Source organism: Streptococcus sp. LQJ-218 (genome assembly GCF_003428885.1).
In the GTDB taxonomy this organism is placed as follows: Bacteria; Bacillota; Bacilli; order Lactobacillales; family Streptococcaceae; genus Streptococcus.
Genome location: NZ_QQRU01000007.1, coordinates 56,769 through 114,439, shown reverse-complemented (window position 1 = coordinate 114,439; position 57,671 = coordinate 56,769). Strand labels below are relative to the sequence as shown.

The following is a 57,671-nucleotide window of genomic DNA, read 5'->3' as shown; positions in this document are numbered from 1 at the left end:
GAGATTTCTTCTTGGGCAAGAAGGAGGTTACCAAGTTTCTCGATAACAGTTGGAACCACCTTGTCATAGAACTGGCCTTCAAACTCAGCGCCAGCATTTGCCATCATGACTCCGCGTTCGTTAACTGTCACAGCAACTTCAAGACCATTAGCCACACCAACATTGTAGTCGTCCTCACCAAAACCAGGGGCTGTATGGACGATACCTGTACCAGAGTCAGTTGTAACGTGGTCACCAAGGATCACCAACTCATCTACAGCTGTATCCCATGGGTGTTCTGTCACAATTTGGTTCAATTCTGAACCACTGTAAGTAGCCAAAACTTGAACATCAGCCCAACCAAATTTCTCAGACAAACTGTTCAACAATTCTGCAGCAACCACAAACTTACGAGCTTCGCCAGCAGGTTGAACCAAAACGTAATCAATGTCTGCACCAACAGTTAAACCACGAGAAGCTGTGATGGTAAATGGGGTTGTTGTCCAAACAACAATGTAAGTATCAGCGTCTAACACACCTTTGCCATCTTTCACCTTGTTGGCATAATAAAGGGAAGTTGAAACCAAATCGTGGTATTCAATCTCTGCTTCAGCAAGAGCTGACTCAGATGACCATGACCAGTAAACTGGCTTGGCACCACGGTAGATATAGCCCTTGTTAGCCATCTCGCCGAAGACACGGATTTGCGCCGCCTCGTAGTCAGGAGTCAAAGTCACATATGGATTTTCCCAGTCACCTGAAACACCCAAACGTTTGAAGTCTTCACGTTGTTTATCTACTTGAGAAAGAGCGTATTCACGGCAAAGTTTCAAGTATTCAACCAAGTCCATTTCTTTGCGCTTAACACCTTGTTTTGCCAAAACTTGCTCGATTGGTAGTCCGTGTGTATCCCAACCTGGGATGTATGGTGCGTAGAATCCTGACATAGACTTAGAACGAACAATGATATCTTTTGAAATCTTGTTCATAGCATGACCAACGTGGATATTTCCGTTAGCGTATGGAGGGCCATCATGAAGAGTGAAATGAGGTTTTCCTTCATTCAACTCTTGACGACGTTGGTACAATTTTGCTTCTTCCCATTCTTTTTGCCATACCGGTTCTTTGGTTGGAAGGCCTGCACGCATTGGGAAAGCTGTTTTCCCAAGGTTAAGGGTATCTTTGAGTTTCATGGTATCTCCTTTATAAATAGTAACAAATTAAAAACCACGACTTCCAAAAAGGACGAAAATCGTGGTACCACCTTTGTTCGGAAAAAGATTTCATCTTTCTCCCTCTTATCCCGTAACGTGGGGAACGTCAAATCTTACTCCATTCAGACTTGAGTTTTTGAGAGGATAATCTTATCAATAGGGAATGCAGGGCTCACACCATCTCCTACTCGCTGGAAATATAAGGATAAAATATTGTTCTCAGATTATTTCTTATAAAATTGTAACAGATTCTTGCGGTGCCGCAAAACCTGGTTCTGAGTTTACAGCTTCAGTAGCTGGTGTTGGTCCTGAGTAATGGCTTGGAGCTACTTCTGGCTCCTCATACATTGGACCAACTGGATGAGCTGGACTTTCTTCAACAACCGGAGCTGGTGAAACCACTTGTTCCTGCTCAGCTCTTGCTTCGACTTCTGCAAGTTCCTTATTAGCCGCTTCGATACGCGCCTGCAACTCTGCCATTTCCTCGGGGGAAAACTGGCGAGTAATATCAATTGGTTCTTCCTCTTGATGTTGTTGCAAGACAGAGTCACCTAAGACTTCACTGACCACTTCTTTGAAAGCCTCATCACTTGTCTGAAGATAAGTCGCTGTTGGGCGAAGAATATCTTCCCAATCTGAAGATTCAACAATTGCTAACTGGCTCTCAATTGTAGATTTAAGACGTTGATGGAAAACACGGCTCTTGTTCTTCAATTCTTCAGTTTCGACAGCAACCTTCTTAGCGTTGTCAGTTGCTTGACGAAGAATTTCATTTGCCTTGTACTTAGCTTCTTCCAACAAACGTTGGGCATCTTGCTCTGCTTGGTGGATGATATTGTTTGAACGTTCTGTTGCAGCTTGTTTTACTCGCTCAGCTGTATCCTGAGCAATCAATACAGATTGACTCAATGAATCTTTCATCTCATCAAAGTAAGACAAACGCTCTTCCAAACTCTTAATATGTAAATCCTTGTCATGATTAGAGCGAACTAAATCTTCATAATCACGAACTACAATATCTAAAAATTCATCTACTTCTTCTTGATCAAACCCTCTGAAGCGTGTGCTAAAGGTTTTATCTTTAATTTCTAATGATGTAATTGGCATATTTTTCCTCACTTACTTAATAACAATTGGACCGTTAATTTCTTTTTATCTTTTTTTGTTTGCCCATTATCTCTAACGAGTTTCAATCGACCAAATTTCCTTACACTAATCAAATCACCAACTTGAACTGAAAAATCTGATTTTTCAACTAAATGATAATTCACTTGGACTGCCTGTTTTTCAATTAACTGACTTGCCTTATTTCTAGACAGCTTGAAGACACCTGCTAGAAAAACATCTAATCTAGAACTAGCAATATGAATATCTAATTCTTGATAATCTTCTACTGTAGCAATTCTCTCAGTAAAATTCCGTTCTTCTAGACGAACCGGTAAACGAGCAATTTTCGTAATACCATCTTGAAAAAGGAGCATAAACTGTCGATTAATGATAATCTGCGCCCTCTCTTCATTGACTAAGATATCACCAAATAGCTTCCTATCGATTCCCAGCTGATTTAAAACTGTTCCTAATATTTTTGCATGTGTTAAGCGCTCAAACTTACTAGGATAGACAATTTCTTGCAAGGATAGTTCAAAATCAGAAAATTCTGGCTCAAAATAATCAGGGTACAGGAGAACCCGAACATATTCAGTTTCAAGAAACTGCCGACTGCTCATGTAGGAGATGCCGTTGGTTGATGCTAGAACCTTTAAAATCTTTTCTTGATGGGGATTTACAAAGGGTGTTAAAAAAGGAGAATAAGAATCTTCTACCTTATTTATCCATTCTACTCCCTTATCAATAAATGACGAATCATTCTTAGAAAAGTGTTGATAAATCATCTTGTTCATAGAAAAATCACTAAAAATCGAATCAACTGTTCCCCTAGGAAGTGAACTAGTAATACCGCAATCCAGACAGACAAGTCAAGACCTGCAATCTGGAGAGGTAAACGTTGCAAGGGAGCTATTATCGGTTTTACGAAGCTAATAATCAATCGACCAAGACGTGATTCATAAGCATTGGGAAACCAAGACATTAAAGCAAAAATGATTAAAATCAGTGAATAGATATCCACTGCATTTTGAATAAAACGAATGAGAAAGAGCATTATCTTATTCTCGTACGTTTCATATCAAATCCAAATTCACCATTTTGTGATTCATCTGGAATTTTGATATCTTCAATATTCACGACAACATCAACTGGTGTCAGCAGGAACATAGTAGATGCTACCTTTTTCATGTTACCTGCTAAAACGTAGCGAGCCCCATCCAGATAATCCAAACAACGACGTGCTTGAACTTCTGTCATATATTGAAAATCAATCAAAATACTTTCATTACCAACTAATAAATCAACAATTTCTGTAGCATCTTCGTATTTACGAGGATAACGAACATCAATCGTCACCTTATCAGTAGAACGTTGAGTTTGCATAGCTAACTCTTGTTGACGGGCATGTAGACGAGTGATATTTTTATCTTTAGATGGCGTACTACCAGCTTGTTGAGGTAACTCTTGAACATACGGGCCTGAAGTCACAATTGGCTCTTCAGTTTTAGGCTGATAAGTAGTACCAACATCTTCTCCGTCTTCTGTAAAATAATCTATAAATTTATCAAATCTATCTTTTAAAGACATATTTCTTTCCTATTTAAAAAATGCTGTACCAATTCTGACAAAGGTCGAGCCAAATTCAATCGCTTCCTTGTAGTCACGACTCATACCCATACTCAAGTCCATCATTGGCATATTGGTAATTTGTTTTTCTCTAATTTCTAGTTGCAAATTCTGTGTTGCTTTAAAAATCTCTTTCAACTCATCACTATTAGCTTCATAAGGAGCCATGGTCATCAAGCCGACATACTCAATTTTATCTAAGGAAGCCAATTCTGGCAAGAGCTCCAATAGTTCTTCCTTTGAAAAACCATGTTTGCTCTCTTCCTCTGATATATTCACTTGTAAGAAACACTTAACAACTCGGTCACTTCTTTTTTGAATTTCCTCTGCTAGCTTTAATGAATCCAAAGCGTGAAAATAATCAACATACTGAATGACGTCTTTAACCTTGCGTCTTTGCAAGGTTCCGATTAAATGCCAGGTAATATTTCTGTCTTTTAAAGCTTCATATTTCTCAAGAAATTTATCCACACGATTTTCACCAATATGATGCACACCTAGCGGAAGCAAAGCCTCCGCTGTCGGTACGTCTACATATTTTGTAACAGCAAGAACCGAAACAGAATTTTCTTCTCTTCCTGCCTGCTGACTTGCTTCTTTTATTTGTTGAAAAACACGTTCTGTATTTTCTTTCAAATTCATTTACTTAACGATTTTTGAAAAATGGAGGAGTGTCTAATTCATCCTCATCGTGTAAAGATGGCGCTTCAAAACGTTCAACTGGTGATACCACTGAATCAGTTGGCCGAACAATTGTCTCACGACGCAAGTCCCAATCACCAAATGCCGAAGATTGAGAAGCTTCTGTACGACGAGGTGCTGGACTTGAAATTTCTGCAGTTTCAGCCATATCAAAGCGACGATTATGATTGTGTGCATGACTAGGACTTGCTTGTTCATGACGAACAGCTTGTCTTGGTGCATGACCAACAACTTTTTCAACACTATCTTGACGAACACCAGTTGCAACAACTGTAACACGGATTTCATCTTTCATGTTTTCATCGATTGATGTTCCGAGCCAGATGTTCACTCCTTGACCAGCTGCTTGGTTAACAATTTCTGAAGCTTCTTCTGCTTCAATCAAAGTCAAGTCAAGGCCACCAGTAACGTTGACAATAACATCCTCAGCACCATCAATAGTTGTTTCAAGAAGTGGTGAGTAGATTGCCTTACGAGCTGCTTCTACCACACGTTCTTCACCACTACCAATACCGATACCCATTAGGGCATTTCCTTTATTTGCCATAACTGTTTTCACATCGGCAAAGTCAAGGTTAATCAAACCAGGATTTGTAATCAAGTCCGTAATCCCTTGAACACCTTGGCGAAGTACGTTATCTGCCTCACTAAGAGCTTCAAGAAGTGGCGTTTTCTTATCAACAATTTCAAGCAAGTTGTTGTTTGAAATAATCAATAGAGTATCTACATGTTCGCGAAGTTGATTGATTCCTTCCACAGCGTATTGACCACGTTTGCTTCCTTCAAAACCGAAAGGACGAGTCACAACACCAACTGTAAGAGCACCTAAATCTTTAGCAATACGGGCAATAACAGGAGCAGCACCAGTACCTGAGCCGCCTCCCATACCTGCAGTAATGAAGACCATATCTGCTCCAGTGATAGCTTGAGTCAAGGCTTCTTCGCTTTCTTCAGCAGCTTTTTGACCAATTTCGGGTCGACCGCCAGCACCCAAACCACGAGTCAATTTAGGGCCTAACTGAATTACAGTCTCAGCTTTTGTACTACTCAAAGCTTGTACATCTGTGTTTGCTGCGATAAATTCTACGCCTGCAACACCTTCGTCAACCATGCGGTTAATGGCGTTACCGCCACCTCCACCAACACCGATTACTTTAATAACTGCACCTTGAGCAGCTGCTGTATCAAATGAAAATGTCATAGTTTATTTTTCCTCTTTTATTCATCAAACATACTTCCAATTAAACCACGGAAGCGATCTGCGATTTTTGGTTTATTTTGAGAAGATACTTTATCTTCTTTCGGAGCAACTACGTTCGTAGAAGCTGATTGCTCTACCTCAGTATTTTGAACTGGTTGAATAGGGGTAGGTTGTGCTACCTGCGTAACGCGTTGAATCATCCCACCAAAATTAATTGGTTGATGACGCAAAGTATCCTCACCTCTAACTGCTCGTTGTGCTAATAAATGCACTTCCGTCAATTGTCCTGCAAATTCAGACAAACTAATCACATGAGCAAAGGCAGGGTTACGGATTCCAACTTGATTTGGAACGTAAAGTTTGACACCAACGCCAAATACTTCCTGTGCAAGTTCTACAATACCTGGTAAAATAGCATTTCCACCAATCAGAACAATCCCACCTGGAAGATCCAACAAATGTCTTCTTTCCAACTCTTGTTTGATTTGTTCAAAAATGTGTTTAATGCGAGCTGAAATGATCTCTGCTAAGTAACTTTCTGTAACTTCTACAGGCTCTACTTCACCAATTACTTCAACTTGGAAAGTTTCATTGCTTGCAAGTGAAGGGTAGGCCTCACCATAGTTCAATTTCAATCCTTCAGCTAGTTTTTGTGAAGTCTTCAAGACTTTAGAGATATCTTTTGTGACATAATCTCCACCTTCTTGAAGAATGTTTGTAAACTGGAGTTCTTGGTTACGGATTGTAGCAACAGTTGTTTGACCCGCTCCCATATCAATCACAGTAGCTCCAAATTCACGCTCTCCTTCATTCAAGACTGAACGAACCAAAGCCAATGGTGAAATAATAATATTTTCAACTTGAACTCCTGAGCGTTCAACTGTCTTGCGTAAATTGTGAAAAATAGTACGTGGACCTGTGTAAAGTAAACCACGCATTTCAAGACGAACTCCCATCATACCACGTGGGTCACGAATCCCTTGGAAACCATCTACGATAAATTCTTCTGGAATAAAAGTAATGACTTCACGATCTGGTGTTATACTCTTTGTCAAGGCTGATTTGACAACATTTTCGACATCTTGATCTGTAATTTCTTTTGTATCAGATGTAACTGGAATCATTCCTTGAGTTGGTTCTACTTGCAAAAGATTTCCAGGCAAACCAACATTCACTGATTTGATTGAAATGCCAGCTTTCTCTTCTGCTTGGGAAATAGCTGACTTGATAGCAGTTGCTGCTGCTTCAATATCAACGATAATCCCATCCTTTACACCTTTACTCTTGGCATTACTTACACCAATTACATTAAGTTCACCATTTCTAAGCTCGGCAACCAATACTTTAATCGAATTAGTTCCGATATCTAAGCCTGTAAAAAAACCATCTCTAGTCATTACATCGCATCCTCTCTCTTCCAAGTTTCAAACTTCTATTCAATATAGCTAAAATAGGGCATAACTATTCACAGAATATTATAACACAAAAAATCCAATCGTGCTTGGTTTTTCCTAAATTTACTTACCATTTTTTCACATTCGCTTAACAGCTTTTTTATAGTAGATTGAAATAAGATCTGTACAAATCATTTAGAAAAGTCAAATTAATTTCTAGAAATATTTCAACAGCCACATAGTACTATTTTAGACTCAGTAGACTAGATTTTTCCAAAAAATTTATAAAAAATCAGATTTATGAAAAAAAGAAAGCTCATGTCTATGCTTTCTTTGCAATCATTTTTTCTTCTTCTTGTTCTAAAAATAGTTCCAAAATTTTCTTTGTCAACGTCATCGCCGCTGACAAGACCAGGGAAACAATTAAATAATTAGCTACTAAGCCATGGTCTCCAACCAATGGTGGTTTTGTCAAGAATCCATAATCTCCACCTGTTACTAAATTAACCACAAAAATTAAGGCATCTAGGGCAAAGGTTATGAGAAAAATTCCCTTCACATCCAGCAATCGTGCATCATACTGTCTCAAGAGATAAACCAATGAGTTCCCCAAGAGAGCTAAGTGCCCAAAGATAAAGGATAAAATCGTAATATGTGGGAAAGGATAGGCATCTGACACTGGGTAAACAAAGGCCGCTAATGTCCCGAATGTTCCCAACAATGCAAAATACTGCCTATATTTAGACTGACCAGGCAGCAAAAGCACCACAAACATAGCCATACGACAATGGTAAAATGGTAAACTTTCTGACAGAGGCATACGAGTAATCCAATACCAACCATAAAGAAAGATCAACTGAACCGCCTGTAAGATTTGGAAAAATCGTTGATAAGCCTTCTTTTCACGATAACGATAGGCTGTATAAAAGATCAAAGCCAAAAGTGTAAATATACTGACATACCAAAAAAGGTCAAATTTGGGTGGCTCGGTTGCCTGAGTCGTAAAGAAAATATCCCATAAATTCATCTAGTCTTCCTCATGATTCAAAATGTTCCTACTTATTATTGTACCATGCTACGTAAGAAAAATGGATTTAGAAATACGATAATCATCTTCTTAATCAAGATATTGCTCCCTCTGACCTTGATAAACCTGCCAAAGAATCTCTATTTGTTCCTTGGTAATGCGTTTTTCAGATAAGGCTGGCAGTTGGTCAATAGCAAAAAATTGAAGATCAGCAATTTCTTGATTTTCTTGGAATTGTCCATCAAGAAGCTTACATTCAAAGACAAATTTTGTATATTGTTTGCTCTGTAGTTGGAAACGATTGGTATCAAAAACAGCTAGTAGTCTTTCTACTTTAGCTTCAAAACCGGTTTCTTCTTCAATTCCTTGAGAATATTTTCTGTTGGAGAATAGCCGACTTCACCAAAGCCACCTGGCAAAGCCCAATCATTCTCTCCTTGTCCCCTAACCAGACAAATCTTTTCGTCCTCAACAATCCAAGCACGGACGTCCATTAACGGAGTCGCATAAGCAGAAGTTGGCTTCAAGACTTCTGCCACTTCTTCGGAATCTATATCTAATCCCTGATTCAACATTTCAGATAACAGGCTTCGCAAGTCTTCGTAGCGCTCACGGTCAAAAGGGTCCTTTGTAAAGGTTAATCCAGTATCTGTAAGGGCAATCATTCTTTGCAAATACTTGACAAAATCACTTGGCTTCATTTTCTAAACTTTCTACCAACTTGGCTAGATTCATAGAGTTAGAGCCTTTGAGCAGGATTTGGTCATTAGCTCCAAGGCTTTCTTTAACCTGCTTAACTAAGTCTTCAAATTGGTCTTGGTCTTCTGTTTTCTTGAAGTAGTAAACGTGGCCGATTGGGAACATTTGACTGGCTAATTGAGCCAAGTCAGCGATATCTTCACCGTAGAAAATAACGGTATCCAGCACATCTGGAGAAAGGCTCAAAATCATCTGATTATGGAGTTGAATAGACTGGTCACCGAGTTCCTTCATGTCTGCTAGAACTGCAATTTTCTTGCCACCTTCATTGGCTGGAATGGCAGAGAAAGTCTCTAAAATCAGCTTCATAGCAGTTGGATTGGCATTGTATACGTCAGACAGAATATCTGCTCCATTGGCCGCTTTCTTCCACTCGGTACGGTTACGCGTCAATTCAAGATTTTGGAAGGCCTGACGAATTTGCTCCTCTGAAACTCCTTCTTGTAGAGCAACATAGGATGCAATCATAGCATTGGTGGCATTGTATTTACCAGTCACTGGCAAATCAAGAGCTTGCTGCAAGAAATTGGCCTTGAAGGTCAGATTATCTTTGCGCTCAACCAAGTCGGTAATTTCCAACTCTGCTCCTTGACCAAAACGAACCACCTTTTTATCAGTAGGCAAGTAGTCCTCTACAATCTGATCAGCTGGCACCAAAAGTAAGGAACCAGGTGTCATCCCATCAGCAATTTGCATTTTTCCTTTGGCAATTTCCGAACGATCTTTGAAAAAAGCCAAATGAGCCTCTCCAACCAAGGTCACGATAGCTGTTTTTGGATGAGCCAATTCAGACAAGAGATGGATATCTCCCAGGTGATCCTGTCCCATCTCCAAGACTAACTTTTCAGTATCATCTGGCATATGGAGAACTGTGTATGGAAGTCCGATCTCGTTATTGTAGTTGCCTTGTGTTTTGTAGGTCTTGTAGGTCGTTGACAGTAAGTGCGCCAACATATCCTTGGTCGTTGTCTTGCCATTTGAACCCGTAACAGCTAAGACATCAACTCCTGTTTTCTCAAGATAGTAGGTAGCTAGCTGTTGAAAGGCAGTCAAAACATCATCTACTAAAATGTAGGGATGATTTGCAAGCTCTTTCTCAGACAGAGTTACTACTGCACCATTTTCAAAAGCTGTTTCGATAAAGTCATGGCCATCACGCACACCTTTGAGGGGCACAAACAAATCACCTGGCTCAATCAAACGACTGTCAAACTCAGCTTTTTCCAACTGAGTATCCTCAAAGATGCTGACATCATTTTTAGCTCCAACAGCTTGGGCCACTTCATGGATTGTTAATTTCATTTCTACTCCTTTAAAAAGGGTTGAAGTCCGAGAACTCGACTCACCTACAGCGACGGTTCTGGCTTCTACCCCCTCTTTCATTTTTATAGCAAATGCGCTTCGCGCTTATCAAAACTTTCCTTAGCGAGGTCAACCAAACGCTCGATTAGCTCTGGATAGCTAATCCCCATATTATCCCAAAGCAAGGGATACATAGACCATTGAGTGAAACCTGGCATAGTATTGAGCTCATTTAGGAAAATTTCCCCTTTATCTGTATAGAAAAAGTCGCAACGTGATAGACCGAGCCCACCAATGGCACGAAAGGCAGTTTCTGCATTTTGACGCATGACAGCTACCACATCATCACTGATTTTAGCTGGGATATCCATGGTAATCTTGTTATCAATATACTTGGCATCGTAGTCATAAAAGGCAACATCTTTGACAACTTCTCCTGGAAGCGTGCTTTTGACATCGTAGTTGCCCAGTAGACCAACCTCGATTTCACGGGCATTTACTCCTTGTTCTACCAAAACACGGCTATCATATCGGAAGGCAAGTTCCAAGGCTTGGCGAAGTTCTTCTTGATTTTCAGACTTAGAAATACCGACACTTGAACCCATGTTTGACGGCTTCGTGAAGACTGGATAAGTCAATTTTTCTTCCACTTCAGCGATTTTAGAAGTCATATCATCACCTTCGACGATGGCTACATAAGGAACTTGGTCAATCCCGACAGATCCTAAGACGCGCTTGGTCGTGATTTTATCCATGGCAAGACTAGCTGACAAGATGTTACAACCAACATAAGGCATTTTCAAAACCTCAAGGAATCCTTGAACAGAGCCATCTTCTCCCATCGGACCATGAAGAACTGGAAAAACAACAGCTCCTTCTTCGTAGATGACACTTGGAGCAATTTTCTTGTCCCAATCAATGGTTTCATTGGTCATAAGACGATCCTCTTGACCTGGAGTCTGGCTAAATTCTTGCGTTTTAATAAAGTCACCTGACTGGCTGATGAAGAAAGTCTTGACTGTGAAACGGTCGTAGTTGACTGCACGCATGACACTCTCAGCTGATAATACAGATACTTCACGTTCTGCACTACGTCCACCGTATAAAAGAATAATCGTTTGTTTCATATTATTTGTTCCAATTCTAATAGAATACTCGTTCTTTAGTATATCATATTTGCTTCTTTTTTGAAACTTGAACTTGATACTGGTCTTCAATAAATCTAAAAAGAGACCGATAAAACAACTGTCGGTCTCCCTTATTTTTGTATGAACGAATTGAGTGTGTTCCTTTGTCTACACTTACAACTCTGTTCGATTTTCAATAGCTCTTAGGAGTGTAACTTCATCCGCATACTCAATGTCCGCTCCCACGGCGAGACCTCGTGCTAGACGCGTAACCTTGATACCAGCCGGCTTGAGCAAGCGAGAAAGATACATGGATGTCGCTTCACCATCTGCTGTAGCATTGGTCGCTACGATTACTTCTGAAACTTCACTATCCATCAGACGAGTCATGAGACTCTTAAGATTGATATCATCTGGACTGATACCATTCATGGGAGAAATGAGTCCATGCAAGACATGGTAGAGTCCATGGTATTCTTGGATATTCTCCATGGCTGCCACATCGCGACTATCTTCGAGAACTAAAATCGTCGTCTGGTCACGAGTCGGATCGGTACAGATAGAGCAAGGATCGTCATCAGTCAAGCGACCGCAGATGGAACAATAGGTCAGCTCTCTCTTGGCAGAAAGGAGGTTTTTGGCAAATTCATTGACATCGTCATCAGACATTCCAATGGTATAAAAGGCCAGACGCGTAGCCGTCTTAATCCCGATACCTGGTAACTTGGAATAACTATCAATCAGCTTAGCAATAGGTGTTGGATAAAGCATATGTTCCTTTCTAGTTCATTGGATGGTATTTTTGATACAGATTGATAATGTCACGCGCAATGGAAGGTCCTACACCATTTGTTAGATTGGTATTATGAGGAAAGACCACTGCAACAGCGATTTGGGGATTATCAGATGGGGCATAGGCCACCGCATTGGTATTGGTTGCTTGCTGACCATCTGCCACATAGCTTTCGGCTGTACCCGTTTTTCCACTAATAGAAACAGCTGCACCATTTGAAAAAGCACGACCTGTTGTCAAAGCACTACCGCCATGTGAAACTTGATAAAATCCTTGTTGGAGAATCGACATATCTGACTCTGAAATATTAATCTTATTCATTTCTTTGCTAGTCGTCTCTTGAAGCAGATTGCCTAAGCCACCTTGTTCATTATTTCCATAAATCCCCTCCACAATGTGAGGAGCTAGACGAACTCCATTATTTGCAATAGTAGCGACATACTGAGCTAATTGCATCGGTGTGTAGTTATCAAACTGGCCAAAAGCGTTATTAATATAGTTGGCTAAATCAAATTCTTTTGGTGTAAATCCTGTCGATTCATCTGGAAGATCGATTCCAGTCGAAGCTCCAAGTCCATATTCTCCAAAGGTCGAACGTAATTTACCCATGGCAGCCTCTAATTGGCCTGTGGCAACTGTCATATTGGGTTGGTAGGTCTGCCCCATAATTCCAAGAGCAGTTTGAACCATGTAAGTATTAGATGAATACTCCAAAGCTTCCACAGCTGTAATAGGAAAAGATCCATATGCCAATGTATACCAAGAGTTAATTGGAGCTGAACCTTGGAAGACAATAGGCTGATCTGTTAAGGTTTGGTTTCCTGATAGAACACCATTTTCCCAACCAGAGCTGATAGTTGCAGCCTTAACGACCGAACCTGGTACAAAGACGTTGGTCACAGTGCCCAAGGAATCTGTCGTTAATTCACCCGTTTTCAGGTCATGTTTGATTCCTGACATAGACAAAACCGCACCTGTTTTTGGGTTAAGGGCGACTGCATACACCCCCTCTGAATACTTGGCTCCTCCATTTCCCAGTTCGGAATTGAAATAACTCTTAAGCAGATTGTCCACGCTATCTTGGAAGGATAAATCAATAGTCAGTTTAATATTATTCCCTTTGGTACCGTCTTCGATATTTTCGACACTCTCCATGTTGCCATACTTGTCTAGATGGATTTCTTTCACCGAGCGTTTTCCTTGCAAGGTTTCTTCATATTGTTTTTCTAGATAAGAGGTTCCAACACGGTCATTTAGAGAATAACCCTTTTTGATATAAGCATCTGCTTCTTCAGCTGGAAGACCAGCTTTTTCACTGGATACACTTCCTACTATAGACGAAAGTGAAGTATCTAGGATTTTTCGATCCCACGAGGTTGAAATACTGATGCCAGGTAAATTCTTAGAAGCAGAAGCTATCAAAGCAATCTGAGTATCTGTCAAGGACTCTGTCGCTATGGTCCCAGTCGCAAAATTTCCAACTGCATTGAGTTGGCTAAAGAGGTAAATTTCTTTCTTTTCGTCATCCGAGTAGGTCAATTGACTTGGATCGATACTTTCAACGGTATTATTGTAAACCTCGGATTCAGATAATTGATTCCCATCAGAATCAAGGCGCTTCTCACGTGGTAAGCTTTCCACAGCTTTCTTATAGACAGTTTGATCTGCTAAGTAATAGTCTACCAACTGTCTATCCGTCAATGTTGGTGAAGAAACTCCCACATAGGTTAGCAACTTCTTGGCTGCTTCTTTCAAATCTGCAGCCGTCATTTTGTTGTTTCGAGTAAAGGAAACAACTTGTTTCACAGTATTTTCAACCAAAGGCTTACCGCTGGCATCATAAATTTCGCCTCGAGCTGAACTCGTGGTCACCTTTGTTTTACTAGCAGATGCTAATTTTGTCTCATAAAAATCCTTGTTCAAAACCTGCATATAAAGCAGGCGACCAATAATAGCCATAAAGAGTAAAATGACAATCGAAAACAATAAATTAAGCCGAATTGGAATTGAATGGCTATCAAACTTTCTCATACAAATCAGTCTCATTTCTAATACTCAATGAAAATCAAAGAGCAAACTAGGAAGCTAGCCGCAGGCTGTACTTGAGTACGGCAAGGCGACGCTGACGCAGTTTGAATTGGATTTTCGAAGAGTATAATTAAAATCTTACTCTTAATTGTACCACAATTTGAGAAGAAAATTATGGAAAAGGAAAAAGCTTTTTTTCCTTTTTACGGGAAAATACGTTTTTATTTATCCATCCCTATATTATATGTTATAATGAATGTAAAAGTTCAATAATCTATCCTTTTTCCAATACGACTCATTTAAAGGAGCCTTCCCTATGGATAAACCAGATATAGCAACCCTCATTGATTCCCACTTCGAAGAAATGACAGATTTAGAGCAAGAAATCGCTCGCTATTTTTTGCAAGCTGAAACCATTGTAGATGATTTATCATCCCAGCAAGTCACTCAAAAATTACATATCTCGCAAGCTGCTCTGACCCGCTTTGCTAAAAAGTGCGGTTTTACAGGCTATCGAGAATTTATTTTCCAATACCAACACCAAGCAGAGAAACAAGACACCCATTCTCACAAGCACAGTCCACTGACAAAACGAGTCCTCAGAAGTTATAGCAATATGAGAGAACAAACACAGGACTTGATTGACGAAGAACAACTGGAGCGAATCGCCCAGTTAATCGAAGATGCTGAGCGTGTCTACTTCTTCGGAACAGGGAGTTCTGGCCTCGTAGCTCGTGAAATGAAATTACGCTTCATGCGTCTAGGTGTGGTCTGCGAGGCCTTGACTGACCAAGACGGCTTTGCTTGGACAACCAGTATTATGGATGAGAATTGTCTCGTACTCGGTTTCTCACTTTCTGGCTCAACTCCTTCTATTTTAGATAGTCTATTAGACGCTAAGGAGATGGGAGCAAGGACTGTACTCTTTACAAGTGTTCCCAACAAAGATAGTCAGGCCTATACAGAGACTGTCCTTGTAGCCAGTCACAGCCAATCCTCCTACATCCAACGTATATCCGCTCAGCTTCCTATGCTCTTCTTTATCGATTTGATTTATGCCTATTTTTTGGAAATCAATCGTGAAAGCAAGGAGAAAATCTTTAATAGCTACTGGGAAAATAAAAAACTCAACGGTTATCGTAGACAAAAACGTGTAAGAAAATCCTAGTTTGGCAGAGCCAAACTAGGATTGTTTTGTTTTGAAATGATAGTAGGCACCCAACATACCTGCTGTATTTTGGTGATGGGCAAATTCTAATCTCGTCTTATCTGCCAGGCTTAGTACCAAAGCATCTTTCAAAGCTTTTCGAATTTTAGGCTTGAGAATAGCCTCTTGTCCCATGATACCACCACCGAGAATGACTACTTCTGGATTGGCTACATAGCAAATATTTGCCAGACCTTTTCCTAGATAGTCTACCATGCGGTCAATACCAGCCATGCAAATCTTATTGCCTTCGGTGGCTTCCTTAAAGATGCGTCGGCCATTCCACTGGTCAACTGGATCTCCATGACCTGCTGCTACATACTCCACCAAGGCTGTTGTAGAGGCCAAGTCTTGGAACGCTCCATCCTGCATATGCATATAACCGACTTCGCAGGCTGAATTGCTAAAACCATGGAAGACTTTCCCATCCATAATCAAGCAACCACCGATACCGGTTCCAATGGTCAAGCAAAGTATCACACTCGCTCCCTTGCCTGAACCAGACACTGCCTCAGCCAGACCTGCACAGTTGACATCATTTTCAATTTCACAAGGAATCGTAAAGCTAGTCTCGATTTCCTTCTTGAACTGAGTTCCTGCATAGTTGGGAATCTGAGGCCCAGCATAGAAAATCTCACCCTTATCTGGATCCACCATTCCTGCAGAAGAAATAGCAACACCTGCTACTGGGCCTTTTTCTAAATAGCTAGCTACGATATCTTTGGTTTTTTGTAAGATATGGGGTCCACCCTTATGCGCCTCTGTTGGCATTTCATGCGATTCAACAAGTTGACCTTCTTGGTCAATCAAACCATATTTGATGTTGGTTCCACCGATATCAATTGCAACGTAGTGTGTCATAAATACCTCCTTATGGATTAGAGGAAGCGCTCCTTGGTTTCACGAATCAAGGCTGCAGCTGCTTCTACAACTGGACGATCTTCTGCAGTCACTGGTGTTAATGGTGAACGAACAGAACCAATGTTCAAACCTTCATTGATCTTCAAGACTTCTTTAATGACACCATACATATTTCCATGTGCAGCAGTGAGTTTACCGATGATTGCGTTGATGGCGTATTGTAATTCACGCGCTGTTTCTAAGTCTTTATCAGCAATCAATTGGTTGAGTTTCAAGAAGAGTTCTGGCATCGCACCATATGTACCACCGATACCAGCTTTAGCTCCCATGAGACGACCACCTAAGAACTGTTCATCTGGACCGTTGAAGACGATATGGTCTTCGCCACCAAGGCTCACAAAGGTTTGGATATCTTGAACTGGCATAGAAGAGTTCTTAACACCGATAACACGTGGATTTTTCAACATTTCAGTATAGAGACTTGGAGTCAAAGCAACCCCTGCTAATTGAGGAATGTTATAAATCACGTAGTCTGTATTTGGAGCTGCAGAACTGATATCGTTCCAATATTTTGCAACTGAGTATTCTGGCAAGCGGAAATAAATTGGCGGAATCGTTGCAATAGCATCTGCACCCAAGCTTTCAGCATGACGGGCAAGTTCCATACTATCTTTAGTATTATTGCAAGCAACATGAGCGATAATGGTCAATTTACCTTTGGCAACTGCCATGACTTCTTCCAAGATTAACTTGCGGTCTTCAACGCTTTGGTAGATACATTCACCAGAAGAACCATTGACATAAAGACCTTGAACACCTTTATCAATGAAGTATTGAACCAAGGCACGCGTACGCTCTGGACTGACTTCTCCTTGATCATCATAACATGCGTAGAAGGCTGGAATGACACCTTCGTATTTTTTTAAATCTGACATAGATTTTCTCCTAAATTTTCTTTTTTTCTGCTAAAAGCAGGTTTTATTCTTTACGTGTTTAGTATACACCTTGTGAAAAACGCTTTCAATATCTTGTGTACACTTAGATTTTAGTTTCGATATGAATTTTGAAATGTTTATAGCTTGAAAGTCGTTTCAGAAACAAGCCATCCTATTGGTATTTTGCGAAAATTTTCTCCATCAATCCAGTCTGGATAAAGACCAAGAGCCCAAACCCAAAAAGCAGGAAGGCTGAGCCACCTAAAAGTAAACTGAAGGCGGACAGATAAAGAACCATCACAATGAGAAAGAGAATAACTAACATGAGGAAGAACCAAGGAAAGTTAAAACTTGCCAAGATAAGTCCTTTTTTTAGCACTTCTTTCCAAGTCAAATCATAGCGTGCAGCGATGGGATAGCTAGCCAACATCAGGATAGTGAGGAAGATAAGAATACCTAGACAAATAGCTTTTACCATTTGAAAAGGCATAGCTGTCTGACCCCAGAAGAGATAGAGATCTAGAAGGCTTAATGAGACGATACCCAACTCAAGCAGACCTAACTGAAGACCGAGCTTCAGATTTTGCTTGAAAGCTCTTAGATAGATTTTAAAGACAGGCACACGTCTGCTCTTCTTAATCTCAAACATAGTCTCGTAGAGACTAATTTTGGCCACTCCAATCGTCACGATGGGTAAACAAGAGACGACAAAAAGAAGATTGGCTGTCACGATATCCAAGACCTTCTCACTAAAACGCATGAGAAAGTTGTCTGTATCAAATGCTGCCTTGATAAGGCTTACTCCTTTTTGTGCCATATTTACTCCTCCTGATTTTTTAATCAATCAAAATTTTAAAAAGATATTTGCGAACCTTCTCTTCCATACCCGCATAGCCATTTGGCTGGTGTGGTTCTCCTGGGAAGAAAATCGCAAAATTGTGATAACCCAACAAGAGTGGGTAGTGTTCATGACAATGAACAAAGCCAATGTCACTTACTTCGTCGAATGCTACTGCCTCGTCTTTGATACGTGAACCGTAGCTCGAATATTCATGTCCTTCTACCAGCAAATGCAAGTCAGCATAGTTCTGATGATGTTCAAATTGGTCATTTTCAGCTTGATTGAGGACATTTTCCTGAACAACTAGAAAGACCTTGTCCCCATCAATCTCATACTTTCCTAATTCGAAAGAATCCTTACGATGCTGGTAGAGATAGTCGATAGCCCTGTCTAGATTGGGATGAATTCCTTTGTAAAAGGTGATGTTTTTCAAATCGTCAAAAATCATACTCTTTCCTTCGTTTCTGATAGTTAACTAAAATCATAAAGTAAGTTGATAAGTGTCTAACAAAATCTCTAAGGTAAGCAAATACCAAACATTTTGTAGACACTTATAACCTCTATATTCTCTTATACTCAATGAAAATTGAAGAGCAAACTAGGAAGCTAACCGCAGGCAATACTTAAGTATGGCAAGGTAACGCTGACGTAGTTTAAATTCGATTTTCGCAGAGTATTATCCTTTAACAGCTCCCATAGTAATACCTTGAGTAAAGGATTTTTGGAAGACAAGGAAGACTGTTACGATTGGAACTGCTGCAAGAGCGGCACCCGCCATGATCAAACCATAGTTGGTTGCCATTTCAGCCTGCATGGTCGCAACCCCAAGTGAGATGGTCAAGTTTTGACGTGAAGTCAACATTACTAACTGCATGAAGTAGTCGTTCCAAGTATTGATGAAGGTGAAGATTGCAAGGGCTGCAAATCCTGGTTTCACAATTGGGAAGGCTACGCTCCAGAAGGTACGAATCTCACCACAACCGTCGATTTTAGCTGATTCAAGCAACTCTGTAGGGATATTCTCACTGAACTGTTTCATGAGGAAAACCCCGAATGGCCATCCAATCAAAGGCAAGATAACTGCCCAAAGAGTGTCATGAATTCCCATGAAGTTGACGATACGTACCAATGGTACAAGGACAACTTGTTTTGGAAGCGCCATAGCAGCGATAAAGATTGCAAAAAGAATACGTTGACCATAGAAACGTTTTTTAGCCAATACATAACCTGCTAGAGATGAAGTTGCACAGACCAAAAACATAGTTACAAGTGAAATAAACACTGAGTTCCACATCCACTGCAAGGCAGGGTTTTGCACCATAAGTTGTTGGAAATTTTCCATGGTTGGCATTTTAGGGAACCACTGTGGCGGAATCATAATGGTATCAGGCTGTGATTTGAAAGCACCTGTCAAAATCCAGTAGAATGGAAAGATAAACAGCACGGTCAACAAGAGCAAGATAATAGTTGAAATAACAGTGAAGGCTGTTAAAGGTTTCTTTTGTGTAGATTGCATAGCTGTCTCCTTTCTTTAGTATTCTACGTCGTTTCCAAGTACTTTAAATTGAACAAAGCTTACGATAGCGATCATAACTGCCAAGAAGACACCGATGGTGTTGGCATAGCCGTATTCTGTCAATTGGAAGGCCTTTTCGTACAGGTAGTACATCAGTGTACTTGTTGAATAGTTTGGACCACCAGATGTCAAGAGCTGAATCAAGGCGAAACATTGGAATGAGTTGATGGTCGTAATGATTGCGATGTAAAGTGTTGTTGGAAGAAGGCTAGGCCATTTAATCTTCCAGAACACTTGCAATTCAGTCGCACCGTCAACACGCGCTGCTTCAACCAATGAATTGTCAATATTTCCCATAGCAGCGATATAAAGGATAATCGGTTGACCAACAGATGTAGTCAAAAGGATAATCATAATCGCCATCAAAGCCCAGTTTTTATCTCCCAGCCAAGAAATGTTCTGGCTGATAATATTGCTTGACTTAAGGACAAAGTTCAAAATTCCTGATAGTGGATCGTAGATCCATTTCCAAACAACTGTTACGGCAACACTACCTGTTACTACAGGAAGAAAGAAGACAAAACGATAGAAGGATCTGGCAATGGCATTTTGATGATAAGTCTGAGATGCTACAAAGAGTGAGAATAGCACAACAATCGGAACCGATCCAATAACCAGAATAACAGTATTAATCAAAGACTTCATAAAGACAGGGTCTTTAAACATGCGAATGTAGTTGTCCAAGCCCACAAACTCAAATTTAGTCATTGAGTAGTTAAAGAAACTTGTAATGAATCCCATAATCATAGGAGCCAATACAAAGATGACAAAGAAGAATAATACTGGTGCTAGGAAAGCGTAGGAAATCACTGTTTCCCGCATACGAATTTTATTGACTTTCACAGTCGGCACCTCTCTTTCACAAATAAAATATTTTGGATTTTCTTGAACTGTTTTAAAATCAAAATGAAATTTTTTAAGATTCACTTATGCAAGAACTTCATTTTAATTTCGTGACAGTTCCTTACATTTCAAACAAAATCCTCCCTTTTCTTACATAGACTATGCACGGGGAAAAGGGAGGAATCAATCTGATTTATACTCTTCGAAAATCGAATTCAAACCACGTCAGCGTTGCCTTGCCGTACTTAAGTACAGCCTGCGGCTTGCTTCCTAGTTTGCTCTTTGATTTTCATTGAGTATTAGTGCTTATTGTTTTGTAGCTTTTTTAATTGTTTCGTTAGCTTTTTCAGTGAAGGTTTTCAAAGCATCCGCCGGTTTTTCATCACCATTTGATACAGCTTGCAACATTGGGAACCAAAGTGTTCTCATTTCAGCAAAGCCGTCGATTGTGTTGTAGTATGGTGAGTAGTATTGAGTCCAACCACTGATTGTTTCCATACGTTTGTCATCATAAAGTTTACCAAATGAAGTACGAACTGGGAAGGCACCTGTACGAACAACGTCTTTTGGACCCCATTCTTTGTCATCAGCGATGAATTGAACGAATTTCTTAGATGCTGCAACTTTCTTGTCGTCTTTATTGTTGAATACTGCAAATCCGTTTACAAGGTATTCAAGAGCTGGTTTACCTGTATCTGATGGGAATGGTACTTCTACCACTTCTACTTTACTTGCTTCCAAGAGTTTAGCTTGGATACCGTTTTGAGCTGGCGCCCAAAGGATTGTGTAAGATGTTTGACCGTTCGCAAAGTTTTGGATATCTGCTCCACCGTCAAATTGGGAACCGTTGTTCAACAAACCATCTTTGATCCAGCTTGATGCTTTTTCAAGACCTTTAACGAACTTAGGATCATCAGTTGTGTATTTAGTTACATCTTTGTCAGTGACAGAACCGCTATAAAGGTTAGAGATGAAGGCACGTGTTCCTTGGTCTCCCCCTTGACCTGAACTGAACAATGAGCCTGGTGTATACCCTTTATCTTTAAGCGCTTTCAAAACTTTTTCAAAGTCATCAGTTGTCCAACCTTCTTTTACAAGGTTTGCAACTCCAGCATCTTCCAACATTTTCTTGTTCATGGCCATGTAGAATGGTGCTGAACTGATTGGATACATGTAAGCTTTGTCCCCAGCTTTACTTGCTTGTACAATATTTTCGTTGTTAACATCTTTGACGAATTCATCTGTGAAGAGGTCGTTCAACTCAGCTAATTTACCGTTTTTACCGTATTGGATGATACGTCCTGGTGCGTCAAAAAGTACGTCTGGAGCTGTTCCTGCTTCGATAGCGGTTGTGATTTTTTCAGGACCAGACTTAAAGTCAATGGTTTCTAATTTCACTTTTACATCTGGATTTGCTTTTTCAAACGCTTCGATGATTGATTTTTCATATGTTCCAACACCGTCACCAGTTTTTTCTTGAGTGAAGACTGGGAATGCCCACCAAGTGATTTCTGTTTTTCCGCTATCGCTACCAGAATTTCCAGCATCTTTGCTTCCGCCAGAATTACCACATGCAGCAAGGCCAAGAATCGCAGCACCCGCAAGTACTGTACAAGCTAGTTTTCTAAATTTCATTTGTATTCTCCTAATTGATAAGCGTATCCATATTGGATAATGAGTTCTTTGCATTTGTATACGTTTTTATTTCATTCGACGCATCCACCACTCTCCTCTGTTTTTAAATTGTGTTATTTAAGACCAGCAACGAAGCGTTCTGTAATCTCTTTTGGTCTAGTAATAGCGCCACCTACAACGATGCCTCGCACTCCGTAACCTAGGATTTGCTTAGCTTGTTCTGGTGTATGAATTTTTCCTTCCGCAATAACATCTACACCGGCATCACAGAGTTTTTTGATTAATTCAAAATCGGGGCCATCCACTTTTGGACTGTAAGATGTGTATCCTGATAAGGTTGTTCCGACAAAGTCAATTCCTGCTTCAACAGCCGCTAGTCCTTCTTCAAAAGTACTTGTATCAGCCATCAAAAGCTGGTTAGGATATTTTTCCTTAACCTGACGAATAAACTCTTGAATCTCCAAACCATCGTAGCGTTCACGCTTGGTACAATCCAGAGCAATCACTTCTATGTCGAGTTCTGCTAATTCATCAACTTCTTTCATAGTAGCAGTGATGAAGGGTTCTTGCGGTGGATAATCTCGTTTAATGATCCCAATGATTGGAAGGTTGGTAACCTCCTTGATTTCCTTGATATCACGAACACTGTTTGCTCGGATACCAACTGCTCCACCTTGCTCAGCCGCTTTGACCAGCAGGGGAATGACTCCTCCCGCTTCTGTATAAAGCGGTTCGTGAGGAAGGGCCTGACAAGAAACGATGATTCCATCTTTGATTTGTGCAATCAAGGCTTCTTTAGTAATCTGTGGCATCCTCTTTCCTCCTTTTCTTTGTTCTTATGGGTTCATTATATATTATTTTTAAAGCGCTTTCAACCGTTTGTGGTAGAATAGATTTCAGTTTCAAAAGTATTTTATAGAACAGCTATTTCTGAAAGTAGTTTCAGACTCCTTATGATTTCGAATCAACCTGAATGTCATCAAAAAGATAGCAGGCTTGAAAACCTGCTACCTCTTCCGAGACCTACTCAAATAACTCTTACTTATTATTCTTTTCTCTTTTTTCCAAATGCAAAGAGTGATAAGAGGACCCCCGCAAGGCCAAGAGAAATTAGTGAGCCTGTTTCCTTGCTTCCCGTATTTGGAAGTTCATCTTGTTTAGCTGCTGACGCTTGATAGGTCACATCTTGGACTAGAGATAGTTTGTTGTCTGCCGCCGCCAATACTAGATTGGTGTCTCCCCTATACTCTGGCACTTCATGGATTGCTACTTCATCGCCATTGACTCCACTCTTATACTCTGGCACTTCATGGATTGCTACTTCATCGCCATTGACTTCTCCCTTATACTTTGGCACTTCATGGATTGCTGCTTCATTGCCATTGACTCCACCCTTATACTCTGGCAGGTCATTTGAGGCAGCCAAGACAAAGTTAGCACCTCCTCTATATTCCGGAATCTCATTTGAGGCTGCTAGAACCGCATTAACACCACCCTTGAACTCTGGAAGTTCATGGACTGCTGCCTCAACAGCGTTGACACCACCTGTAAACTCTGGTTTTTCAACTGTTGGAGCTGCTTCTTCACCTACTGTTGCTAATGGTCCCGTGTACTCTGGTATCTCTGCCACAGCTGCTTCTTCTGCATTAACGCCTCCTGTGAACTCTGGAACCTCATGGACAGCAGCTTCACTGCCATTAATACCATCACTTAGTTTAGAGCCAGCCAAAGAAACTGGTAAATTGTGCATACTTTCAATTGCACCCTCAACTAGACCTGTAATCCTTTGACCCATGTCCTCTGGATTCACTGTAAATAAGAGAGTTTTGGGATCGTACTGAGTCATGAAGGTTGCCGTTTTACCATTTGCCAACTGAAGGGTCGGAGCCTTATTTACCAATACTTCCGAATCAAACTCCATCGCAATAATACCTGGCCATTTTTGAATAGCATATTTTACTTTTGCTTCTTTAGGAGAAATTCTTTCCTTGGTCAAGAAATCCCAGTTGAATTTCTTGAAGGATAGAGTATAAGGATTGCCACCAGCTTCATGATGCTCGTACAAGAGACCAAATTCTTTTGGTCCAATCTGTTGAAGTGAGTTATAAGCATACTCACCTTCTTGAATCAAATGATGGTGCAACCAAGTCAACTCGCCATCTTCTTCTACGCGAGCTACTCGAATATAACCATTCTTACGGCCTGGGCCATTGGCATTTGCTAGAAGGATATACTCCTTACCATCTTGAACCGTATGAGTCGCCGCCATTTGAACATAAACATCAGGTACATCATAGCGTGCTACATAGTTGTCCCATGTAATACCACCATCATAACTTGTCGCAACCTGTAGATCACCTGTCAAACCACGCATAAATAGTTTGAGATCACCATTATTTAATTGAACAACAGAAGCCTCTGTATTTTGAGCATAATAATTGTTCATAGTGCTTGAATCAACAACTGTACCATCATAAAGCGTACGATTGTCGTTGACACCACCTCCCATATGCCAAGTCTTTCCATGGTCGTCTGAGTAGATGATTCGAGATGATTGGGAACCATTGAGGTGGTTGGTACGGTTAGTCGTATAGACAGGAGCAACGATTCGACCTTTATTTGGACCGGTACGAAGGGTTATCCCTACTCCAGGACCCACACCCAAGAATTTCATCCAATCAGCTTTTACCATTGGGGTAATATCTTGTGGTGCTGACCAAGTCTTACCATCATCATCACTGTAAGACATCCATAGATAAGAATCCTTAGCAACTCTAAATGGAGATGTTTTATTGCTTGTGAAATAAATATTTCCTAATAGTTGATTTCCTTGATACAAATCACCCTTATCGCTATAAGCTGGTTTAACTGGGTTTACAACAACACGATAATCAGTTGTTTTCCCATCTGGAGTATAAACTGTGCCATTTTCGCGTATTGTATAGGAACCTTCTTCGCCTTCTTTGTAGAGAATTTGGTAAGTTTTGCCATCGATTTGTTTATAGGCTTCTTCTCTTTGATCAGCCATTCCAAAGATTCCTTTCCCTTCTGGGAACATATCATAGATAGAAAAAATTCGTTTTGTTTCAGGATCTTGAACTAAAACCATATCGATGTTCACTGGTGAACCGATTGATGGATCAGAGGCTTTTGGATTGTCTCGTAAATTTGTAATAGATACTCGGTCTCTCCATGTCTTCCCATTATCCTCACTTCGTCTAACAACCATGCCGATATCACCCCAGTCACTTGAATGAAGACGACGTTCATCTGCACCAGCAATTAGAGTACCTTTATCTGTCTTAAGAAGAGCAGGAATACGATAACTCTTAATCCCATCTTTATTTGGTTGATTATGCATTCCGCCTTCAAAGATATCTTCTTTATCTGAGATTTTCGCACCTTCTGGAAGTTTCTTTTCCAAATCACCTCTTTCAAATAGTTGACTCCGTGTTTGAACTTCATCTGGTGTTAAAGCACGATCATAGACAGTTAAGTTCCGAACTTGTAGATTGGATCCCCAAACAGTATTACTAGCACGCTTGGTTGCTCCGATTTGAGCATGTGTAATATCTGGCATATCCTTGATAAATTTACCAGATTTCAGACTTGTTCGAGATAATACCCCGTTCACATAGAGGCGCACTCGACCATTAGGTAATTCTTCTGTCGGTTTTTCAACTGTGAAAGTTACTGAATTCCACTGGCCAGGACGTACTTGTAATGGAGCATCCGTATACTTATCATAAAATTGTGCTCCATTTGCATCACGCCCCTCAATTAATGCTGTATTATTGAGAACAGCCATTGTGAAGTACTCATCTTTTTTCTTATCACTAGACACTGAGAATAGATTATAAAATGCTGGAGCTTTGGCATCTGGCTTGAATTCCATATGAATGGTCGCATTTTGAAGCTTCTTCAATGTATCTAATTCACTGGCTAGGTCTACACGCTGAACATTTTCCGAATTTGTTTCAACATCTTCTTTTTCTACTACTGGAGTTGTGTTTGCGATGTCTCTAGCATAATAATCTCGAGGAAGTACTCCCTCTTCTTCTTTATTTTGCTCCTTGTTACTTGCTTCTGTAGTTGCAGAATCTGTTTCTGGTGTATCAGCAGGAGCTGGTGTATTGTCAGCTGCAGATGTATTTGTTGGAGTGGTCGTCTCTACTTCAGTAGTCTCATTTTTCTTTAACTTATCCTGTTCAACTTCCACACCATTGTCTTTCTCTGTTGCCATTTTTCCAGCTAATTCACTATCTAACTGAGCAAAACTGCCTGAAGAAACTTCTTTTGGTAATTCTGATAAATCTTGATTATTATTTTCAGCAGCGGTTACAGTTGAGTTCCCTTGTTCATTTGCCAATACAGGGTTCACTCCAAACACCACCGCACCAATGGTTACAGAGGCCACACCCACTGCAAATTTACGAATACCATATCTTTGTTTTCTGTCAAAATTCTTCTGATTCATCTTTCTACCTTTCAATATCACCCAAAATAAAGCGCTTTCTTTTTGTTTTAAAATTTTTACTCCCCACCATAGGAAAACACAAGAAAGTAATTAATAAACGATAGTTCCTCTCCTTCTCTCTTTCAAAATTTAGCTAGCTGCAGTCCAAACAGTAGCTCTTTCACTCCTTTCCTAGAGACTTTTTCTTTATTATACAACAAAGTCATAGGTTTATCTCAAGCTTGTCATAGAATAGATTTTACTTTCAGAAATATTTTAATATTTTAATATTTTTAAAAGTACTTTCAACATTTATAACAAAAAAGAGAGCTCCTGGGCTCTCTCATTCATCACTTCACATATTTAAAAGGAATCTCACTACCACATAGCCAGTTGTAGACTTGATCATTGACAAATACATTCATGGCTTCGTGGGCATACTCAGGCATGATACGATAGACCTTATCGCAAGTCAGACGGTTGTAAATCGCAAACTGGGTAATAGGATAGCAGACGTCGTCGTCCAAGCCTGTAATCATCTTGACCTCACCTTTGATACGATGGGCAAGATTTTTCACATCAATATAGGCAAGGGTCGCCATGATTTCCTCCTCAGTTTCATGGAAGGGGTCGTGAAACTTGAAATAACGGAACAGTTCGTCATAGGCCTCACTGGTATTGCCAATCTCAAGCACTCGTCTAAAGTCTGATAAGAAAGGATAGATGGCAACAGTTTTCTGAATTCGAGGATTGAGTGCTGCTGCAACTAGGGCCAAAGCTCCTCCTTGCGAGGCACCATAGCTGGAAAGTCGCTTCTCATCTACCTGAGGCAGACTAGCCATAATTTCAACCAACTGGTAAATATCCAGATAAACATCCTTATAGAAGAGGTGTTCCCGACCCTCCACAGCACCACGGATAATATGCCCCTTAACCGTATTCCCCAAAGGAGAACGCAAGCCGTCTTGTGAGTAACCCGACTGGCCTCGAACGTCCATGGACACAACACCGTAACCAGCTACGGTAAAGGCCAGCATGTCGGCCCAGTCCCAACCACGCCCCATATAGCCATGGAAATGGAAAATTAGCGGAACCTTCTCCTCACACTTTGGAAGAACGACGCGTGCATAGACCTTGCCTTCATTGGTTCCTTCAAAAGTGAGCTCATAGCACTTGACTTGAGGAATGTGGAAATCTCTCTCCTCCAACTGGTAGACTGGTAGTATTGAAACTTTTTTCACTTCTTCATCCCAGAAAGCATCAAAGTCTTCTGGAACCTCATCCCTTCCTTTATAAGTCTTGATTTCTTCTAGCAAATCTAGATTTTTCATAGCACGCTCCTTTTGTTTTGTAATCGCTATCACAACTGTAGCACATATAAGAAATCAATGCAAGAAAGAATGGTAAATAGAAAGTGAATTTAGATTCTTTACTTTTAGGATGATGGGCTGAAAGTAGTTTTAGAAACAAAAAAGAGCATTTCGCTCTTTCTTCTTCTGCTCAATCTTAGTTTTTTGCTTCTTTCTTTTGGAAAGTGGTTTGGTAATTTACTTTAATAGCTACTGTCATGTGAGAGCCCTCGTTTCTTTTTGATGACTCTAGTATAAAGGGCAAACCTGAAAGCTAGCTTAATACTCTTCGAAAATCAAATTCAAACCACGTCAGCGTCGCCTTATCGTACTCAAGTACAGCTTGCGGCTAGCTTCCTAGTTTGCTCTTTGATTTTCATTGAGTATAAGATTTCCTTAGAGAAAGCTTAATCTAGGTATTCTTTCTTCTCCAGATGAAGGGCAATCATGCGCCATTCTGGATCTTCTTGCCAACCTTCTATCGAACTAATGTAGCTTGCAATCTTTCTGGCTTCTTCTAAAATCGGAAAATCTTCGATAATATCAGCCACTTGGAACTCTGGTAGTCCTGATTGTCTGGTTCCAAAAATTTCACCAGAACCACGCATTTTCAAATCTTCCTCCGCAAGAACAAATCCATTGGTGGTTTCTGTCATGATGCGCATGCGGTCTTTCCCAGAATCCGTCTTAGGATTGGCAACGAGAACAGCATAGGACTGCTTGTCCCCCCGACCGACACGACCTCTGAGCTGGTGAAGTTGGCTAAGCCCGAAGCGATCGGCATCCATGATAAGCATGACGGTCGCATTGGGAACATTAACCCCAACCTCGATAACCGTCGTCGAAACTAGAATATCCGTTTTTTGTTCTTTGAAAGCCTGCATAATTTGATCTTTTTCATCACTCTTCATCTTACCATGTAGAAGGGCCACCTCTGCTTTTCCTGCAAAATGAGCCGTCATCTCTTCTGATAAGGCAATGGCATTTTTCAAATCCAGAGCTTCTGATTCTTCAATCAAGGGAGAGATAACGTAGGCTTGAGAACCTTTGTGAATTTCTCCCTCTAACCAAGTCAAAACCTGAGGTAACTGCTCATGCTTGATCCAACGTGTCACAATAGGCTTCCGCCCTGCTGGCATCTGGTCGATAATGGAAACATCCATATCCCCAAAGGCCGTGATGGCCAGCGTCCGTGGAATGGGAGTCGCTGTCATCATGAGGACATCTGGATTGTCGCCTTTTTCTCGTAAAATACGCCTTTGTCCCACACCAAAGCGGTGCTGCTCATCGATAATAATCAAGCCAAGGCGAGCATACTCCACCCCATCCTGAATCAGAGCGTGAGTTCCGATAATCAAATCAGCGTCACCCTTGGCAATAGTCTCCAAGACTTCTCTCTTTTCTGCAGCTTTTAAGGAACCTGTCAAAAGAGCGAGTTTTAGGTCCGGGAAGAGATTCTGTAGACTCTCAAAGTGTTGCTCTGCAAGGATTTCTGTCGGTACCATGAGGGCGGCTTGGTAGCCAGCCGTCACCGCCGCAAACATGGCCAAGCCAGCGACTACCGTTTTTCCGCTCCCCACATCTCCTTGCAGGAGACGATTCATATGGTGGTCCGACTTCATGTCGTTCAAAATTTCCTGCAAACTCTTTTCCTGAGCTGGGGTCAGGGCAAATGGCAGTCTTTCTTTGACTTCTGTCACTTTTTCCTGAGACCAGTTCAAAACCAGACCGCTTCCCTGAACTCTATTTTCAGACTTGAGCGTCTGCAACTGCATTTGGAAATAAAAGAGTTCCTCAAACTTGATACGGCGAAGGGCCTGCTTGTATTCTGCCAAATCCTTAGGAAAATGCATAGCTCGGACTGCCTGACAACGGGACATGAGTTTGTATTTGTCTAGTAAAGACTGGGGAAGATTTTCCTCTATCAAGAGGTCCAGTCCCTGATCAAAGGCTGTCTTGATGACCTTGACCAGACTAGCCTGACTGATTCCTTGGGCCAGACGATAGACAGGTTGGAGGTCATCTTCCACCTGAGCCAGGACCTTCATCCCAGTCAAACTAGCCTTGGCGCGGTCCCATTTTCCAAAGATGGCAAGAGTTGCACCTAGTTCAATCTTGTCAGCTAGGTAGGGTTGGTTAAAGAAATTCACCGCAAAAACGACTTCTCCCTGCTTGAGGCTAAAACGCAGGCGATTGCGCTTGAAACCATAATACTGGACACTGGCAGAAGTCACGACTTGACCAGAAAGGACCGCCTTTTCACCATCTTCCAACTCCAAAACCTGCTTGGTTTTAAAATCTTCATAACGGAAAGGAAAGTAGAGCAAGAGGTCTTGCAAGCTTTCAATTCCTAGTTTGGCATATTTCTCTGCTGACTTTGGCCCCACACCAGGCAAGACATGCAAGGGTTGATGTAGATTCATGCTCCACTCCTTTCTTTTCTAATCATATTCTCTCGGAATGCGGTCGCTGAGGAGACAAACCACTTCATAGTTAATAGTTCCACGGTAGGTCGCTACCTGAGTAGCTGTGATTTCTTTATCTCCGTCGGAGCCAATCAAGGTGACCTTGGTTCCGAGTGGGTAAGGCTTAGGCAGACGAATGGTGATTTGGTCCATGGAAACTCGCCCGACTATTGGGCAAGCTTGTCCATCTACCAAGACAGAGAAATTCTGCATGTCTCGTGTCCAACCATCCGCATAGCCGATTGGCACCGTCGCAATGACTTGCTCACTATCCGCTTGATAGGTCGCTCCGTAGCCCATGCAAGCTCCAGCTGGAACTGTCTTGACGTGAACCAAGGCAGATTCCAAGGTCAAGGCTGGTGTCAGGTCATAAGGCAGATCCAAAACCTCTCCGCTGGGATTCAGGCCATACATAGCATCTCCCATACGAACCGCATTGAAAATGGTCTCTGCATGCCAAAGGGTCGTTGCAGAATTGCTGGCATGAACCAGCTCTGGAAGACCTTTCATACTAGCTAAAATAGTTTTAAACCGTTCTAACTGTTTATTAAAATAGTCATCTGATTCCTCGTCAGCAGTAGCAAAGTGGGTAAAAATCCCTTCAACACGAGCACCATGTTGTTGGAGCAAAGCTTGAGCCTGCTCAGCCTCATCGGCCTCTCTAAAACCAATCCTTCCCATTCCTGAATCAATCTTGAGGTGGACTGTCAATCCAGTTAGGTCAGCTTCCTTATCTAAGAGTGCTTGAATCCACTCCAATCCAGCTACTGTCAAGGTGATGTCGTATTCTTTAGCTAGAGCAACAGCTTCGATTTCAGAAACTCCTAAAATGAGGATTGACTTGCTGAGTCCAGCTTGTCTGAGTTCAAGAGCTTCATCAATATTGGAAACGCAAAAACCATCAACATCATCTTGAATCGCCTTGGCAACAGCGACTGCTCCATGTCCATAGGCATTGGCCTTGACCACAGCCCATTTGAGCGTTCCTTGAGGGATATGAGCCCCCATTTGCTGAATATTTTGTCGAATAGCTTCTAGACATATCAGAGCCTTGGTTGGTCTGTGCGGACTAGCTTTCATGATTTTCCTCCAAAATGACACTGGCTGTCACAAACTGATCTGTATGGCTGATAGACAGCCAAATCTTTCCTGAAAATGGTGACTGACTAAAATAAGGCGCCCCGCGTTCATTGTTCAAGACTTCCAAATCCTGAAAACCTAGCTTGCCAATACCAGTTCCCATGGCCTTGGAAAAGGCTTCTTTAGCAGACCAGCGACCAGCTAAATATTCGATTTGTCTGCGCCCTTTAAGACTGTTAAACCGTTCCATTTCCTGAGCGGTCAGCACGCGCTTAGCAAATCCTTCATGTCGTGTAACTGCACTTTCTATCGAAGCCAATTCTTCGATGTCAATTCCGTGTCCAACTATCATTCTTATCAAAAGGAGTTGAGATTCCCCCAACTCCATCCTTTTCACTTATTTTGTCAAGGTAGCATAAATCTCTTCTACCAAGGCCTCTGTATTTTCCCAACCCAAGCAAGGATCTGTAATAGAGCAACCAAAGACCTCTGGTTGATTTTGACGACCATCTGCTAGGTAAGACTCAATCATAAATCCTCGAACTGTCTTTTTAATCTTCTCATTCCAATCACGATTTTGCAAGGTCTGACGAACGATTCGAATCTGTTCCATATATTGCTTGCCGGAATTGTCATGGTTAGTGTCGATGAGGATAAAAGGATTTTCAAGTCCCATAGTTTCATAGCGTTCAATGGCATTTAACAAAGTTTCATAGTAAAAGTTAGGCTCGTTTTTACCATATTCATTAACTGCACCACGAAGGATGACGTGGGCCAAGGGATTTCCTGAAGTCTCAACTTCTTGACCATGAAAGAGGAAGGTCTGTTTATTCTGAGCGGCATAGATACCGTTAAACATAACACCCAAATTTCCAGAGGTTGGATTTTTCATACCGACCGGTGCATCAATCCCCGAGGCCACAAAGCGGTGCTCTTGGTCTTCCACAGAACGAGCTCCAACAGCATGGTAGCTGACCAAATCATCTACCAAGACCAGATTGGACGGATAAAGCATCTCATCTGCCGTTGTCAAACCTGTCTCTGTAATCACGCGGAAGTGCAACTGGCGCACAGCCTGTAAGCCGTTAATCAGGCTTGGAGCCTTAGAGGTATCTGGTTGGTGAACCAAACCTTTATAGCCGTCTCCGTTGGTACGAGGTTTAGCTGTATAAACACGCATAATCATGAAAATCTTGTCCGCCACCTTCTTTTGCAAGGCTGATAAACGGCGGGCATATTCCAAGACAGCCTCTTCATTGTCAGACGAGCAAGGACCAATCACCAACAGGATCCGGTCATCTTCTCCTGAAATAATGTCTGCCAATTCTCTATCCCGGCGCTCCTTTAGGCGCAAGGCTTCCGCAGACAATTGAGTTTCTGCCTTGATTGCTTCAATATCAATTTCTTGACCTTTTTCAATAAATGCCATCTTATTCTCCTAGCGTTTGGTAGATTTCTCTGACAAGGGCTTCCGTATTTTCCCAGCCTAGGCAAGGGTCTGTGATCGACTTTCCAAATACTTCTGGTTCGTTTTGGCGACCGTCTTCTAGATAAGACTCAATCATAAAGCCACGAACATACTGCTTGATTTTTTTATTCCAATCACGGTTAATCAAGGTCTGGCGGACAATTCGAATCTGGTCCATGTATTGCTTACCAGAATTGTCATGATTGGTATCGACAATGATAAAGGGATTTTCCAAGCCCATTTTCTCATACTGGGCAATGGTATCCATCAAATTATCATAGTAGTAGTTAGGAATATTCTTACCATACTCATTAATCGCTCCACGAAGAATGGCATGTGAAAGCGGGTTACCAGTTGTTTCCACTTCTTTTCCTAGGAAAAGGAAACTTTGTTTGTTTTGAGCAGCATAAATCCCATTAAACATGACATTGAGATTTCCAGAAGTTGGATTTTTAAAGCCAGTCGCGAAATCTGCTCCACTTGCCACAAAGCGGTGTTGCTGGTCTTCAACTGAACGAGCACCAACCGCCATGTAAGAAATCAAATCATCCACTAGTGGAAGATTTTCAGGATAAAGCATTTCATCAGCTGTCGTCATACCTGTTTCCGTGATGACACGATAGTGAAGATGGCGAACGGCTTTAATTCCATTAATGAGGCTAGGCGCTTCTGTCGCATTAGGCTGGTGAATCAAGCCCTTATAACCATCTCCGTTGGTACGAGGTTTGGCAGTATAAACACGCATAACCATAAAGATACGCTCTGCCACTTCTTCTTGTAGAGTCGCCAAACGCTTAGCGTATTCAAGGACAGCTTCTTCATTGTCAGATGAGCATGGCCCGATTACCAAGAGAATTCTCTGGTCTTCTCCACGTATAATGGCTTCTAGCTCTTGATCGCGCTGTGATTTTCTCTCCAAAGCTTGGCCTTCTAATTTTGATAAGGCACGAACTTCTTCAATATTAATTTTAGGACTTTTTGCTGTAAATACCATAACTCATCTCCTTATAAAGCAAACGGATACCAAGTAAAAATTTACTTTTCACAAGGTATCCGCCTCTAAACTATCTCATTTTTATTGTCTTTTACCGTGACAGTTTTTAAACTTCTTACCAGAACCACATGGGCAAAGTTCATTCCGTCCAATCTGGCTCAAATCCAGTTTTTCAGATATATTTGCTTGGTTGGCAGCGATATTGCGAGTCGCTGTTGTACTGATATGGTGTTCCGCTTGTGGTCTTTCTTGTTCATGAATTTGTGCTTTCATCATCAAGCGTGTCACATCAAACTCAATCGAACCAATCATGTCATTAAACATACGGAAGCCTTCTGCCTGATACTCAACAACAGGGTTGTTCTGAGCATAGCCACGTAGTCCAACTGCGTTACGCAATTGATCGAGAGCATCGATATGATCTGTCCACTTGTTATCTACCACTCGTAGAATCAAGACTTTTTGGAATTCTTTAACTGCTTCTTCATCGCGTAGTTTTGAAACCTGACTATCGTAAACTTGCAAGGCACGTTGGAAGAGTTCTTCCTTGATGGCCTTATCAGACAAGCCTGACAAATCTTCAATCGTAATAGAATCTTCTGGAAGCAAGTTGTACTTAGCAAAGTTCAAAATTGCTTCAAGTTTTTCATCTTGTTTAGCACGCGTATGACCATCAACGACACGTTCAATCGTGCGTTTGATCATAGCCTGAATTTCAGGTGCCAAGTCACGGTCTGCAGTGATGACATCGTAACGTTGAGCATAGATAATCTCACGTTGTTCACGCATGACGTCATCGTATTGTAGGACTTGTTTACGGGTATCGTAGTTATTTCCTTCGACACGTTTTTGCGCCGCCTCAACCTGACGTGTCAACATACGAGACTCAATCGCCTCTTCAGACATGTTGAGGCGTTCAAAGATTCCCTTCAAGCGTTCAGAACCAAAACGTTTCATCAAATCATCTTCTAGAGATAGGTAAAATTGTGACTCACCTGGATCCCCTTGACGGCCTGAACGACCACGAAGCTGGTTATCGATACGACGGCTTTCATGACGTTCTGTACCAATGACACAAAGTCCACCCAATTCGCGAACCCCTTCACCAAGTTTGATGTCGGTACCACGACCGGCCATGTTGGTCGCGATAGTAACAGCACCACGTTGACCAGCATTCATGATGATTTGGGCTTCTTTGTAGTGGTTCTTGGCATTCAAGACTTCGTGAGGAACACCAGCTGCGACCAATTTCTTAGAAATGTAGTCACTAGTTTCAACCGCTACTGTACCAACCAAGACAGGCTGACCTTTTTGGTAACGAGCCTTAACATCTTCTACAACCGCCTTAAACTTAGCTTCAATGCTAGCAAAAAGTAAGTCTGGATGGTCAATACGCTGAACAGGACGGTTTGTTGGGATTGGAATAACACGAATATTGTAAATTTCACGGAATTCTTCTTCCTCAGTCTTACCAGTACCTGTCATACCAGACAATTTCTTGTACATACGGAAAAGGTTTTGGTAAGTGATTGAGGCAGATGTCTTGGTTTCATCCTGAATTGGCACACCTTCTTTGGCTTCAATGGCTTGGTGCAAGCCATCAGAATAACGACGACCTTCCATGGTACGACCTGTAAATTGGTCAACGATCAAGATTTCTTGCTCTTCACTAACCACATAGTCAATATCGAGAAGCATGATGTAGTTGGCACGAAGGGCGTTATCGATAAAGTGAGTCAAAGCCACATTTTCGATGTCATAGAGATTGTCAAGCTTGAAGTAGCTTTCCGCCTTGTCAATCCCTGAATCAGACAAACCAATGGTCTTAGACTGCACATCGATGATGTAATCGTCTTTGTCCAAAGACTTTACATAATGGTCTGCCATGTGGTAGAGCTGACTGGTTTCAACCGCATTAGCACCTGATACAATCAAAGGTGTACGAGCTTCGTCAATTAAGATAGAGTCAACCTCATCGACCAAGGCATAGTTAAGCGGACGTTGTACCATGTTTTCAGCGCGAACGACCATGTTATCACGAAGGTAGTCAAATCCAATTTCTGAGTTGGTTGAGTAGGTAATATCACACTCATAGGCTTCTTTTTTCTCCATTGGAGATTTGGCAGCCAAGTTAATCCCTACTGACAAACCAAGCCATGAGTACAATTCCCCCATCTCAGTCGCGTCACGTTCAGATAGATATTCATTGACCGTAACTACGTGAACTCCTTTACCTGAAAGGGCATTGAGGTATACTGGCATGGTCGCAGTCAAGGTTTTCCCTTCCCCTGTACGCATCTCTGGCACGTCACCATGGTGAAGAACGATTCCACCCATGACCTGAACCTTATATGGGAAGAGGCCTAAGACACGTTTAGCACCTTCACGAACAACCGCAAATGCTTCATAAAGCAATGAATCCAGTGATTCTCCATTTTGATAACGTTCTTTAAATTCAATTGTTTTTGCTTTTAGTTGGTCATCAGTCAAAGCAGCCATTTGGTCTTCGTATTTGAAAACCTTGTCAGCCATCTTTTCCAGACGACGGATTTCTCCTTTATCATTTTCGATAATTGTTTTTAAAATATTAGCCATGTTTTTCCTTACTTTAAATTCCGAATATTTTAGAATGTTCTTTTAATTTTAGCACAATTACTGATTATTTTCAAGGAAGAATCCCCATTTTGAAAAGGAAAAAGAGGCTAGTTTCCAAGCTAACCTCTCTGACTTTTAGGATGCTTTAATTGCCAAAAATCGGCAAAAGAGCAAATAGGATAAATAGATTAATCCAAAGATTAATGCAACAGATGAGTCCAAAAATTAAGAGAACCCCATCGTTGGATAAGAAGGCCATCAAAATGGACAAAATTCCAAAAACTAGCAAGATTTTTTGTATGACATAGATATCAATCGTCATCCCCAGAATCGGACTGCCCCAAGGAAGAAAGAAAAAAGCAATCCAGATTAGCAGAACTAAACCCATATAGATCTTGGAATAACGTGTAATAAATGATTTTAGATGTGCCATAAGCTACCTCCTATTAAAAAACCACATAAATCAATGCCTTCCACCTTTAGACTTCACTAGTTCCCGTCTCAAGCGAAACATTTTTTTGAAAAAGATATAGGCTAACCAGTCGCTGGCTAGAGATATGACTAGCAAAAGCAACCCAACACCCCAAGTACTAGCATCCGAATCATGTTTTAGAACAAAAGGGAAAAATAAGAATGAAAAAATTGTCATATCCAAGCTAAACAGAGCTAAAAGGGAAATATAAATCCAGTAAAAATAGTAGATGATTGGGAAAATTTTACTGTTTCTGTCAGCATTGTCTATCCAATAGAAAAAATAAAAACAAGGAAATAAGAGTATCAAATGAAACCAATTAAAGGACAATCTCATCAGCGACACCTCCTCTTTAAAATTGTTTTCTTTAGTTTCGTTCTATTAAATGTTATTACCAATATAAATCAGTGCCTTCCACCTTTTGGCTTCCCTAGTTCCTGTCTCAAGCGGAGCATTTTTTTGAAAAAGATATAGGTTACCCAAGAACTGGCAAAAGCAATAAGTAGTAATAATAACCAACTGCCCCAAAGCTTGATGTCTGCCATATTTCTCAAGACGATATTGAAAAACAGGACTGAAAAAACTGTCAAAACAAGGCTAAAAAGAGCGTAGAGGGTGATGTAAATCCAGTAAAAATAGTAAAAAATTGGGAAAAATTTACTATCTCTATTGACCTTTTCAATCCAGCTGAAAAAGTAAAAAACGGGAAATATAAGCAAGGATTTAAACAAATGTTCCATCATCGACACCTCTTTTTGATAGCCTTTTCTTCAACTTCATTCTATCAAAAAAATCTGGAAATGTCATTCCAGATTCTACTTTTTTATTTGCGTTTTCTTGCGATGAGGTGGATCGGTGTTCCTTCAAAGACAAAGGCCTTGCGGATTTGATTTTCCAAGAAACGCAGGTAAGAAAAGTGCATGAGTTCTTCTTCGTTGACAAAGATGACAAAGGTTGGTGGTTTGGTTGCCACTTGGGTCGCATAGAAAATCTTAAGGCGTTTTCCTTTGTCTGTCGGTGTTGGGTTGATGGCAATAGCATCCATGATGACATCGTTCAAGACAGCTGATGGAATACGGGTATTTTGACTCTCGCTGATTTGCTTGATCATCTCAGGCAACTTGTGGAGGCGTTGCTTGGTCAAAGCTGATACAAAGATAATCGGTGCGTAAGGCAGGTATTGGAACTGCTCACGGATATCTTCTTCCCAGTTTTTCATAGTGTGGTTGTCTTTCTCAAGTGTATCCCACTTATTGACCACGATAATCATCCCTTTACCAGCTTCATGGGCAAATCCTGCGATACGCTTGTCGTATTCACGGATGCCTTCTTCCGCATTGATGACCATTAAGACCACATCTGAACGGTCAATAGCACGCATGGCACGCATAACAGAGTATTTCTCAGTATTTTCATAGACCTTACCAGATTTACGCATACCAGCCGTATCAATCATGGTAAACTCTTGACCATCTGTATCTGTAAAATGGGTATCAATAGCGTCACGCGTTGTTCCAGCGACTGGACTAGCAATGACACGATCTTCTCCCAAGATGGCATTGATCAAGCTTGATTTTCCAACGTTTGGACGACCAATCAAGCTGAATTTAATGACATCTGGATTTTCTTCTTCAACTTCACGTGGGAGGTTTTCCACGATAGCATCCAGTACATCCCCTGTCCCGATTCCATGGACAGATGAGATCGGCAATGGTTCACCCAAACCGAGGGCATAGAAATCATAGATATCATTTCGCATCTCTGGATTGTCCACCTTGTTAACGGCTAAGATGACTGGTTTATGAGTTTTATAAAGTTTACGGGCAACGTATTCGTCCGCATCGGTAATTCCTTCCTTACCAGACACGACAAAAACGATAACATCTGCTTCTTCCATGGCAATTTCTGCCTGGTGCTTGATTTGTTCCATAAAAGGAGCATCGACATCATCGATTCCTCCTGTATCAATCATGCTAAACGAACGATTGAGCCACTCACCCGTTGCATAGATACGGTCACGTGTCACTCCTTCGACATCTTCTACAATGGAGATTCGCTCACCAGCGATCCGATTAAATAGGGTTGATTTCCCAACATTGGGACGTCCTACAATGGCAATAGTTGGTAGGGCCATAATTTCTCACTTTCTACAATAACTTCTTCTGTTCAAGATTTTTTCTAGTTGAGCTTGGTTCTGGATTGCCGAATTGCTCCGCTAAACGTTGACTCCAGCTTGTGGTCGCACGCGCACCTGCATATTCAGTCTGTATACGGTCATAGGCTTCAATAGCCTCAGTTGACTGTTCTTGGTATTCTTCCTCAAAGACAACATTCTCTAGTGGCAGTCTTGGTTTCACATCATGCTGTTGATTTGGCACACCTAGTGCCATCCCAAAGACAGGATAGGTGTAGTCAGGCAGGTTAAAGAGTTCTGCCACTTCTTCTGACTTGTACCGCACCAAGCCGATAATCACTCCACCATATCCTAGGCTTTCTGCCGCAAGCAAGGCATTTTGCCCAGCCAAAGCCGCATCGACCGAACTAATCAAGAGGCCTTCCACCCCTTGGGGTTGGAAAACATCCGTATGGAGTCGTGCCCCCTTTTCTGCTCGATTCAAATCTCCGACAAAGAGAAGGAAAACAGCAGACTGGCGAATGGCTTCTTGAGGCACCAATTCATACAAGACATCTTTCTTCTCTTGACTTCGCACCACAATCACAGAGTAGGATTGGAAATTTTTCCAAGACGAGGCCATCTGGGCAGCTGTCAAAATCTCATTTAAGTCTGCTTGAGGAATTTCTTGCTCTTTAAATCTACGCACTGAAGTGTGAGCCTTCATTAATTTGATTGTTTCTGTCATCGGCGGTTTTCTCCTTCAAGTCTTGTTTCCTCTGCTAAATAACGAATGCGTTCCATGACGCGTCTAGCTTCCCATGTTTCATCATTTCCATTTTTCCCTTTAGCAAAATGCTTCTCCAAATCTTCAAAATTGAAATTGGAGGTGAAAAAGGTTGGCAAATCTTCCTGCATACGATATTGGAGAATGACCTGCAGGATCTCGTCACGCACCCAAGCTGTTGATTGCTCGGCACCAATATCATCCAAAATCAGGACTTCAGCAAGCTTAATCTCATCCACCAAGGTCTTAACATTGCCATCACCGATGGCATTTTTGACATCAATGACAAAGCTCGGATAGTGGAGGAGCGTTGATGAAACACCACGTTTTTCTGACAAATCATGAGCTAGTGCTGCCACCATGAAACTTTTACCCACACCAAAGTCTCCATACAAGTACAAACCTTTTCGAATAGCTGGATATTGCTCCACAAAGGCTAGGAGCTTTTCAAAAACTGGCAGGCGCCCCAAATCATCCAAGTCTACTTGAGCTAAACTAGCTTTTTTAAGACTAGCTGGAAGATTGATTAGCTTAAGACGGTTTTTAATCGCCGCTTCTTTTTCAGCCGCGATTAGTTCAGGAGTTTCTTCATAGGAAACATCTGCATAGCCATGGTTCATGATTAGGATAGGCTTGTATCCTTTGGCAATATAATCCGTATCACCACGAAGGAACTTGTCGCGCTCGGTGATGTACTGATTAAATTTGGAGATACTACGATTTAATTCCTCCTGACTGAGGGATTCTTGCTGGATAAAGTCCGCAACATCAGGGTCCTTCATGATTTTCTGGACCAAATCTTGATACTGAAATCGGCTAGGTTGACGTTTGAGTACATCTCCGACACTTTCCATCTAATCTCCTCCTTTTTCTAATCGAGCTAATAGTTCTTGTTTCTTACGTTCTAGTTCCAGACGAGTTTCCTCGCTCGTTTCATTCTTGTATTCAGGATTGCTCCACTTGGGTATATTGGTTTTTGCTGGGGCAGTCTGATTCTGCTTTTGCGTTTTTGCTTTTTGGCCACGTTCACGAATACGCAGGACAGCTTCCTCTGCACTACGGATATTTTGATAGGCGTAGTCATTAGCCACCTTCATGGCATATTTTTCATTGATATTGGCCGAATCCACCTTATTAAAGGTCAGGAGCAAGATAACATTGATGACTTCATCCAACAATCCCAAACCAGCAATCTGTTGCAAGAGTTCTCTTTCTGTTTGGGTAATGTTTCCCTTACGTGTTTGCTTGATTTCTGCTAAGAACTGCAGGGCCGTTTTACTTTTAGCCTCTTTGATAATGGTTGCTTCCTTAGGACTAAAGTCAGAAGAAACAGGTTTTTGAGCGATTTTTTCCCGCATGCGTTTGGTTGAAATAACCTGGGAAACAGCTGTTGACTTGGCCAGTTGATAGGTCTCAAACCAAGTCCATTTCTTTTCCTCGGCGATGGCAAAGAGGTTTAAGACATCGGACTGCTCATCCGCAAAACGAAGCCCATCTCGAGCCATAAGCTGACGAAAATGGTCCAAGTCAAAATCATTGGCCACTTTCTTCTTGAGACTAAGGTCTTCTTGACTTCCCACTTCTGCCAAGTCTGGAAAGACTTGATTGAGTGAGACAGGTATTTCTTGACCATCAGCACTCTCAACTTTCAAATCCTCCACAGCTGCATCACCAATCTTCTTCTCCAAAAGTCTGCGATAAACAGGGTGTTCCAAGAAGTCTTGACTAGATAGAGGAGCATGGAGGGCTAGCTGATAAACATCCCCAGTTTGATAGAGAGTCAAGAGATTGAAAGCAGATAGGATTTTCAGGGATTTTATCAGTCTATCCATCCCAAAGTTAAGATGATTAAGAATACTTGAAAAAAGATATTCCTTTCTACCATTATCCCAAAAACTAATCGTATAAAGATAAAGGCTCAGTGCCTCCTGACCGATAATCGGGAGGTAGCACTGTACCAGAGATGAGGTATCTTGCGACACCCGATTATTCTTTAGATAAGAAAAACGGTCAATTGGCTTCATTTAACTTTCCTTTTTCTTTTTAGAGGACTGGGTGATTTGTTGGAGCAAGCTCTCTAACTCACTAACATCCTTAAAACTACGATAGACGCTGGCAAAACGTACATAGGTAATCTCATCCAATTCAGCCAATTCCTCCATGACGAGAGAACCAATGTCCTCACTTTGAATTTCATTTTCATTTCGACCACGGAGTTTCTGTTCGATACGATTAACTACCATGTTGATTTCATCGCTTGACACAGGACGTTTCTGGGCTGAGCGGATAATCCCATTAAAGATTTTATCTCTGGAGAATTGTTCCCGTGTGCCATCTTTTTTAACAACCACTAAGGTTCTTTCTTCTACTCGTTCGTAGGTTGTAAAACGGTGTTGGCATTCGTCGCACTCACGTCTTCTACGAATGGTGTTCCCTTCTTCTGCTTGGCGACTATCGATAACACTTGACTTGGTAGCCCCACATTTTGGACAACGCATCCTTTCCCTCCTTATCGTTTTCTTTTCATTATACCATTTTTTAAGCGATTCCCAAAACAATTCTTCTTTTTGCTTGACAAGTTTTTTGTTTTGTTGTGTTATTTAATTAACACAAAGGTAAATAGAAAGGAGATCGTGATGTCTTGGACATTTGATAACAATAAACCCATTTATTTGCAGATTATGGAGAAAATCAAGCTTCAGATTGTTTCCCACACACTGGAACCCAATCAACAACTTCCAACCGTGAGAGAGCTAGCTAGCGAAGCCGGTGTCAATCCCAACACCATCCAAAGAGCCTTGTCAGACCTTGAACGAGAAGGATTTGTCTACAGCAAGCGAACAACTGGACGATTTGTGACTGAGGATAGGGAACTGATTGCCCAATCACGCAAACAATTATCGGAAGAAGAATTGGAACACTTCGTTTCCTCCATGACCCATTTTGGCTATGAAAAAGAAGAACTACCAGGCGTAGTCGGTGATTATATTAAAGGAGTTTAAGCCTATGTCATTACTAGCATTTGAAAATGTATCCAAATCTTATGGAGCAACCCCAGCCCTGGAAAATGTTTCTCTTGACATCCCAGCTGGAAAAATTGTTGGTCTCCTTGGACCAAACGGTTCAGGAAAAACAACCTTGATTAAACTAATCAATGGCCTCTTGCAACCAGAGACAGGCCGTATCCTTATCAATGGTATGGAACCAAGCCCAGCAACTAAAGCAATTGTTTCTTATCTACCTGATACGACCTATCTAAACGAACAGATGAAGGTCAAGGAAGCCCTAACCTACTTCAAGACCTTCTATAAAGATTTCAATCTGGAACGTGCTCAAGGTCTTCTTCGTGACCTTGGCATCGATGAAAATAGTCGTTTCAAGAAATTATCAAAAGGGAACAAAGAAAAGGTACAACTGATTTTGGTTATGAGTCGCGATGCTCGTCTATACGTCCTTGATGAACCAATCGGGGGTGTAGACCCCGCAGCTCGTGACTATATCTTGAACACCATCATCAACAACTACTCGCCAACTTCGACTGTCTTGATTTCAACCCACTTGATTTCAGACATTGAACCAATCTTGGATGAGATTATCTTTGTAAAGGATGGAAAAGTCGTCCGTCAAGGCAATGTAGATGACATTCGCTATGAGTCAGGTGAATCCATCGACCAACTCTTCCGTCAGGAATTTAAGGCCTAAGCAAAGGAGATTATTTATGTTTTGGAATTTAGTTCGTTATGAATTTAAAAATGTTAACAAATGGTATTTAGCCCTCTATGGTGCTGTGTTGGCACTTTCTGCCCTTATCGGAATACAGACACAATCCTTTAAAAATCTACCTTACCAAGAAAGTCAATCTGCTATGCTATTTTTTCTAGCTACAGTCTTTGGTGGCTTGATGATTACACTTGGGATTTCAACCTTGATTTTGATTATCCGTCGCTTCAAGGGTAGTGTCTATGACCGCCAAGGCTATCTGACTTTGACCTTGCCAGTTTCCGAACACCATATCATCACAGCCAAACTAATCGGTGCCTTTATCTGGTCTGTGATTAGCACTGCTGTCTTACTCCTATGTATCTACATTATGTTATTGTCAACAAACTCTGATGAAGTTCAACTTTCTACTCTTCTATCATTTGTTGGAGAACATTTTACCGGCTTTGGTCTTATTGTCTTATCCTTCCTGCTTAGTACAATTTCAGGGATCCTCTGCATTTACTTGGCCATCTCCATCGGACAGCTTTTCAACGAATACCGTACCGCACTGTCAATTGTAGCCTACATTGGTATCCAAATCGTCATTGGATTTATTGGAGTTTTCTTCAATACCAGTACTAACTTCTATGTCAATTCACTTGCAGGATTCAATGGTAATTTCTATATGGGAGCAAGCGTAGGCATTGTTGAAGAACTCATTTTCATAGCTATCTTTTATCTCGGAACCTACTATATTTTGAGAAACAAGGTTAATTTGCAATAAAAAATACCCAGCTAAACAGCTGGGTTTTGATTTAACTCAATATCAAACTGGCTACGATAGGGCTGACAAAGACATAAAGAATACCGGTGACACCAATAGCCAAGCCCCCCATGGCTCCTGCTACAGAGCCGTATCGAAAGGCCGTACCCGTTCCGACTGCGTGACCTGTTCCTCCAAGGGAAAGACCAACCGCTACTGGGTCATCAATTTTCAACCACTTCAAAAGGGTTGGGCCAATCACACTGGTTAAAATCCCAGTTGCCACAACAACGACCAAAGTCACAGTCGTCAAACCTTGCAATTTTTCTGTGATTCCCACTGCCATAGCGGTTGTCACTGACTTAGGAAAGAGAGAAATGGCTAGAAAAAAGTCCATGCCAAAAATCTTTGCCACTAGGGCCGTGAAAGAGGTATTGACCACTACCGCTAACAAACTACCAAAGAGAATACTCCGAGCATGGTGCTTCATCAAGTGAAAACTCTTATAAAGCGGAATCCCCAGAGCCACGGTCGATGGGACAATCAAGTTGTTCAGATAAACCCCACCTTGGTAATAATCTTGGTAAGATATCCCCGTCACCTTTAGAAAGATAATAATGAAAATAGCTGACAAAAGCAAGGGCGTTGTCAATGGATGGGGAAAACGTCTGTAAATCAGCATTCCCACTAGATAGGCTAAGATAGACAGGGCTAGCCCAAACAGGGGATTGGAAACAAATTCGCTCATTTGGTACCTCTTTCTTCATAGTCACCTTCATAGCGTTTTTTGATAAATTGAACCACAAGCGCAATCAAGATGATATTAATCACTGCTGCAAAAAAGACAATCAAAACAATTGGCAAAAGATAGGGAGCAATCACATCAAACTTCTCCATGATTCCCACTGCTGGCGGCAAAAAGAGAATGGTCATATTGGCCAGCAAGAAATTCCCTACCATGTTGACATGTCTGGTTCTCAGCCACTTGAATTGTAGGGCGAGAAAGAGAATGATTAAACCAATAATACTGCCTGGGATGGGCAAATGAAAAAAACTAGAAATTCCCTCTCCGATTAGAGAAATCACAAAGAGAATCATTAATTGAACATATAATTTCATCCTAAACTCCACGAAATAGACTTCTTGCATACCAGTTTACTCTTTTTTCAGAAAATTTCAAGGAAATGCACAAGGGATAATGAAAATTAGAAATGGAAAGGGGATACAAACAATTCTTGACTTGTGAAAACAGGCCTGATTTAGGGTAAAAGATTTCAGCATCCTTCTTGCCAGCATTCTTGAAAAGTAGTATAATAATTGCATGCGCAATCATCTTGTAATACAGAGACTGTCTATGAATGGACCTTCTTCTATATTACAACTCTAAAAAGAAAGGAGATACTATGACCTATTTGGAAAAATGGTTTGACTTCAATCGGCGTCAGAAAGAAATTGAAAGCCTCTTGGAAGAGACTATTGCCCAGCAGAGCGAGCAAAGTCTAACCTTGAAAGAGTTCTACCTGCTCTACTATCTGGACTTGGCACAAGAAAAATCTCTACGCCAGATTGACCTGCCAGATAAGCTTCATTTGAGCCCGAGCGCTGTTTCTCGGATGGTGGCTCGCTTGGAAGCCAAAAATTGCGGTCTGCTTAGTCGCAGGTGTTGTGACCAAGATCGACGTTCTAGCTTTATCTGCCTGACAAGTGATGGGCAAAAGACACTGGCCTCTCTACAAAAAGCTGTCGAAGAAAGCTTGGAAGCTGGTTTGGATTTCTGGGTTTAAGATAATTTTATAAAAAAGTTGCGTGCGCAATCATTTTTCTTGACATTCTCCTTTACAAGGAGTAAAATAAAGTCATCATTAAACAAAGGAGTTTTAAACATGATTGAAATTACCTATCTAGATGCAAGCAAGAACGAAAGAACTATAACCTTCGATTCTTATGAAGACTTTGATCGTTCACAACAAGCTTGCCTTATCGGCGTCGCAGACTACTACCCTGTCCAAAAATTAACTTACAATGGTCATGATTTGGACTACCATGGGACTTATGGAGATATCTTCTTCTATCTCAAGAAACAAGATTTAAGCCAATATAACTAAAAAAGGAGAAATACTATGTCAAAAGCAATTACAGATGCAACATTCGAACAAGAAACAAAAGACGGATTGGTCTTGGTAGACTTCTGGGCAACTTGGTGTGGTCCATGTCGTATGCAAGGTCCAATCTTGGACAAATTGTCTGAGGAACTTTCAGAAGATGTCTTGAAAATCGTTAAAATGGACGTTGATGAAAACCCAAACACAGCTCGTGCTTTTGGAATCATGTCTATTCCAACTCTTCTTTTCAAAAAAGATGGACAAGTAGTTAAACAAGTGGCCGGTGTTCACACAGCAGAACAAATCAAAGCTATCGTTGCTGAATTAAGCTAATCACAAGAGAGACCAAGTGCATTCATTTGGTCTCTTTTTTCTTGCCCTTTGCCATTTTTCAAAAAATATGCTAGACTGTAGGTAGAATATTACGATGTTTGGGACATGCCATCGCTAAAAAAAACCTCTACTTGGTATTTTTTAGCTCCCTCAAGGGAGCTTTTTGCGTGCTCTGAACATTTCCCATTTTGGAAGGAGTACTATGAAACGTCAATCAGCCTTGGTCGTCTTTAGTGGCGGTCAAGATTCTACAACCTGCCTCTTCTGGGCCAAGCAACACTATGAAACGGTTGAAGCCGTTACCTTTGCCTACGGCCAACGCCACCATCTTGAAATTCAAGTGGCCAAAGAAATCGCTGAGGAACAAGGCATTCGTCATCATATCCTAGATATGTCTCTGCTGGGACAGATCACTGAAAATGCCTTGACTTCAGATTTGAAAATTGAACAAAAAGAGGGAGAGGTTCCCAATACCTTTGTTGACGGTCGCAACCACCTCTTTCTATCCTTCGCGGCAGTCCTTGCTAAGCAACGTGGAATTACGGATATCGTGACAGGAGTGTGCGAAACAGATTTCTCAGGCTATCCTGACTGCCGTGATGTCTTTGTCAAATCACTCAATGTCACCCTCAACCTGGCCATGGATTACGACTTTGTTATCCAAACACCTCTTATGTGGCTTGACAAGGCTGAAACTTGGGAATTAGCCGACCAACTCGGTGTCTTTGACTATGTTCGTGAAAAGACCTTGACCTGCTACAACGGGATTATCGGAAGTGGCTGTGGAGATTGCCCAGCCTGCCACCTACGGAAACATGGTCTAGATGTCTATCTCTCACAGAAAGGAGAGGCCTAATGTTTTTTGCACCTAAAGAAATCAAACAGGAAACTGGGGAGTCTCTTGTCTACAATCCTCACAGAACCTTGGTATCAAAAGAATTTACCTTCGACGCTGCCCACCACCTCTTTCACTATGAGGGAAAATGCAAATCCCTTCATGGTCACACCTATCATCTACAGATTGCTGTCAGTGGATTTTTAGATGAACGCGGTATGACCTATGATTTTGGAGATATTAAAGCCATCTACAAGAACTACTTAGAGCCCCACTTAGATCATCGCTATCTCAATGAAACCCTGCCTTATATGAATACAACCGCTGAAAATATGGTTTACTGGATTTTCCAAACCATGAACCAAGAGTTACCAGACGAGCGCGGTCTCCGTTTAGAATACGTTCGCCTCTATGAGACTCCGACTGCCTTTGCAGAGTTTAGACGGGAGTGGTTAGATGACTAGAGAACGTGTCCTCAAACTACCAGTTCTAGAAATTTTTGGGCCAACCTTTCAAGGTGAAGGCCGTGCTATTGGCCAGAAAACCATGTTTGTCCGCACTGCAGGTTGCGACTATCATTGCGACTGGTGCGACTCCGCCTTTACTTGGGATGGTTCTGAAAAGCCAACTCGCATGACAGCTGACGAAGTCATTGCTGCCTTGGATAAACTAGGAAGCTACGACTACGTCACCCTATCTGGGGGAAATCCTGCTATCCTAGCAGCCAACATGGCTGAGCTAGTAACTAAGCTCAAGGAACGTGGTGTCACTCTGGCTGTTGAGACCCAAGGCTCCCGCTGGCAAAATTGGTTAAAAGACATCGACCAAGTCACCCTGAGCCCCAAACCTCCTTCATCCAAGATGGAAGTCAACTTTGAGACCCTGGACTTTATCGTTTCCCAACTGGATCCAGATAAAGTCACCTTTAAAATTCCTGTCTTTGATGATGCTGATTTGGCCTTTGCCAGAGGCATACAAGAGCGCTACCAACCGGATGTTCTCTTCTTATCAGCAGGAAACCCTGAGCCAAAGGCTAGAGGCAATATTGTCCAAGACCAACTAGACCGACTCAAAGAACTCTGGGAACGCATCGCTGGTGACGACAGCTGGGGCAATGTCCGCGTCCTTCCTCAACTTCATACCCTCCTCTACGACAATCAACGTGGTGTTTAAGATTAGAAAGAAAAAATCATGTCACAACAAGAAGAAATGAAAAACCTCAGCCTCCTCGGCAACAAAGAAACTAACTACATTTTCGAGTATCAACCAGAAGTCCTCGAATCCTTTGACAATCGTCATGTGGAAAATGACTATTTTATCAAATTTAACTGTCCTGAATTTACCTCGCTTTGTCCAATTACAGCTCAGCCAGACTTTGCGACCATTTATATTTCCTACATTCCTGACAAGCTCTGTGTCGAGTCAAAATCGCTTAAACTCTACCTCTTTAGCTATCGAAACCACGGAGATTTCCATGAAAACTGTATCAATACCATTGGGAAAGACTTGGTCAACTTGCTAAACCCTCGCTATTTGGAGGTTTGGGGAAAATTCACTCCGCGTGGTGGCATTTCAATTGACCCCTACTACAACTACGGTAGACCTGGAACTAAGTATGAAGGCTTGGCCGAACAACGCCTCTTCCAACACGACCTCTATCCAGAGAAAATTGACAACCGTTAAACTTATACTCAATGAAAATAAAAAAAAGCAAACTAGGAAGCTAGCCGCAAGTTGCTCAAAACACTGCCTTTAGGTTGTAGACAAGACTGACGAAGGCAGCTCAAAACACTGTTTTGAGATTGCAGATGGAAACTGACGTGGTTTAAAGAGATTTTCAAAGAGTATCATACGAAAAAGCCCTGTTCCTCATCATGAGGAGCAAGGCTTTTTGAGTCTCAATTATTTTTCTGCCCCAATGAAGTTTTTTTGCAACAAATGCTGCAAGAGCTCTACCAGCGATTGGTACAAGGATGAAAATCCAAACTTGTTGAAGGGCTGCGCCGCCTACAAAGACAGCTGGTGCCAAGCTACGAGATGGGTTTACTGAAAGTCCAGTGATGTTCAAGCCAGCTAGAATCAAAGCTGTCAATGACAAACCGATTACCAAACCAGCAATCGCGCCACTGCCCTTGCTTACTGATGTCACCGTCAGGATAACTAAAACTAACAAGAAAGTTGCGATCACTTCAAACAAGAAACCACCAAATACTGTTGCACCGTTTGCCAAGGCATTTTCACCAAGACTAGCAGTTGACATACCTGAGTTAGCCAAGAGGAAGAAGACAGCGCCAGAAGCAATAAAAGCTCCAACAACCTGTCCAAGGATGTAGTTTACAAGCTCTGAAGGTGGCAAACCTTTGTTTACAAACATAGCGATCGAAACAGCTGGGTTCAAGTGAGCACCTGAAACAGTTCCGATTGAGTAGGTAGCAACTACGATGGCTAAACCAAAGGCAAAGGCAATTCCAAGGTGACCTAGGCCATCAAGACCACTTCCAAAAACAACAGCTCCTGTTCCGATGAAGACAAGCATGAACGTACCGATTAACTCAGCAATAAGTTTTTTCATTTTCTTTCTCCTTTTTTCAAAAACTAGGTACTAGTCTATCAAAAGAGGGAAAGGTTTCAAGAAAATTGATTGGAAAGTTTCAGGGTAAAATTCTATAAAAATAGTAGTGTTTATTTGAAACATTTTTTCTAAAGGTATATAATATCAATATAGTTCTAATAAATTATTTATTCCCTAATTTGAACTAATTTTTACTACTTTGCTGTTCTTTGATGAACGTTTGAATGGTATCGTGGATACCAAGGAGGAATCATATGTCTAAAGTTGCTATTGTCACAGGTGCAGGTCAAGGGATCGGTTTTGCAATCGCAAAACGCTTGGTTCAAGATGGTTTTAAGGTTGGAGTTTTAGACTACAATGCTGAAACAGCTGAAAAAGCAGTTGCTGAGTTGTCGGCAGAGAATGCTTTAGCTGTTGTAGCAGATGTGTCTAAACAAGCAGAAGTTGCTGCAGCTTTCCAAAAAGTTGTTGATCATTTCGGAGACTTGAACGTTGTGGTAAACAACGCTGGTGTCGCTCCTACTACACCTCTGGATACAATTACAGAGGAACAATTCGCTCGCACATTTGCTATTAACGTCGGTGGTGTCATTTGGGGAGCACAAGCTGCTCAGGCTCAATTTAAAGCACTAGGTCACGGTGGTAAAATCATCAACGCTACTTCTCAAGCAGGTGTTGTCGGTAATCCAAATCTAACTGTTTACGGCGGTACAAAATTCGCTGTTCGCGGTATTACTCAAACATTGGCACGTGATTTAGCAGAGTCAGGTATCACTGTTAACGCTTATGCTCCAGGTATCGTTAAAACACCAATGATGTATGATATCGCCCATGAAGTTGGAAAAAATGCTGGAAAAGACGACGAGTGGGGTATGCAAACATTCGCAAAAGATATTACTTTGAAACGTTTATCTGAACCAGAAGATGTTGCTGCAGCAGTTAGCTTCCTCGCTGGACCAGATTCAAACTACATTACAGGTCAAACCATTATCGTTGATGGTGGTATGCAATTCCATTAAGATACACAAAAAGAGGTTGGAAAATAATTCAACCTCTTTTATTAGTTTTCATTATTAGTTAGGAGGATACTTTCTCAATACCTTTACATTTCTCAATAAGCTGTCCTTAAATGACTTAATATTGAATTCTCAATTAAACACAATCTGATATAAAATGAAGCAAATAACTATCAATAGCAACTGTACAGTAAGTTCAAATTTAACATCACGACCTTCAACGGCGTGTTTGAAAATAGCTACAGTTAAAACAAATAGAATGACGCTTAACAAGCTCATAAACATCATTCTAGAACAACCTCTCTATTCCCCTACTCTCCCAACTGGGCGCTGTAGGCGATAATCTGGTCAACTGTGTCTGACAAGAATTGGATGGTATCACGGAGTGGTTTATCTGTTGAAATATCAGCACCGATGATCATGGCTGACTCAAGTGGTGTCTTGCTACCACCTGATTTGAGGAGATTGAGCCAGTCTTCAGCTCCAGTTTCTGAATGTTTCAGATGGAGGTAACCTGCAGTCGAAATCACAAGTCCAGCTGAGTAGGTGTAACTATACAAGCCCATGTAGTAGTGAGCTTGGCGCATCCAAGTCAAAGCTGCATCATCATCAATTTCAATGGCATCTCCCCAGAAATCCGTCAAGACTTCCTTCATGATGCTGTTGAGCTTGCTTGCTCCAAAGGTCTCCCCTTCTTCAATCAATGTATACACCTTACGCTGGAAGGCCGCTTCCAAGAGGTGGGTAATAAAGTTATGGAAGTAGGTGTCTGTCAAGCGGTGAGCCAGAGCAAAACGTTTTTGACGAGGGTCGTCAGACTGCTGTTCCAAATAATCACTGAGTAGCAATTCATTGAAGGTTGACGGTGCTTCGACATAGTAGGTCGACATATGGGCATTGAAGTAACTTTGATGATTGTCTGAAAAGATGAATTGACCAGAATGCCCGATTTCATGAATCAAGGTATAGACATCGCTCAAACGGCCTGTCCAGCTCATGAGGACATAAGGATGCACACGGTAGGGATCAGCTGCATAGCCACCAGAATCCTTACCACTGTTAGCAGCAAAGTCCACCCAGCGCTCTTCTTGATAGCGAGCAACTTCTTGACTGTATTCTTGACCCAAAGGTTCTACCGACTTCATGACCAAATCATAGGCATCGTCAATAGTCACTTGAGGATTGAGGGCGCTGTCCAAGTCCAATTTCCAGTCTGCAAAGGTCATCTTTTCAAGACCATTTACCTTAGCCACATGCTTGAGGTATCTCTGAGCGACTGGCGCAAAGTCCTTCATGATAAGATCAATCTGGCGGTCAAACATAGCACGGTCCACTTCCTGCTCAGCTAGAAGATAATCAAAGACTGAGTCGTAGCCCTTCATATCAGCTAATATTTTCTCAGACTTGATTTGGGCTAAATAGGCTGCCGCAGCCGTATTTTGGTGCTTACGAAGTCCTTCTGAGAAGGAACGGAAGGATTTCTCACGGACCTCAGCGTCCTCATGGTTTTGGTAGAAATTTTCATAGGTCACAAAGCTGTTTTTATAGGTCTTGCCATGGGCTTCAAAGTCAGCCATTTCAAAGTCCCCAGCTCGCATCTTAGTATAAATATCCTGCGGACTGTAGAAAACTTCACCGAGATTAGTCAAAGCCTTCTCCACATCAGCCCCCAGATAGTGGGCTTTTTTGATTTTGGCCTGACGAATAGCTGCCGACAAGTGAGGCAATTCCCCCAAGCGGTCCAAGACTTCCTCATCTGTCACTACCAAAGCATCATCAAAGAAAGTAAGAGCTACACTTGCATCTGTTTCAAATTCCATCCCAGCTTGAGCAATATTCGCAAATTCTTCATTGCTGTAGTCTGTCGTCTGTGGCATAAAGCCATAGTTACCAATATGGCTCATCTGAATGTAGATCTGTTCCAATTCCGCAAAGGCCTTCTCAAAATCCTCAAAAGTATGAAGATTGCCCTTGTAATCACGGCTAAATTGATTGATGTCTTCACGAGTCTTTTCGATTGCTCGCAAGAAATCCTCACGGTCTTGATATAGGGCTGTTAAATCCCAGAGTTCCTTTTCTGGAAATTCTGAACGGTGTTTTTGTTCCATTTTCTTCCTCTTATTTCTCTAATTCTAATAAAACACTAAGGACTGATAAGGCGTAAAGCGGTGCTGTTTCTGCTCGCAAAATGCGAGGACCAAGACCTGCCAATACTGCTCCCTTAGCTTCGAAACTCTCAATTTCTGCAGGTGACAGACCACCTTCTGGACCAAAGATAAAGAGCAGTTTGGCTCCTTTTTCAAGACCAGAGACCGCTTGTAAGAGCGCAGCGGCTTCTCCTTCTTTTGCTGATTCTTCATAGGCCACTATGATAGAGTCAAACTGGTCAAACTGAGCTAGAAAATCTGCTTTTTTCTCGAAAAGCTGAATACTTGGAACAACATTACGCTTGCTTTGTTCTGCTGCTCCAAGGGCAATTTTTTCTAGTTTTTCAACCTTTTTACCCAATTTCTTGCCATCCCACTTGGCGACCGACCAGTCGGCAGGGAAGGCCAAAATCTGACTGGCACCTAGTTCCGTCACTTTTTGAGTGATAAACTCCAACTTATCTCCCTTGGGAAAGCCAGATGCAATGGTCACTTGGACTGGTAGTTCCACATTGTCATCTAGTTCTTCTACCAATTCAAACTGACGAGCTTCCACATCCAGCACGCGCGCCAAACGCTTGATACCATCATCAAAGACTAAGGTCACCTCATCATCTTCTTTCAGGCGCATAACCTGAAACATATGCTTGCTGGTTTCCTTGTCCTCGATAGTGACAGGAGAGATTGCACTGCCTTTGACAAAATACTGCTGCATGCTAGCCTCCAATCACACCCGAGATATCCTTGGTCTTCTTGAAAATACAGGCATTCCATTCCCCTTGAACCATATGGGTTTCAAGGAAAAATCCAGCTGACTCAGCCGACTCGCGCACCATATCCCACTTGTCCTTGATAATGCCACTCATGATCAGGTAGCCTTCATCCTTGACCAAGCGATAAGCATCATCCGTCAGATGAATGAGAATATCCGCCAAGATGTTGGCCACGATGACGTCTGCCTCAATCTCCACGCCCTTGAGCAAATCACCTGGCGCCACATGGATATTTTCCATGCCAGGATTGAGCTCAATATTTTCCTGAGCGACTCGAACCGCTACATCATCCAGATCATAGGCGAAGATTTCCTTAGCACCAAGAAGCGAGCTAGCAATAGAAAGAACTCCTGAACCAGTCCCCACATCGATCACTGTTTCTCCACCTCGAAGAACCTGCTCCAAGGCAAAGAGGCTCATCTTGGTCGTCGGGTGTGTTCCAGTCCCAAAGGCCATTCCAGGATCCAACTTGATAATCTTTTCTCCCGCCGTTGCCTCATAGTCTGTCCATGACGGCACGATGGTCAAGTCATGAGTGATACGAGCTGGTTCATAGTATTTCTTCCAGTTGTCTGCCCAGTCTTCCTCAGCCAAGGCAGTCGTCCCAATCTTGACCTCTCCCAAATCCATAAAATCTGCCAACTCTACCAGACGAGCCTGCAAGTCCGCTTCAACCGTTGCCACATCAACCGTTTCCGAATAGTAGGCTGTCACCACGATTTCTTCTTGTTGCTCGACCTCAGGGAAAATTTCACCGAAACGGTCCACATTTCCCACATAGTCCATGCTGTCTTCGATTGCAACACCTTGAGCACCCAGCTCAATCAAGAGATTAGAGACAAGCTCCTCTCCATCACGCTTAACTGTAACTTTTAACTCTTGCCATGTTTCCATCTGATTCTCCTTAACAATCCATTGTTTCTTCTAATTCTTTTAAAGTCTTGCCGTCCTTATTTTTCCAGTCCGTTCGTCCATTCGTATTCATTCCTAGCACAAAAGCAGCTGCATAAGATGGACTGGAGAACAGTTGTTTTTCTTGTAAAACACCATCTCTAATCACATTTGATTTGATTAATTCCTCACGCAATTCTTTTAGACTTGCTGGTATTGCGGGTGAATCAACTTCATCAACTTGACTGCCTTCTAAAACAACAAACCCTTCTGAAGTATGTTCACAGATTGCTTCGATCGTTCTATTTGATTTCTTGGTTTTTCGCTTTAGATAGAGATAAGTTAAATTATCATCAGAAACATTCTGACCTGTTTTCTTGGTCATAGGAACAAACAGTCGGTACCCTAAGGTTCCTACAATCATCAAAGTATTTTCTACAACCTCATCCAACTCAGATTGCTTTTCTTCTGTTACATTCCCAGAATTGGGCTCATTCCCATTTTTTACAATGAAGCGCCCCGCGTCCTTTGCTAGTTGTGTAAATTTATTTTCCAAGTAACTAATTTCCGTGGGTCCAAAGGAGTTATTCTGCGTCGTCAAAATAATGACATCATTAAAATAATCTGCATGGTTGTCACGAGTATGTTCCTGAACACGTAAAAGGACACCTTCACCATTTTTGCGATTCGTCGCCTGCCCGATGTATGTAACATCCTTTTGCTTATCCTCATTACGACCAAATAGGAAATAAATGCCACTTTGCTTCATTTCATCACGTGATTTTAAACCTGCCAATTGAATTCGAGGAATTTTATAAATCACCCCTGTCCAATTCGACAAGGTACATTTAATTATCCCAGTAACTTCTCCATCCATGAGAAACATATTGATATTCTTACTACGATTTGGCATCTACCTTACTTCCTCCAAATAATCCCTCAATCTACCCTGTAGCTGAGGCACTGCTTGTTTAGAATTGAGAAATTCCTCAATATTCATCAGTTTATAGGCCTGCCCTTCATTTCCAAAGGTGATATTGTCAAATTGTTCTTGTCTTAGCTGACCAACCATAAAGACCGATTGCTTGTCTTTAAAGATTACGCTAGGATAAATCTTGCTCCAAAGCAGACAGTCTTCATCTAAATGAATTCCCAGTTCCTCATAAACTTCACGCGCTGCGCACTCGAAAGGACTTTCGTTTCCTTCACGACCACCACCTGGCAACTCCCACATGTTGGGACAAGGGATATCGTCCTTGTCATCACGTAAGATAGTCAGGATTTTATCCCCACAAATCAAGGCAATCTTACAACCTTGGAAATCAGTAACTTCTATTTCCATGCTGGACTCCTAATACCTCGGATAAGGGTAAAATTCTCCTTCTTCCAAGCCAACTTTTCCTTCTTCAAAGACTTCTTGGTTCCATTCCATGATAAATTCTTCTGCTTCTGGGTCTTCCAAAAAGTCCATGAGGGCATCTAGTCCAACCTCGGCAGTATCTTTAAGGAAAAGAGCAAAATAAGCTAAAAATTCACGGGAAAATCCTTTTTTAGGTAGATAAGGAATGACCGTCAAATAGTCTTCCTCATTGACTGTTGATTTGGCAGGATTGTAAAAAAGCACTGCTTCTTCAAAGAGGATATCATCTGACGAAACTTCTCCATCCTCATCCACCATCTCCACACCTGTAGCGTTTTGCGCTTCCAATAGAAAACTCACTTCAACCGCGTGGTTGCGCTTGTCCCAACTAATCTCAAAGTCAAAGGGAAAATTCTTCTCCAACTCTTCCTCTAAAACATCTAAAAATCCGTATGTTGCCATTTTGTCCTCTTTCTATGCGACTCTTTAATCGCCCCGATTGCTCGGAAATATGCTAAAATAGATACTACCATCTTACCACAAAATTATTTTATGTCCTAATTATACCATATTACCTCATTTAATCCCTTGGTATCAGTGATTTTCTTAAACGGTTGATTTCCTTATTTTTTCCAAAAACTCAACACAAAAAGCCCTCGAAAGGGCTAGCAAATCTATAGGATCAATAGACAAGTAACCAGCACAATTAGGAGTGCTTTTTTTATTGACTATTCCCACGATGTCACACTTAATCTTATGCTTGAATTTTCTTATCTGCAATAGCGTCTGTCAAAGTCTGAGAAAAGTTAAGTCCCATTTCTCGTCCCAACTTATCTGCCCATCTTGGTATGGTCAAGGTCTTTTTAATTGGTTCTTGACTTCCTAAGTACTCTGATACATCAGCAGATACCATAGAAATAAAAGATTTATCAAGGTCATAGGTTGACACAAAATCTTCATCATCTTTAAAAGGATCATTATCAATTAAAGACAAGCTATTGATATCTGATGGCTGGGGCAAATCTCCATCACTCTCTATCAAATCTGCGACAGTTATACCTAACCACTCTGAACCCATAGCCAGAGCCTCAGAAATCCCCTCTCCTTGTGTAGCTGAGTATTCAAAATCCGGGAAATGGACAAAATAAGTCGCTTCTGCTCCGTCTGTATCGTCATAATAAAATAAAGCTGGATACGTAACTAACATCTCACTACCTCCATATCAAAAAGCAGGGGCTGAA

The 57,671-nt window shown here is 41.5% G+C and carries 59 protein-coding genes and 1 pseudogene (1 of these 60 only partly in view); 12 read left to right on the top strand and 48 right to left on the bottom strand.

Annotated elements, in window-relative coordinates; translation table 11 throughout:
- The 14 genes and pseudogenes from ileS to pbp2b all read right to left on the bottom strand — a co-directional run.
- A protein-coding gene (gene ileS, locus D2908_RS07485) for an isoleucine--tRNA ligase (RefSeq protein ID WP_117306043.1) crosses the window boundary here: on the bottom strand, nt 1-1,172 show its 5' portion. Its footprint begins 1,621 nt before the window's first position; only the first 1,172 of its 2,793 coding nucleotides appear in the window; the start codon lies at nt 1,170-1,172; the stop codon falls past the left edge of the window.
- 252 nt (nt 1,173-1,424) lie between these two features.
- Nucleotides 1,425-2,300, bottom strand: a complete 876-nt coding sequence (locus tag D2908_RS07475; protein WP_117306041.1) for a DivIVA domain-containing protein — start codon at nt 2,298-2,300, stop codon at nt 1,425-1,427.
- 8 nt (nt 2,301-2,308) lie between these two features.
- The gene (locus D2908_RS07470; protein WP_117306040.1) at nt 2,309-3,094 is read right to left on the bottom strand and encodes an RNA-binding protein; all 786 of its coding nucleotides are present in this window, start codon (nt 3,092-3,094) and stop codon (nt 2,309-2,311) included.
- The gene (locus tag D2908_RS07465; RefSeq protein WP_117306038.1) at nt 3,091-3,354 is read right to left on the bottom strand and encodes a YggT family protein; all 264 of its coding nucleotides are present in this window, start codon (nt 3,352-3,354) and stop codon (nt 3,091-3,093) included. The genes D2908_RS07470 and D2908_RS07465 overlap by 4 nt, the downstream gene beginning before the upstream one ends.
- Nucleotides 3,354-3,887, bottom strand: coding sequence for a cell division protein SepF (locus D2908_RS07460; protein WP_117306036.1), 534 nt, complete (start codon nt 3,885-3,887; stop codon nt 3,354-3,356). Before D2908_RS07460 ends, D2908_RS07465 begins: the two co-directional genes overlap by 1 nt.
- Before the next feature lie 9 nt (nt 3,888-3,896).
- Nucleotides 3,897-4,568, bottom strand: coding sequence for a YggS family pyridoxal phosphate-dependent enzyme (locus D2908_RS07455; RefSeq protein ID WP_117306035.1), 672 nt, complete (start codon nt 4,566-4,568; stop codon nt 3,897-3,899).
- A 4-nt stretch (nt 4,569-4,572) separates the two neighbouring features.
- The gene (gene ftsZ / locus D2908_RS07450; protein WP_117306033.1) at nt 4,573-5,829 is read right to left on the bottom strand and encodes a cell division protein FtsZ; all 1,257 of its coding nucleotides are present in this window, start codon (nt 5,827-5,829) and stop codon (nt 4,573-4,575) included.
- A gap of 17 nt (nt 5,830-5,846) precedes the next feature.
- Nucleotides 5,847-7,226, bottom strand: a complete 1,380-nt coding sequence (ftsA, locus tag D2908_RS07445; protein WP_117306031.1) for a cell division protein FtsA — start codon at nt 7,224-7,226, stop codon at nt 5,847-5,849.
- Nucleotides 7,227-7,545: 319 nt separating this feature from the next.
- A complete protein-coding gene (locus D2908_RS07440) occupies nt 7,546-8,250 on the bottom strand; it encodes a TIGR02206 family membrane protein (RefSeq protein ID WP_117306030.1) in 705 nt (234 codons plus the stop codon).
- A gap of 90 nt (nt 8,251-8,340) precedes the next feature.
- Nucleotides 8,341-8,951, bottom strand: a pseudogene (locus tag D2908_RS07435) (NUDIX hydrolase).
- Complete coding sequence (murF, locus tag D2908_RS07430; protein ID WP_117306085.1) at nt 8,938-10,311, bottom strand: UDP-N-acetylmuramoyl-tripeptide--D-alanyl-D-alanine ligase; 1,374 nt, start codon at nt 10,309-10,311, stop codon at nt 8,938-8,940. The pseudogene D2908_RS07435 and the gene murF overlap by 14 nt, the downstream one beginning before the upstream one ends.
- An 83-nt stretch (nt 10,312-10,394) precedes the next feature.
- A complete protein-coding gene (locus tag D2908_RS07425) occupies nt 10,395-11,438 on the bottom strand; it encodes a D-alanine--D-alanine ligase (protein WP_117306028.1) in 1,044 nt (347 codons plus the stop codon).
- 174 nt (nt 11,439-11,612) lie between these two features.
- Nucleotides 11,613-12,209 (bottom strand): recombination mediator RecR, encoded by a 597-nt coding sequence (gene recR, locus D2908_RS07420; RefSeq protein ID WP_000966754.1) that lies wholly within the window; start codon nt 12,207-12,209, stop codon nt 11,613-11,615.
- Between the two features lie 10 nt (nt 12,210-12,219).
- The gene (pbp2b, locus tag D2908_RS07415) at nt 12,220-14,277 is read right to left on the bottom strand and encodes a penicillin-binding protein PBP2B (RefSeq protein ID WP_117306027.1); all 2,058 of its coding nucleotides are present in this window, start codon (nt 14,275-14,277) and stop codon (nt 12,220-12,222) included.
- 298 nt (nt 14,278-14,575) lie between these two features.
- On the opposite strand from pbp2b, the gene D2908_RS07405 reads away from it, so the two are divergent.
- Complete coding sequence (locus D2908_RS07405) at nt 14,576-15,427, top strand: MurR/RpiR family transcriptional regulator (RefSeq protein WP_117306025.1); 852 nt, start codon at nt 14,576-14,578, stop codon at nt 15,425-15,427.
- Nucleotides 15,428-15,442: 15 nt separating this feature from the next.
- On the opposite strand, the gene D2908_RS07400 is transcribed toward D2908_RS07405, so the two are convergent.
- The 24 genes from D2908_RS07400 to nrdR all read right to left on the bottom strand — a co-directional run bounded on the left by D2908_RS07400 (nt 15,443) and on the right by nrdR (nt 42,434).
- Nucleotides 15,443-16,327, bottom strand: a complete 885-nt coding sequence (locus D2908_RS07400; RefSeq protein ID WP_117306023.1) for an ROK family protein — start codon at nt 16,325-16,327, stop codon at nt 15,443-15,445.
- 17 nt (nt 16,328-16,344) lie between these two features.
- Nucleotides 16,345-17,262 carry a dihydrodipicolinate synthase family protein gene (locus D2908_RS07395; protein WP_117306021.1) on the bottom strand — a complete coding sequence of 306 codons (918 nt, stop codon included), beginning with the start codon at nt 17,260-17,262 and terminating at the stop codon, nt 16,345-16,347.
- Between the two features lie 172 nt (nt 17,263-17,434).
- Nucleotides 17,435-18,079, bottom strand: coding sequence for a DUF624 domain-containing protein (locus D2908_RS07390; protein WP_117306020.1), 645 nt, complete (start codon nt 18,077-18,079; stop codon nt 17,435-17,437).
- A gap of 19 nt (nt 18,080-18,098) precedes the next feature.
- On the bottom strand, nt 18,099-18,551 hold the full coding sequence (locus D2908_RS07385; protein WP_117306018.1) for a YhcH/YjgK/YiaL family protein: 453 nt from the start codon (nt 18,549-18,551) through the stop codon (nt 18,099-18,101).
- A gap of 228 nt (nt 18,552-18,779) precedes the next feature.
- The gene (locus tag D2908_RS07375) at nt 18,780-19,619 is read right to left on the bottom strand and encodes a carbohydrate ABC transporter permease (protein ID WP_117306016.1); all 840 of its coding nucleotides are present in this window, start codon (nt 19,617-19,619) and stop codon (nt 18,780-18,782) included.
- A 15-nt stretch (nt 19,620-19,634) separates the two neighbouring features.
- Nucleotides 19,635-20,501: a sugar ABC transporter permease gene (locus D2908_RS07370; RefSeq protein ID WP_165847470.1), complete on the bottom strand. Its 867-nt coding sequence runs from the start codon at nt 20,499-20,501 to the stop codon at nt 19,635-19,637.
- 327 nt (nt 20,502-20,828) lie between these two features.
- Nucleotides 20,829-22,157 (bottom strand): ABC transporter substrate-binding protein, encoded by a 1,329-nt coding sequence (locus tag D2908_RS07365; RefSeq protein ID WP_117306014.1) that lies wholly within the window; start codon nt 22,155-22,157, stop codon nt 20,829-20,831.
- A 113-nt stretch (nt 22,158-22,270) separates the two neighbouring features.
- Nucleotides 22,271-22,969 carry an N-acetylmannosamine-6-phosphate 2-epimerase gene (locus D2908_RS07360; protein ID WP_001135679.1) on the bottom strand — a complete coding sequence of 233 codons (699 nt, stop codon included), beginning with the start codon at nt 22,967-22,969 and terminating at the stop codon, nt 22,271-22,273.
- Between the two features lie 233 nt (nt 22,970-23,202).
- Complete coding sequence (locus tag D2908_RS07355) at nt 23,203-26,634, bottom strand: SIALI-17 repeat-containing surface protein (protein WP_117306012.1); 3,432 nt, start codon at nt 26,632-26,634, stop codon at nt 23,203-23,205.
- A gap of 329 nt (nt 26,635-26,963) precedes the next feature.
- Nucleotides 26,964-27,944: an acetylxylan esterase gene (locus tag D2908_RS07350; protein WP_117306010.1), complete on the bottom strand. Its 981-nt coding sequence runs from the start codon at nt 27,942-27,944 to the stop codon at nt 26,964-26,966.
- Nucleotides 27,945-28,369: 425 nt separating this feature from the next.
- Nucleotides 28,370-30,385 (bottom strand): ATP-dependent DNA helicase RecG, encoded by a 2,016-nt coding sequence (gene recG / locus D2908_RS07340; protein WP_117306007.1) that lies wholly within the window; start codon nt 30,383-30,385, stop codon nt 28,370-28,372.
- 18 nt (nt 30,386-30,403) lie between these two features.
- Nucleotides 30,404-31,507, bottom strand: coding sequence for an alanine racemase (gene alr, locus D2908_RS07335; protein WP_117306006.1), 1,104 nt, complete (start codon nt 31,505-31,507; stop codon nt 30,404-30,406).
- Nucleotides 31,497-31,859: a holo-ACP synthase gene (gene acpS, locus D2908_RS07330; protein ID WP_049544584.1), complete on the bottom strand. Its 363-nt coding sequence runs from the start codon at nt 31,857-31,859 to the stop codon at nt 31,497-31,499. Before acpS ends, alr begins: the two co-directional genes overlap by 11 nt.
- Nucleotides 31,860-31,904: 45 nt before the next feature.
- On the bottom strand, nt 31,905-32,936 hold the full coding sequence (locus D2908_RS07325) for a 3-deoxy-7-phosphoheptulonate synthase (RefSeq protein ID WP_117306004.1): 1,032 nt from the start codon (nt 32,934-32,936) through the stop codon (nt 31,905-31,907).
- Nucleotide 32,937: 1 nt separating this feature from the next.
- Nucleotides 32,938-33,969 carry a 3-deoxy-7-phosphoheptulonate synthase gene (locus D2908_RS07320; RefSeq protein ID WP_049497626.1) on the bottom strand — a complete coding sequence of 344 codons (1,032 nt, stop codon included), beginning with the start codon at nt 33,967-33,969 and terminating at the stop codon, nt 32,938-32,940.
- An 81-nt stretch (nt 33,970-34,050) separates the two neighbouring features.
- Entirely contained in the window at nt 34,051-36,564 is a 2,514-nt protein-coding gene (gene secA, locus D2908_RS07315) for a preprotein translocase subunit SecA (RefSeq protein WP_117306003.1), read from the bottom strand.
- A gap of 145 nt (nt 36,565-36,709) precedes the next feature.
- Nucleotides 36,710-36,997 (bottom strand): hypothetical protein, encoded by a 288-nt coding sequence (locus D2908_RS07310; RefSeq protein WP_117306001.1) that lies wholly within the window; start codon nt 36,995-36,997, stop codon nt 36,710-36,712.
- 30 nt (nt 36,998-37,027) lie between these two features.
- Nucleotides 37,028-37,372, bottom strand: a complete 345-nt coding sequence (locus D2908_RS10155; protein ID WP_117305999.1) for a hypothetical protein — start codon at nt 37,370-37,372, stop codon at nt 37,028-37,030.
- 68 nt (nt 37,373-37,440) lie between these two features.
- Nucleotides 37,441-37,776, bottom strand: coding sequence for a hypothetical protein (locus D2908_RS07300; protein ID WP_165847469.1), 336 nt, complete (start codon nt 37,774-37,776; stop codon nt 37,441-37,443).
- A gap of 83 nt (nt 37,777-37,859) precedes the next feature.
- Nucleotides 37,860-39,170: a ribosome biogenesis GTPase Der gene (gene der / locus D2908_RS07295; RefSeq protein ID WP_117305995.1), complete on the bottom strand. Its 1,311-nt coding sequence runs from the start codon at nt 39,168-39,170 to the stop codon at nt 37,860-37,862.
- Between the two features lie 13 nt (nt 39,171-39,183).
- On the bottom strand, nt 39,184-39,897 hold the full coding sequence (locus D2908_RS07290) for an NADPH-dependent oxidoreductase (RefSeq protein WP_117305993.1): 714 nt from the start codon (nt 39,895-39,897) through the stop codon (nt 39,184-39,186).
- A complete protein-coding gene (gene dnaI / locus D2908_RS07285) occupies nt 39,894-40,790 on the bottom strand; it encodes a primosomal protein DnaI (RefSeq protein ID WP_117305991.1) in 897 nt (298 codons plus the stop codon). The genes D2908_RS07290 and dnaI overlap by 4 nt, the downstream gene beginning before the upstream one ends.
- On the bottom strand, nt 40,791-41,960 hold the full coding sequence (locus D2908_RS07280; RefSeq protein ID WP_117305989.1) for a replication initiation and membrane attachment family protein: 1,170 nt from the start codon (nt 41,958-41,960) through the stop codon (nt 40,791-40,793).
- Nucleotides 41,961-42,434 carry a transcriptional regulator NrdR gene (nrdR, locus tag D2908_RS07275; protein ID WP_117305987.1) on the bottom strand — a complete coding sequence of 158 codons (474 nt, stop codon included), beginning with the start codon at nt 42,432-42,434 and terminating at the stop codon, nt 41,961-41,963.
- A 138-nt stretch (nt 42,435-42,572) separates the two neighbouring features.
- Here nrdR and D2908_RS07270 point away from each other — a divergent pair, with 138 nt between their 5' ends.
- The 3 genes from D2908_RS07270 to D2908_RS07260 are packed head-to-tail and all read left to right on the top strand — an operon-like array spanning nt 42,573 to nt 44,422.
- Nucleotides 42,573-42,938 carry a GntR family transcriptional regulator gene (locus tag D2908_RS07270; RefSeq protein WP_117305985.1) on the top strand — a complete coding sequence of 122 codons (366 nt, stop codon included), beginning with the start codon at nt 42,573-42,575 and terminating at the stop codon, nt 42,936-42,938.
- A gap of 4 nt (nt 42,939-42,942) precedes the next feature.
- Nucleotides 42,943-43,638, top strand: coding sequence for an ABC transporter ATP-binding protein (locus tag D2908_RS07265; RefSeq protein ID WP_117305984.1), 696 nt, complete (start codon nt 42,943-42,945; stop codon nt 43,636-43,638).
- Between the two features lie 16 nt (nt 43,639-43,654).
- On the top strand, nt 43,655-44,422 hold the full coding sequence (locus D2908_RS07260) for a hypothetical protein (protein ID WP_165847465.1): 768 nt from the start codon (nt 43,655-43,657) through the stop codon (nt 44,420-44,422).
- A gap of 31 nt (nt 44,423-44,453) precedes the next feature.
- On the opposite strand, the gene D2908_RS07255 is transcribed toward D2908_RS07260, so the two are convergent.
- The gene (locus tag D2908_RS07255; protein ID WP_001288943.1) at nt 44,454-45,149 is read right to left on the bottom strand and encodes an LrgB family protein; all 696 of its coding nucleotides are present in this window, start codon (nt 45,147-45,149) and stop codon (nt 44,454-44,456) included.
- Nucleotides 45,146-45,520: a CidA/LrgA family protein gene (locus D2908_RS07250; protein ID WP_000781324.1), complete on the bottom strand. Its 375-nt coding sequence runs from the start codon at nt 45,518-45,520 to the stop codon at nt 45,146-45,148. The genes D2908_RS07255 and D2908_RS07250 overlap by 4 nt, the downstream gene beginning before the upstream one ends.
- A 284-nt stretch (nt 45,521-45,804) precedes the next feature.
- On the opposite strand from D2908_RS07250, the gene D2908_RS07240 reads away from it, so the two are divergent.
- From D2908_RS07240 to queF, 7 genes are all read left to right on the top strand, one after another.
- Nucleotides 45,805-46,185, top strand: coding sequence for a MarR family transcriptional regulator (locus D2908_RS07240; RefSeq protein WP_165847464.1), 381 nt, complete (start codon nt 45,805-45,807; stop codon nt 46,183-46,185).
- A 99-nt stretch (nt 46,186-46,284) separates the two neighbouring features.
- Nucleotides 46,285-46,506, top strand: coding sequence for a DUF4649 family protein (locus D2908_RS07235; protein ID WP_049497602.1), 222 nt, complete (start codon nt 46,285-46,287; stop codon nt 46,504-46,506).
- 15 nt (nt 46,507-46,521) lie between these two features.
- Nucleotides 46,522-46,836, top strand: a complete 315-nt coding sequence (trxA, locus tag D2908_RS07230; RefSeq protein WP_045497805.1) for a thioredoxin — start codon at nt 46,522-46,524, stop codon at nt 46,834-46,836.
- Nucleotides 46,837-47,038: 202 nt separating this feature from the next.
- Nucleotides 47,039-47,692, top strand: a complete 654-nt coding sequence (queC, locus tag D2908_RS07225; RefSeq protein ID WP_117305976.1) for a 7-cyano-7-deazaguanine synthase QueC — start codon at nt 47,039-47,041, stop codon at nt 47,690-47,692.
- Nucleotides 47,692-48,135, top strand: coding sequence for a 6-carboxytetrahydropterin synthase QueD (gene queD, locus D2908_RS07220; RefSeq protein WP_000464573.1), 444 nt, complete (start codon nt 47,692-47,694; stop codon nt 48,133-48,135). Before queC ends, queD begins: the two co-directional genes overlap by 1 nt.
- Nucleotides 48,128-48,844 carry a 7-carboxy-7-deazaguanine synthase QueE gene (gene queE / locus D2908_RS10020; RefSeq protein ID WP_206269743.1) on the top strand — a complete coding sequence of 239 codons (717 nt, stop codon included), beginning with the start codon at nt 48,128-48,130 and terminating at the stop codon, nt 48,842-48,844. The genes queD and queE overlap by 8 nt, the downstream gene beginning before the upstream one ends.
- A gap of 18 nt (nt 48,845-48,862) precedes the next feature.
- A complete protein-coding gene (gene queF, locus D2908_RS10015) occupies nt 48,863-49,354 on the top strand; it encodes a preQ(1) synthase (protein ID WP_206269742.1) in 492 nt (163 codons plus the stop codon).
- A gap of 154 nt (nt 49,355-49,508) precedes the next feature.
- Here queF and D2908_RS07210 read toward each other — a convergent pair whose 3' ends face one another.
- Complete coding sequence (locus tag D2908_RS07210) at nt 49,509-50,243, bottom strand: aquaporin (protein ID WP_117305974.1); 735 nt, start codon at nt 50,241-50,243, stop codon at nt 49,509-49,511.
- Between the two features lie 254 nt (nt 50,244-50,497).
- On the opposite strand from D2908_RS07210, the gene D2908_RS07205 reads away from it, so the two are divergent.
- Nucleotides 50,498-51,262 carry a (S)-acetoin forming diacetyl reductase gene (locus D2908_RS07205; protein ID WP_117305972.1) on the top strand — a complete coding sequence of 255 codons (765 nt, stop codon included), beginning with the start codon at nt 50,498-50,500 and terminating at the stop codon, nt 51,260-51,262.
- A gap of 308 nt (nt 51,263-51,570) precedes the next feature.
- Here the strand turns inward: D2908_RS07205 and pepF are convergent, their stop codons facing one another.
- The 7 genes from pepF to D2908_RS07170 all read right to left on the bottom strand — a co-directional run bounded on the left by pepF (nt 51,571) and on the right by D2908_RS07170 (nt 57,637).
- Nucleotides 51,571-53,367 carry an oligoendopeptidase F gene (pepF, locus tag D2908_RS07200; RefSeq protein ID WP_117305970.1) on the bottom strand — a complete coding sequence of 599 codons (1,797 nt, stop codon included), beginning with the start codon at nt 53,365-53,367 and terminating at the stop codon, nt 51,571-51,573.
- 10 nt (nt 53,368-53,377) lie between these two features.
- Nucleotides 53,378-54,121 (bottom strand): 16S rRNA (uracil(1498)-N(3))-methyltransferase, encoded by a 744-nt coding sequence (locus tag D2908_RS07195; RefSeq protein ID WP_117305968.1) that lies wholly within the window; start codon nt 54,119-54,121, stop codon nt 53,378-53,380.
- Nucleotide 54,122: 1 nt separating this feature from the next.
- Nucleotides 54,123-55,073, bottom strand: a complete 951-nt coding sequence (gene prmA, locus D2908_RS07190; protein WP_117305966.1) for a 50S ribosomal protein L11 methyltransferase — start codon at nt 55,071-55,073, stop codon at nt 54,123-54,125.
- Between the two features lie 10 nt (nt 55,074-55,083).
- A complete protein-coding gene (locus D2908_RS07185) occupies nt 55,084-55,983 on the bottom strand; it encodes a GIY-YIG nuclease family protein (protein ID WP_117305964.1) in 900 nt (299 codons plus the stop codon).
- Nucleotides 55,984-56,412: an NUDIX hydrolase gene (locus D2908_RS07180; RefSeq protein ID WP_117305962.1), complete on the bottom strand. Its 429-nt coding sequence runs from the start codon at nt 56,410-56,412 to the stop codon at nt 55,984-55,986.
- Between the two features lie 9 nt (nt 56,413-56,421).
- Nucleotides 56,422-56,892: a DUF3013 family protein gene (locus tag D2908_RS07175; protein WP_117305960.1), complete on the bottom strand. Its 471-nt coding sequence runs from the start codon at nt 56,890-56,892 to the stop codon at nt 56,422-56,424.
- A gap of 292 nt (nt 56,893-57,184) precedes the next feature.
- Entirely contained in the window at nt 57,185-57,637 is a 453-nt protein-coding gene (locus tag D2908_RS07170) for a type II toxin-antitoxin system HicB family antitoxin (protein ID WP_117305958.1), read from the bottom strand.
- Nucleotides 57,638-57,671 lie beyond the last annotated feature (34 nt).

Coding starts and splice junctions, on each gene's coding strand:
- D2908_RS07250 (WP_000781324.1), bottom strand. CDS start 45,520: ATGAAATTATATGTTCAATTAATGATTCTCTTTGTGATTTCTCTAATC.
- trxA (WP_045497805.1), top strand. CDS start 46,522: ATGTCAAAAGCAATTACAGATGCAACATTCGAACAAGAAACAAAAGAC.
- D2908_RS07265 (WP_117305984.1), top strand. CDS start 42,943: ATGTCATTACTAGCATTTGAAAATGTATCCAAATCTTATGGAGCAACC.
- D2908_RS07185 (WP_117305964.1), bottom strand. CDS start 55,983: ATGCCAAATCGTAGTAAGAATATCAATATGTTTCTCATGGATGGAGAA.
- dnaI (WP_117305991.1), bottom strand. CDS start 40,790: ATGGAAAGTGTCGGAGATGTACTCAAACGTCAACCTAGCCGATTTCAG.
- queE (WP_206269743.1), top strand. CDS start 48,128: ATGACTAGAGAACGTGTCCTCAAACTACCAGTTCTAGAAATTTTTGGG.
- D2908_RS07465 (WP_117306038.1), bottom strand. CDS start 3,354: ATGCTCTTTCTCATTCGTTTTATTCAAAATGCAGTGGATATCTATTCA.
- D2908_RS07205 (WP_117305972.1), top strand. CDS start 50,498: ATGTCTAAAGTTGCTATTGTCACAGGTGCAGGTCAAGGGATCGGTTTT.
- pbp2b (WP_117306027.1), bottom strand. CDS start 14,277: ATGAGACTGATTTGTATGAGAAAGTTTGATAGCCATTCAATTCCAATT.
- D2908_RS07175 (WP_117305960.1), bottom strand. CDS start 56,892: ATGGCAACATACGGATTTTTAGATGTTTTAGAGGAAGAGTTGGAGAAG.
- D2908_RS07260 (WP_165847465.1), top strand. CDS start 43,655: ATGTTTTGGAATTTAGTTCGTTATGAATTTAAAAATGTTAACAAATGG.
- D2908_RS07350 (WP_117306010.1), bottom strand. CDS start 27,944: ATGAAAAATCTAGATTTGCTAGAAGAAATCAAGACTTATAAAGGAAGG.
- D2908_RS07425 (WP_117306028.1), bottom strand. CDS start 11,438: ATGAAACAAACGATTATTCTTTTATACGGTGGACGTAGTGCAGAACGT.
- D2908_RS07375 (WP_117306016.1), bottom strand. CDS start 19,619: ATGCAATCTACACAAAAGAAACCTTTAACAGCCTTCACTGTTATTTCA.
- D2908_RS07365 (WP_117306014.1), bottom strand. CDS start 22,157: ATGAAATTTAGAAAACTAGCTTGTACAGTACTTGCGGGTGCTGCGATT.
- D2908_RS07360 (WP_001135679.1), bottom strand. CDS start 22,969: ATGCCACAGATTACTAAAGAAGCCTTGATTGCACAAATCAAAGATGGA.
- D2908_RS07475 (WP_117306041.1), bottom strand. CDS start 2,300: ATGCCAATTACATCATTAGAAATTAAAGATAAAACCTTTAGCACACGC.
- recG (WP_117306007.1), bottom strand. CDS start 30,385: ATGAATCTACATCAACCCTTGCATGTCTTGCCTGGTGTGGGGCCAAAG.
- queF (WP_206269742.1), top strand. CDS start 48,863: ATGTCACAACAAGAAGAAATGAAAAACCTCAGCCTCCTCGGCAACAAA.
- D2908_RS07460 (WP_117306036.1), bottom strand. CDS start 3,887: ATGTCTTTAAAAGATAGATTTGATAAATTTATAGATTATTTTACAGAA.
- D2908_RS07235 (WP_049497602.1), top strand. CDS start 46,285: ATGATTGAAATTACCTATCTAGATGCAAGCAAGAACGAAAGAACTATA.
- D2908_RS07395 (WP_117306021.1), bottom strand. CDS start 17,262: ATGTCAGATTTAAAAAAATACGAAGGTGTCATTCCAGCCTTCTACGCA.
- D2908_RS07255 (WP_001288943.1), bottom strand. CDS start 45,149: ATGAGCGAATTTGTTTCCAATCCCCTGTTTGGGCTAGCCCTGTCTATC.
- D2908_RS07270 (WP_117305985.1), top strand. CDS start 42,573: ATGTCTTGGACATTTGATAACAATAAACCCATTTATTTGCAGATTATG.
- D2908_RS07320 (WP_049497626.1), bottom strand. CDS start 33,969: ATGGTATTTACAGCAAAAAGTCCTAAAATTAATATTGAAGAAGTTCGT.
- D2908_RS07240 (WP_165847464.1), top strand. CDS start 45,805: ATGACCTATTTGGAAAAATGGTTTGACTTCAATCGGCGTCAGAAAGAA.
- D2908_RS07440 (WP_117306030.1), bottom strand. CDS start 8,250: ATGAATTTATGGGATATTTTCTTTACGACTCAGGCAACCGAGCCACCC.
- D2908_RS07470 (WP_117306040.1), bottom strand. CDS start 3,094: ATGAACAAGATGATTTATCAACACTTTTCTAAGAATGATTCGTCATTT.
- recR (WP_000966754.1), bottom strand. CDS start 12,209: ATGCTTTATCCAACACCTATTGCTAAGCTGATTGATAGTTATTCCAAG.
- nrdR (WP_117305987.1), bottom strand. CDS start 42,434: ATGCGTTGTCCAAAATGTGGGGCTACCAAGTCAAGTGTTATCGATAGT.
- pepF (WP_117305970.1), bottom strand. CDS start 53,367: ATGGAACAAAAACACCGTTCAGAATTTCCAGAAAAGGAACTCTGGGAT.
- D2908_RS07170 (WP_117305958.1), bottom strand. CDS start 57,637: ATGTTAGTTACGTATCCAGCTTTATTTTATTATGACGATACAGACGGA.
- murF (WP_117306085.1), bottom strand. CDS start 10,311: ATGAAATTAACAATCCATGAAGTGGCCCAAGCTGTTGGAGCTAAAAAT.
- D2908_RS07290 (WP_117305993.1), bottom strand. CDS start 39,897: ATGACAGAAACAATCAAATTAATGAAGGCTCACACTTCAGTGCGTAGA.
- D2908_RS07390 (WP_117306020.1), bottom strand. CDS start 18,079: ATGGCACAAAAAGGAGTAAGCCTTATCAAGGCAGCATTTGATACAGAC.
- D2908_RS07325 (WP_117306004.1), bottom strand. CDS start 32,936: ATGGCATTTATTGAAAAAGGTCAAGAAATTGATATTGAAGCAATCAAG.
- D2908_RS07405 (WP_117306025.1), top strand. CDS start 14,576: ATGGATAAACCAGATATAGCAACCCTCATTGATTCCCACTTCGAAGAA.
- ftsZ (WP_117306033.1), bottom strand. CDS start 5,829: ATGACATTTTCATTTGATACAGCAGCTGCTCAAGGTGCAGTTATTAAA.
- D2908_RS07300 (WP_165847469.1), bottom strand. CDS start 37,776: ATGGAACATTTGTTTAAATCCTTGCTTATATTTCCCGTTTTTTACTTT.
- ftsA (WP_117306031.1), bottom strand. CDS start 7,226: ATGACTAGAGATGGTTTTTTTACAGGCTTAGATATCGGAACTAATTCG.
- prmA (WP_117305966.1), bottom strand. CDS start 55,073: ATGGAAACATGGCAAGAGTTAAAAGTTACAGTTAAGCGTGATGGAGAG.
- secA (WP_117306003.1), bottom strand. CDS start 36,564: ATGGCTAATATTTTAAAAACAATTATCGAAAATGATAAAGGAGAAATC.
- D2908_RS07370 (WP_165847470.1), bottom strand. CDS start 20,501: ATGCGGGAAACAGTGATTTCCTACGCTTTCCTAGCACCAGTATTATTC.
- alr (WP_117306006.1), bottom strand. CDS start 31,507: ATGAAAGCTAGTCCGCACAGACCAACCAAGGCTCTGATATGTCTAGAA.
- D2908_RS07180 (WP_117305962.1), bottom strand. CDS start 56,412: ATGGAAATAGAAGTTACTGATTTCCAAGGTTGTAAGATTGCCTTGATT.
- D2908_RS10155 (WP_117305999.1), bottom strand. CDS start 37,372: ATGAGATTGTCCTTTAATTGGTTTCATTTGATACTCTTATTTCCTTGT.
- D2908_RS07400 (WP_117306023.1), bottom strand. CDS start 16,327: ATGACACACTACGTTGCAATTGATATCGGTGGAACCAACATCAAATAT.
- acpS (WP_049544584.1), bottom strand. CDS start 31,859: ATGATAGTTGGACACGGAATTGACATCGAAGAATTGGCTTCGATAGAA.
- der (WP_117305995.1), bottom strand. CDS start 39,170: ATGGCCCTACCAACTATTGCCATTGTAGGACGTCCCAATGTTGGGAAA.
- queD (WP_000464573.1), top strand. CDS start 47,692: ATGTTTTTTGCACCTAAAGAAATCAAACAGGAAACTGGGGAGTCTCTT.
- D2908_RS07355 (WP_117306012.1), bottom strand. CDS start 26,634: ATGAATCAGAAGAATTTTGACAGAAAACAAAGATATGGTATTCGTAAA.
- D2908_RS07455 (WP_117306035.1), bottom strand. CDS start 4,568: ATGAATTTGAAAGAAAATACAGAACGTGTTTTTCAACAAATAAAAGAA.
- queC (WP_117305976.1), top strand. CDS start 47,039: ATGAAACGTCAATCAGCCTTGGTCGTCTTTAGTGGCGGTCAAGATTCT.
- D2908_RS07210 (WP_117305974.1), bottom strand. CDS start 50,243: ATGAAAAAACTTATTGCTGAGTTAATCGGTACGTTCATGCTTGTCTTC.
- D2908_RS07385 (WP_117306018.1), bottom strand. CDS start 18,551: ATGATTTTTGACGATTTGAAAAACATCACCTTTTACAAAGGAATTCAT.
- D2908_RS07280 (WP_117305989.1), bottom strand. CDS start 41,960: ATGAAGCCAATTGACCGTTTTTCTTATCTAAAGAATAATCGGGTGTCG.
- D2908_RS07195 (WP_117305968.1), bottom strand. CDS start 54,121: ATGCAGCAGTATTTTGTCAAAGGCAGTGCAATCTCTCCTGTCACTATC.
- D2908_RS07310 (WP_117306001.1), bottom strand. CDS start 36,997: ATGGCACATCTAAAATCATTTATTACACGTTATTCCAAGATCTATATG.